Annotated in this window: 59 protein-coding genes, 9 tRNA genes and 2 rRNA genes (1 of these 70 running past the window's edge); 11 read left to right on the top strand and 59 right to left on the bottom strand. The window is 41.3% G+C overall.

From position 1 onward, the window contains the following. The 3 genes in view from BLU58_RS03145 to BLU58_RS03135 are tightly spaced (at most 30 nt apart) and all read right to left on the bottom strand, a layout consistent with a single transcriptional unit that may run on beyond the window. Positions 1 to 2342 carry the 5' portion of a type I restriction endonuclease subunit R gene (locus BLU58_RS03145; RefSeq protein WP_093290778.1) on the bottom strand. It extends 688 nt beyond the left edge of the window, so the window shows 2342 of its 3030 coding nt (coding positions 1–2342); the start codon lies at positions 2340 to 2342; its stop codon lies off the left edge, out of view. A 30-nt stretch (positions 2343 to 2372) separates the two neighbouring features. Further along, complete coding sequence (locus BLU58_RS03140; protein ID WP_176786470.1) at positions 2373 to 3551, bottom strand: restriction endonuclease subunit S; 1179 nt, start codon at positions 3549 to 3551, stop codon at positions 2373 to 2375. Continuing rightward, a complete protein-coding gene (locus BLU58_RS03135; RefSeq protein WP_255404571.1) occupies positions 3541 to 5052 on the bottom strand; it encodes a class I SAM-dependent DNA methyltransferase in 1512 nt (503 codons plus the stop codon). Before BLU58_RS03135 ends, BLU58_RS03140 begins: the two co-directional genes overlap by 11 nt. A 186-nt stretch (positions 5053 to 5238) precedes the next feature. Here BLU58_RS03135 and BLU58_RS03130 point away from each other — a divergent pair, with 186 nt between their 5' ends. Then, positions 5239 to 5598, top strand: coding sequence for a helix-turn-helix domain-containing protein (locus tag BLU58_RS03130; protein WP_093290775.1), 360 nt, complete (start codon positions 5239 to 5241; stop codon positions 5596 to 5598). Positions 5599 to 6097: 499 nt separating this feature from the next. Here BLU58_RS03130 and BLU58_RS03125 read toward each other — a convergent pair whose 3' ends face one another. From BLU58_RS03125 to BLU58_RS03085, 9 genes are all read right to left on the bottom strand, one after another. Beyond that, the gene (locus tag BLU58_RS03125) at positions 6098 to 7342 is read right to left on the bottom strand and encodes an MFS transporter (protein WP_093290774.1); all 1245 of its coding nucleotides are present in this window, start codon (positions 7340 to 7342) and stop codon (positions 6098 to 6100) included. 202 nt (positions 7343 to 7544) lie between these two features. Further along, positions 7545 to 8195: a Type 1 glutamine amidotransferase-like domain-containing protein gene (locus tag BLU58_RS03120; protein WP_093290773.1), complete on the bottom strand. Its 651-nt coding sequence runs from the start codon at positions 8193 to 8195 to the stop codon at positions 7545 to 7547. A gap of 158 nt (positions 8196 to 8353) precedes the next feature. Beyond that, positions 8354 to 9571, bottom strand: a complete 1218-nt coding sequence (locus BLU58_RS03115; RefSeq protein ID WP_093290772.1) for a condensation domain-containing protein — start codon at positions 9569 to 9571, stop codon at positions 8354 to 8356. 54 nt (positions 9572 to 9625) lie between these two features. Further along, positions 9626 to 10867, bottom strand: coding sequence for an ATP-grasp domain-containing protein (locus BLU58_RS03110; protein ID WP_093290771.1), 1242 nt, complete (start codon positions 10865 to 10867; stop codon positions 9626 to 9628). Beyond that, positions 10864 to 11859 (bottom strand): tRNA ligase subunit PheS family protein, encoded by a 996-nt coding sequence (locus BLU58_RS03105; RefSeq protein ID WP_176786469.1) that lies wholly within the window; start codon positions 11857 to 11859, stop codon positions 10864 to 10866. Before BLU58_RS03105 ends, BLU58_RS03110 begins: the two co-directional genes overlap by 4 nt. Then, entirely contained in the window at positions 11852 to 12100 is a 249-nt protein-coding gene (locus BLU58_RS03100; protein WP_093290769.1) for an acyl carrier protein, read from the bottom strand. The genes BLU58_RS03105 and BLU58_RS03100 overlap by 8 nt, the downstream gene beginning before the upstream one ends. 52 nt (positions 12101 to 12152) lie before the next feature. Then, on the bottom strand, positions 12153 to 13397 hold the full coding sequence (locus BLU58_RS03095) for a radical SAM family protein (RefSeq protein WP_093290768.1): 1245 nt from the start codon (positions 13395 to 13397) through the stop codon (positions 12153 to 12155). Between the two features lie 88 nt (positions 13398 to 13485). Next, positions 13486 to 14223, bottom strand: a complete 738-nt coding sequence (locus tag BLU58_RS03090; RefSeq protein ID WP_176786468.1) for an aldo/keto reductase — start codon at positions 14221 to 14223, stop codon at positions 13486 to 13488. After that, positions 14210 to 14983 carry a hypothetical protein gene (locus tag BLU58_RS03085; RefSeq protein ID WP_093290766.1) on the bottom strand — a complete coding sequence of 258 codons (774 nt, stop codon included), beginning with the start codon at positions 14981 to 14983 and terminating at the stop codon, positions 14210 to 14212. Before BLU58_RS03085 ends, BLU58_RS03090 begins: the two co-directional genes overlap by 14 nt. Positions 14984 to 15542: 559 nt before the next feature. On the opposite strand from BLU58_RS03085, the gene BLU58_RS03080 reads away from it, so the two are divergent. Continuing rightward, complete coding sequence (locus tag BLU58_RS03080; RefSeq protein ID WP_093290765.1) at positions 15543 to 16784, top strand: ATP-grasp domain-containing protein; 1242 nt, start codon at positions 15543 to 15545, stop codon at positions 16782 to 16784. Between the two features lie 958 nt (positions 16785 to 17742). Here the strand turns inward: BLU58_RS03080 and BLU58_RS03075 are convergent. Beyond that, complete coding sequence (locus BLU58_RS03075) at positions 17743 to 18075, bottom strand: hypothetical protein (RefSeq protein WP_093290764.1); 333 nt, start codon at positions 18073 to 18075, stop codon at positions 17743 to 17745. 239 nt (positions 18076 to 18314) lie between these two features. Here BLU58_RS03075 and BLU58_RS03070 point away from each other — a divergent pair, with 239 nt between their 5' ends. Further along, positions 18315 to 19682 carry a helix-turn-helix transcriptional regulator gene (locus tag BLU58_RS03070; RefSeq protein WP_093290763.1) on the top strand — a complete coding sequence of 456 codons (1368 nt, stop codon included), beginning with the start codon at positions 18315 to 18317 and terminating at the stop codon, positions 19680 to 19682. 188 nt (positions 19683 to 19870) lie between these two features. Here BLU58_RS03070 and BLU58_RS16745 read toward each other — a convergent pair whose 3' ends face one another. From BLU58_RS16745 to BLU58_RS02980, 19 genes are all read right to left on the bottom strand, one after another. After that, a complete protein-coding gene (locus BLU58_RS16745; RefSeq protein ID WP_176786467.1) occupies positions 19871 to 20677 on the bottom strand; it encodes an N-acetylmuramoyl-L-alanine amidase in 807 nt (268 codons plus the stop codon). A 1-nt stretch (position 20678) separates the two neighbouring features. Continuing rightward, positions 20679 to 20900 (bottom strand): phage holin, encoded by a 222-nt coding sequence (locus tag BLU58_RS03060; RefSeq protein WP_093290761.1) that lies wholly within the window; start codon positions 20898 to 20900, stop codon positions 20679 to 20681. 15 nt (positions 20901 to 20915) lie between these two features. Beyond that, a complete protein-coding gene (locus tag BLU58_RS03055; RefSeq protein WP_093290760.1) occupies positions 20916 to 21194 on the bottom strand; it encodes a hypothetical protein in 279 nt (92 codons plus the stop codon). Between the two features lie 22 nt (positions 21195 to 21216). Further along, positions 21217 to 23595 (bottom strand): phage tail protein, encoded by a 2379-nt coding sequence (locus BLU58_RS03050; RefSeq protein ID WP_255404580.1) that lies wholly within the window; start codon positions 23593 to 23595, stop codon positions 21217 to 21219. 44 nt (positions 23596 to 23639) lie between these two features. Beyond that, on the bottom strand, positions 23640 to 26132 hold the full coding sequence (locus tag BLU58_RS03045) for a distal tail protein Dit (RefSeq protein WP_176786466.1): 2493 nt from the start codon (positions 26130 to 26132) through the stop codon (positions 23640 to 23642). 13 nt (positions 26133 to 26145) lie between these two features. Continuing rightward, positions 26146 to 28503 carry a phage tail tape measure protein gene (locus BLU58_RS03040; RefSeq protein ID WP_093290757.1) on the bottom strand — a complete coding sequence of 786 codons (2358 nt, stop codon included), beginning with the start codon at positions 28501 to 28503 and terminating at the stop codon, positions 26146 to 26148. 3 nt (positions 28504 to 28506) lie between these two features. Further along, complete coding sequence (locus tag BLU58_RS03035) at positions 28507 to 28728, bottom strand: hypothetical protein (protein WP_176786465.1); 222 nt, start codon at positions 28726 to 28728, stop codon at positions 28507 to 28509. Between the two features lie 74 nt (positions 28729 to 28802). After that, positions 28803 to 29144, bottom strand: coding sequence for a hypothetical protein (locus BLU58_RS03030; protein ID WP_093290755.1), 342 nt, complete (start codon positions 29142 to 29144; stop codon positions 28803 to 28805). Continuing rightward, complete coding sequence (locus BLU58_RS03025; RefSeq protein WP_093290754.1) at positions 29144 to 29719, bottom strand: hypothetical protein; 576 nt, start codon at positions 29717 to 29719, stop codon at positions 29144 to 29146. Before BLU58_RS03025 ends, BLU58_RS03030 begins: the two co-directional genes overlap by 1 nt. Then, positions 29720 to 30094 carry a tail completion protein gp17 gene (locus BLU58_RS03020; protein ID WP_093290753.1) on the bottom strand — a complete coding sequence of 125 codons (375 nt, stop codon included), beginning with the start codon at positions 30092 to 30094 and terminating at the stop codon, positions 29720 to 29722. Then, the gene (locus BLU58_RS03015) at positions 30091 to 30417 is read right to left on the bottom strand and encodes an HK97-gp10 family putative phage morphogenesis protein (RefSeq protein WP_093290752.1); all 327 of its coding nucleotides are present in this window, start codon (positions 30415 to 30417) and stop codon (positions 30091 to 30093) included. The genes BLU58_RS03020 and BLU58_RS03015 overlap by 4 nt, the downstream gene beginning before the upstream one ends. Continuing rightward, positions 30401 to 30739: a phage head closure protein gene (locus tag BLU58_RS03010; protein WP_093290751.1), complete on the bottom strand. Its 339-nt coding sequence runs from the start codon at positions 30737 to 30739 to the stop codon at positions 30401 to 30403. Before BLU58_RS03010 ends, BLU58_RS03015 begins: the two co-directional genes overlap by 17 nt. After that, positions 30736 to 31029 carry a head-tail connector protein gene (locus BLU58_RS03005; RefSeq protein ID WP_093290750.1) on the bottom strand — a complete coding sequence of 98 codons (294 nt, stop codon included), beginning with the start codon at positions 31027 to 31029 and terminating at the stop codon, positions 30736 to 30738. The genes BLU58_RS03010 and BLU58_RS03005 overlap by 4 nt, the downstream gene beginning before the upstream one ends. Beyond that, a complete protein-coding gene (locus BLU58_RS16025; protein ID WP_143123680.1) occupies positions 30953 to 31201 on the bottom strand; it encodes a hypothetical protein in 249 nt (82 codons plus the stop codon). The genes BLU58_RS03005 and BLU58_RS16025 overlap by 77 nt, the downstream gene beginning before the upstream one ends. A gap of 13 nt (positions 31202 to 31214) precedes the next feature. Continuing rightward, complete coding sequence (locus tag BLU58_RS03000; protein ID WP_093290749.1) at positions 31215 to 31604, bottom strand: hypothetical protein; 390 nt, start codon at positions 31602 to 31604, stop codon at positions 31215 to 31217. Between the two features lie 42 nt (positions 31605 to 31646). Beyond that, positions 31647 to 32876 carry a phage major capsid protein gene (locus tag BLU58_RS02995; protein ID WP_093290748.1) on the bottom strand — a complete coding sequence of 410 codons (1230 nt, stop codon included), beginning with the start codon at positions 32874 to 32876 and terminating at the stop codon, positions 31647 to 31649. Next, the gene (locus tag BLU58_RS02990) at positions 32876 to 33601 is read right to left on the bottom strand and encodes an HK97 family phage prohead protease (protein WP_093290747.1); all 726 of its coding nucleotides are present in this window, start codon (positions 33599 to 33601) and stop codon (positions 32876 to 32878) included. Before BLU58_RS02990 ends, BLU58_RS02995 begins: the two co-directional genes overlap by 1 nt. Continuing rightward, entirely contained in the window at positions 33591 to 35678 is a 2088-nt protein-coding gene (locus BLU58_RS02985) for a phage portal protein (RefSeq protein ID WP_093290746.1), read from the bottom strand. The genes BLU58_RS02990 and BLU58_RS02985 overlap by 11 nt, the downstream gene beginning before the upstream one ends. A gap of 5 nt (positions 35679 to 35683) precedes the next feature. Continuing rightward, on the bottom strand, positions 35684 to 36970 hold the full coding sequence (locus BLU58_RS02980; RefSeq protein WP_093290745.1) for a DNA-packaging protein: 1287 nt from the start codon (positions 36968 to 36970) through the stop codon (positions 35684 to 35686). Between the two features lie 134 nt (positions 36971 to 37104). Here BLU58_RS02980 and BLU58_RS02975 point away from each other — a divergent pair, with 134 nt between their 5' ends. The 3 genes from BLU58_RS02975 (at position 37105) to BLU58_RS02970 (ending at position 38158) form a co-directional block, all read left to right on the top strand. After that, positions 37105 to 37284, top strand: coding sequence for a hypothetical protein (locus tag BLU58_RS02975; RefSeq protein ID WP_093290744.1), 180 nt, complete (start codon positions 37105 to 37107; stop codon positions 37282 to 37284). Positions 37285 to 37671: 387 nt separating this feature from the next. Continuing rightward, the gene (locus BLU58_RS16020) at positions 37672 to 37818 is read left to right on the top strand and encodes a hypothetical protein (RefSeq protein ID WP_218122171.1); all 147 of its coding nucleotides are present in this window, start codon (positions 37672 to 37674) and stop codon (positions 37816 to 37818) included. A gap of 118 nt (positions 37819 to 37936) precedes the next feature. Then, positions 37937 to 38158: a hypothetical protein gene (locus BLU58_RS02970; protein WP_093290743.1), complete on the top strand. Its 222-nt coding sequence runs from the start codon at positions 37937 to 37939 to the stop codon at positions 38156 to 38158. A gap of 33 nt (positions 38159 to 38191) precedes the next feature. Here BLU58_RS02970 and BLU58_RS02965 read toward each other — a convergent pair whose 3' ends face one another. The 13 genes from BLU58_RS02965 to BLU58_RS02905 all read right to left on the bottom strand — a co-directional run bounded on the left by BLU58_RS02965 (position 38192) and on the right by BLU58_RS02905 (position 48342). Further along, on the bottom strand, positions 38192 to 38620 hold the full coding sequence (locus tag BLU58_RS02965) for a helix-turn-helix domain-containing protein (RefSeq protein ID WP_093290742.1): 429 nt from the start codon (positions 38618 to 38620) through the stop codon (positions 38192 to 38194). Between the two features lie 30 nt (positions 38621 to 38650). Beyond that, on the bottom strand, positions 38651 to 39910 hold the full coding sequence (locus tag BLU58_RS02960) for a site-specific DNA-methyltransferase (protein WP_255404570.1): 1260 nt from the start codon (positions 39908 to 39910) through the stop codon (positions 38651 to 38653). 136 nt (positions 39911 to 40046) lie between these two features. Continuing rightward, positions 40047 to 40649: a hypothetical protein gene (locus tag BLU58_RS02955; RefSeq protein ID WP_093290741.1), complete on the bottom strand. Its 603-nt coding sequence runs from the start codon at positions 40647 to 40649 to the stop codon at positions 40047 to 40049. 18 nt (positions 40650 to 40667) lie between these two features. Then, the gene (locus BLU58_RS02950; RefSeq protein ID WP_093290740.1) at positions 40668 to 40952 is read right to left on the bottom strand and encodes a hypothetical protein; all 285 of its coding nucleotides are present in this window, start codon (positions 40950 to 40952) and stop codon (positions 40668 to 40670) included. Between the two features lie 2 nt (positions 40953 to 40954). Further along, the gene (locus BLU58_RS16015; protein ID WP_143123679.1) at positions 40955 to 41140 is read right to left on the bottom strand and encodes a hypothetical protein; all 186 of its coding nucleotides are present in this window, start codon (positions 41138 to 41140) and stop codon (positions 40955 to 40957) included. Between the two features lie 313 nt (positions 41141 to 41453). Next, positions 41454 to 43820 carry a DUF3987 domain-containing protein gene (locus BLU58_RS02940; protein ID WP_093290738.1) on the bottom strand — a complete coding sequence of 789 codons (2367 nt, stop codon included), beginning with the start codon at positions 43818 to 43820 and terminating at the stop codon, positions 41454 to 41456. Continuing rightward, positions 43817 to 45397: a DEAD/DEAH box helicase gene (locus BLU58_RS02935; protein ID WP_176786464.1), complete on the bottom strand. Its 1581-nt coding sequence runs from the start codon at positions 45395 to 45397 to the stop codon at positions 43817 to 43819. The genes BLU58_RS02940 and BLU58_RS02935 overlap by 4 nt, the downstream gene beginning before the upstream one ends. A gap of 62 nt (positions 45398 to 45459) precedes the next feature. Further along, positions 45460 to 45951: a DUF669 domain-containing protein gene (locus tag BLU58_RS02930; RefSeq protein ID WP_093290736.1), complete on the bottom strand. Its 492-nt coding sequence runs from the start codon at positions 45949 to 45951 to the stop codon at positions 45460 to 45462. Next, positions 45948 to 46670: an ATP-binding protein gene (locus BLU58_RS02925; protein WP_093290735.1), complete on the bottom strand. Its 723-nt coding sequence runs from the start codon at positions 46668 to 46670 to the stop codon at positions 45948 to 45950. The genes BLU58_RS02930 and BLU58_RS02925 overlap by 4 nt, the downstream gene beginning before the upstream one ends. Then, positions 46651 to 47418 (bottom strand): phage regulatory protein/antirepressor Ant, encoded by a 768-nt coding sequence (locus BLU58_RS02920; RefSeq protein WP_093290734.1) that lies wholly within the window; start codon positions 47416 to 47418, stop codon positions 46651 to 46653. The genes BLU58_RS02925 and BLU58_RS02920 overlap by 20 nt, the downstream gene beginning before the upstream one ends. 30 nt (positions 47419 to 47448) lie before the next feature. Beyond that, entirely contained in the window at positions 47449 to 47772 is a 324-nt protein-coding gene (locus tag BLU58_RS02915) for a hypothetical protein (RefSeq protein WP_093290733.1), read from the bottom strand. A gap of 91 nt (positions 47773 to 47863) precedes the next feature. Further along, positions 47864 to 48094 (bottom strand): helix-turn-helix domain-containing protein, encoded by a 231-nt coding sequence (locus BLU58_RS02910; protein WP_255404569.1) that lies wholly within the window; start codon positions 48092 to 48094, stop codon positions 47864 to 47866. Positions 48095 to 48138: 44 nt separating this feature from the next. Beyond that, positions 48139 to 48342 (bottom strand): helix-turn-helix transcriptional regulator, encoded by a 204-nt coding sequence (locus BLU58_RS02905; protein WP_093290731.1) that lies wholly within the window; start codon positions 48340 to 48342, stop codon positions 48139 to 48141. Between the two features lie 192 nt (positions 48343 to 48534). On the opposite strand from BLU58_RS02905, the gene BLU58_RS02900 reads away from it, so the two are divergent. The 4 genes from BLU58_RS02900 (at position 48535) to BLU58_RS02885 (ending at position 51715) form a co-directional block, all read left to right on the top strand. Beyond that, positions 48535 to 48924, top strand: a complete 390-nt coding sequence (locus tag BLU58_RS02900) for a helix-turn-helix domain-containing protein (RefSeq protein WP_093290730.1) — start codon at positions 48535 to 48537, stop codon at positions 48922 to 48924. A 10-nt stretch (positions 48925 to 48934) separates the two neighbouring features. Beyond that, positions 48935 to 49771 carry an ImmA/IrrE family metallo-endopeptidase gene (locus BLU58_RS02895; protein ID WP_093290729.1) on the top strand — a complete coding sequence of 279 codons (837 nt, stop codon included), beginning with the start codon at positions 48935 to 48937 and terminating at the stop codon, positions 49769 to 49771. A gap of 138 nt (positions 49772 to 49909) precedes the next feature. Beyond that, on the top strand, positions 49910 to 51046 hold the full coding sequence (locus BLU58_RS02890) for a site-specific integrase (RefSeq protein WP_093290728.1): 1137 nt from the start codon (positions 49910 to 49912) through the stop codon (positions 51044 to 51046). 114 nt (positions 51047 to 51160) lie between these two features. Next, the gene (locus tag BLU58_RS02885) at positions 51161 to 51715 is read left to right on the top strand and encodes a hypothetical protein (protein WP_093290727.1); all 555 of its coding nucleotides are present in this window, start codon (positions 51161 to 51163) and stop codon (positions 51713 to 51715) included. A 124-nt stretch (positions 51716 to 51839) separates the two neighbouring features. Here BLU58_RS02885 and BLU58_RS02880 read toward each other — a convergent pair whose 3' ends face one another. The 6 genes from BLU58_RS02880 to BLU58_RS02855 all read right to left on the bottom strand — a co-directional run bounded on the left by BLU58_RS02880 (position 51840) and on the right by BLU58_RS02855 (position 55177). Next, the gene (locus BLU58_RS02880; RefSeq protein WP_093290726.1) at positions 51840 to 52295 is read right to left on the bottom strand and encodes an SMI1/KNR4 family protein; all 456 of its coding nucleotides are present in this window, start codon (positions 52293 to 52295) and stop codon (positions 51840 to 51842) included. Between the two features lie 13 nt (positions 52296 to 52308). Beyond that, entirely contained in the window at positions 52309 to 53838 is a 1530-nt protein-coding gene (locus BLU58_RS02875; protein ID WP_093290725.1) for an HNH endonuclease, read from the bottom strand. Positions 53839 to 53945: 107 nt separating this feature from the next. Next, positions 53946 to 54452, bottom strand: a complete 507-nt coding sequence (locus BLU58_RS02870; RefSeq protein WP_093290724.1) for a hypothetical protein — start codon at positions 54450 to 54452, stop codon at positions 53946 to 53948. 412 nt (positions 54453 to 54864) lie between these two features. Further along, a tRNA-Arg gene (locus BLU58_RS02865) sits at positions 54865 to 54941 on the bottom strand. A gap of 41 nt (positions 54942 to 54982) precedes the next feature. Then, positions 54983 to 55059 (bottom strand) — tRNA-Arg (locus BLU58_RS02860). A 41-nt stretch (positions 55060 to 55100) separates the two neighbouring features. Then, positions 55101 to 55177: transfer RNA gene (locus tag BLU58_RS02855), tRNA-Arg, on the bottom strand. 196 nt (positions 55178 to 55373) lie between these two features. Between BLU58_RS02855 and BLU58_RS02850 the strand changes: the two genes are divergently transcribed. Then, positions 55374 to 55994, top strand: a complete 621-nt coding sequence (locus BLU58_RS02850) for a hypothetical protein (protein ID WP_093290723.1) — start codon at positions 55374 to 55376, stop codon at positions 55992 to 55994. A gap of 53 nt (positions 55995 to 56047) precedes the next feature. Here BLU58_RS02850 and BLU58_RS02845 read toward each other — a convergent pair. The 8 genes from BLU58_RS02845 to BLU58_RS02810 all read right to left on the bottom strand — a co-directional run. Then, positions 56048 to 56121: transfer RNA gene (locus tag BLU58_RS02845), tRNA-Cys, on the bottom strand. Between the two features lie 9 nt (positions 56122 to 56130). Further along, positions 56131 to 56204, bottom strand: a tRNA-Trp gene (locus BLU58_RS02840). Positions 56205 to 56210: 6 nt separating this feature from the next. Beyond that, a tRNA-Thr gene (locus BLU58_RS02835) sits at positions 56211 to 56283 on the bottom strand. Positions 56284 to 56365: 82 nt separating this feature from the next. Continuing rightward, positions 56366 to 56438, bottom strand: a tRNA-Thr gene (locus BLU58_RS02830). A 9-nt stretch (positions 56439 to 56447) separates the two neighbouring features. After that, a tRNA-Phe gene (locus BLU58_RS02825) sits at positions 56448 to 56523 on the bottom strand. Positions 56524 to 56526: 3 nt separating this feature from the next. Then, positions 56527 to 56620 (bottom strand) — tRNA-Ser (locus BLU58_RS02820). Between the two features lie 745 nt (positions 56621 to 57365). After that, positions 57366 to 57482, bottom strand: a 5S ribosomal RNA gene (gene rrf, locus BLU58_RS02815). 97 nt (positions 57483 to 57579) lie between these two features. Continuing rightward, a 23S ribosomal RNA gene (locus BLU58_RS02810) occupies positions 57580 to 57671 on the bottom strand; the annotation flags it as partial.

Genomic DNA, 57671 nt, shown 5'->3' with positions numbered 1-57671 from the left:
GCCTCGAAGTATGCGGATTCGTAACGCTGTTCCGGTGTGAGAAGAGAACGGCAAAGGGATAGAGCCTGACGCAGAAGCATTGCTTCTTTGATGTAGACATCCTTGCGACTCATCCCGTTATACCCGATCTCCGCTCCGATTGCTGTCAGGAAGTTCACGCCACCACTAATCGCCTTGGCACGAGAAAGGTCTGTAGCATCCTCCCGCATGAAACCTGAATAGTCAAAACCATGGAAGAGATCACGACAGACTTCCAGTTTCTCAATGAACTTCGGTAAAGCAGTCTCAGCGATGTCCGTATTGCCGTAGTTATTCTTGTCACGGTTCGTGTAGTCGTTCATCGCCTGTTTCAGGGCGGAAGCAATACCAACATAATCGACTACCAAACCGCCTTCTTTATCCTTGTAGACCCGATTGACTCGAGCAATTGCCTGCATCAGGTTGTGACCCGACATTGGTTTATAAATGTACATGGTAGCTAGTGAGGGGACGTCAAAACCAGTCAGCCACATATCCACAACGATGGCAATTTTCAGAGGATCGTCGTTGTCCTTGAACCGCTTCGCCATTTCATTGCGGTGACGTTTATTGCCGATAACCCTACGCCACTCCTCGGGATCCCTGTTGTCTTCTGTCATCACCACGCCGACTTTTTCTACCCACTCTGGGCGAAATTCTATTAGTTTGCGATAGATGGACATCGCGATGGTACGAGAATAGCCGACAATCATTGCCTTTCCTGTGAGTTCATATTGGCGGTTTTCCTCATAGTGACGAATGATGTCCTGACAGAGAGCTGTAATTGTTTGATCTGCTCCAAGAATGGACTCTAGATTACCGAGTTCCTTTTTACTCTTTTCGATAGCGTGTTCCTCAGCATTCTGTGCCATTAGATCGTACTCAGCATCAATTTTCCTCAAAAGGTCCTCATCCAGCTTCAGATTGAGGACGCGACTTTCGTAGTAAACAGGACGAGTTGCCCCATCCTCCACAGATTGAGTCATATCATAGATGTCGATATAATTGCCGAATACCTCGTTAGTCGAGCGATCTTTGCTTGAAATCGGTGTTCCTGTGAAACCTATGTAGGTTGCATTCGGCAAGCTCTCCCGAATAAGTAAACCAAAAGTTTTCTTGACGCGCCCTGTCTTACTATCTATACGTTCGTGTATGAACTGACTACGATGCGCCTCATCCGCTATGACAATGATATTTCGACGCTCGGACAAACACTCCGAACTCTCCTCAAACTTTTGCGCTGTGGTGAAGATAATACCGTTCGCTTGCCGTCCTGCAAGCAATTCTTTTAGATGGCTACGATTTTCCGCTTGTTGCGGAGTCTGACGAATGAAGTCTGCACACATGGCGAATTGAGCGAAAAGCTGGTCATCTAGGTCATTGCGGTCAGTCAACACAACGATAGTTGGCGAGTGAAGCACTTGCTGAAGGAGATGTGCATAGAACACCATCGACAGAGACTTACCACTACCTTGAGTATGCCAGAACACTCCGCCCTTGCCGTCAGTATTGATCGCCTTTACCGTGGAAGCAACCGCTTTCTTCACCGCAAAATACTGATGGTAAGCACCGAGAATCTTTACATCAGCAGAAAAGCAGATGAAATTCTGGATAATATCAAGTAGTCTTGCTTTATCAAACATTCCCTCGATGAAGGTGTCGAACTGGGCGTGTTGTGTGTTTTCGTAGTTCCCATCCTTCGTTTTCCACTCCATGAAGCGGTCTTCGTCCGCCGTAATCGTACCAGCTTTGGAGATAGCGAGATCACTCATCGCACAGAATGCGTTGTAAGTGAAAAGGGACGGGATCTCTATCATATAATTGCGAAGCTGTCGGAACGCCTCGGAAGTGTCGGTTTCTTCACGCGATGGAGATTTCAACTCAAATACGACTATAGGCAGACCATTGAGGAAAACAATGACATCAGGACGTTTCCTGCTATTCTCGACCACCTCCCACTGATTGGCGACAGTAAAGGTATTACGGTTGATGTTCTCAAAATCCACAAGTCGAACGAGATCGGCCCTTGGCTTTCCCTTATCAAAGAAGTTTACAGATATGCCGTTTTGGAGGTATTCCATAAAGAGAAAATTTTTCTGGAATACCGTACCGCTCTCAATGTTTCGCAATTTGTAGACTGCCTCGGTCAGGGCGGACTCGGGTAACTTCGGGTTGACCCGTCTTAAAGAGGGTAGCAGCTCGTCCATGTAAAGTGGTTCATTATGATCACGAGTCATATCCGGCCCATAGACATAGTCGTACCCCAAGGTGTCACGGAACACTTCAATAACTGCGTTTTCGTAGTTTGCTTCCGTATATGCCATCGAGCATTCCCCCTGTATCTAGATGATAAACTATCGGTTAGTAACCAGGTCGGTGACGGATAACTCGCCTGACATCAGGCGGGGTAAGAGCGTGTCACGAAGAGCGGCAAGGCAAACATTTTCAGCTTTATTTGCAGAAATAATCCCCGTTAAGGAATCCTCAATTGCGTAGTATTTCATCAATGTATCATCAGGCGGCAAGTAAATCGATTTCATCATCAACGCTTCTTTATCAACCCCTTGACCCTCTCGAGTCGCTGGACGAATTAAGTCTTTGAAGTAAAAGGAGTAAGCCTTAATGAATGATTCAAGATACTTTGAGTTAATATTACTTTCAACGGCGAAAATATTGTATGCAGAACTCACCCCACCGATTGGTGAGCGCATAACTCCCCAGTTCAGGATTTCACGACTCATTCCAAAGACTAAATCTGTTTCTCGTACAATCTTATTCATAGTTGTTGTCTTAGAGAGAGATTTGTTAAATTTCTCGCTACGCGGGAATATTCCGTTGTCGGTGACCGAAAACAGCGGAATATTGGGGTCATTGCTTTTCTCAATACGTGGAGTGAGAAAAGCTGAAAACTTCACTTCCCGCCAATCGGTCGGCATCATTCCTCCAAACGGCTCAAAGTCCACGAACCACGATTTAAAAATGGCCTGTGCCATCTGTTCTAAATGATTGTTTATCGCTTTATTGACAGCAATCTTATCATCTAAAGCAGTCAAAGTATCGGCAACCTTCTGTTGTTCGTCTATTGGTGGCACAGTAACCTTGATACCGGCAAATGTAGCCTTTGTTATCGTGTCAAACACCGAGCCGTGCGTCTGGTTTTTCAGCAGTCGGATACTATCCTTCAGCAAGTAATAAAGGTAGGGCTGTATGACAATATCCTTCCTACCTCTAATTCCATAACACGACTGATTGAACGCCATTGGGAACGGAATCATTGCAAGCTCGCCAACTGTACCGCGAGCAGAAATGATAATGTCATCGCGCATTAACATTTTCGTAGAACTATTATTTAAACCTGCTTGTGTGATGGTCTTTGTGGTTTCATACACATAGCGGTCGTCATTGTTAAAGTCCTTGACTGAAAGCCACGGAATATTACCGTCCCAGTATTCAGGCATACTGGTCTTTGGTGTCCCACCACCAAAGAGATCGATAATATCGGCTAGCTGATAAGAAGTGCGCTCAGACTTCATATCCAATCGCCCCCAGTCTCTTTCGAATCTCATTCTCCAATTCATGGGAACGCTCAAACATCTCAGAGAGTTCACTCGTCAGCCGAGTCATTTTTTGCTCGAATGGCTCGCCATCATCCTCCTGCTTTTCGATGCCTACATAGCGCCCCGGTGTGAGGATATAGTCCTGCTTGGCTATATCAGCGATGGTGGCGGCAGCACAGAATCCTGGCACGTCTTCCAAGGTTCCTTGATGAAACTCTTTGAATGTATCGGCAATTTTAGCAATGTCCTCCATGGTCAGTTCGCGTAACTTCCGACTAACCATTGATCCCATCTTGCGAGCATCGATGAACAGAGTTTTGCCTTTCTGTGTCTTATTTCGACTGATGAACCACAGCGACACAGGAATCTGCGTAGTGTAGAACAACTGTGTGGGCATCGCGATAATACCTTCCACAAGATCGTCTTCTACCATCTCCTTGCGGATTTCCCCCTCACTTCCACTCTGAGAAGAGAGAGATCCATTGGCAAGAACTACTCCAATTTTTCCATTTGGTGCAAGGTGAGAAATCATATGTTGAAGCCATGCAAAGTTTGCGTTTCCTTTCGGAGGAAGACCATACTTCCAACGTGGGTCCTCATTTAGACTCCCATCGTTCCAGTCCGAAAGATTGAATGGTGGATTAGCGAGGATAAAGTCGGCTTTCAGTGTCTTGTGCAGGTCATTATGGAACGTATCAGCATTGTATCCTCCGAGGTCAGCTTCAATCCCACGAATGGCGAGGTTCATCAGAGCCATCTTGCGAGTCGTCGGATTGGAATCTTGTCCATAGATCGAAAGGTTGTTGATGTTGCCGGAGTGGCTCTCGACAAACTGCGCCGACTGTACATACATACCTCCAGAACCGCAACAAGGGTCATATACACGTCCTTGGAAAGGCTGTAAAACTTCAACAAGCGTCCGAACCACACAGGCAGGAGTATAGAATTCACCGGCACGCTTTCCTTCCTGCTCGGCGAACTTGGAAAGGCAGTATTCATAGGTCCGTCCAAGGATGTCTTTGTCCGTACCGTGCTCAACCATCTTAATATTGGTAAAAAGATCAACCACATTTCCTAAACGGCGCTTATCTAGTTCGGCACGGGCGTAGTTTTTCGGCAGAATGTCTTTCAGCCTCTTGTTCTCCTTTTCAATAGCTCGCATCGCGTCGTCAATAACCGTACCGATTTCCTCTTTGTGTGCAGCTTCGGAGATGACACTCCATCGCGCTAAAGGTGGGACAAAGAAGACGTTGACCTCAGCGTATGCATCTTTATCCTCCACATCATCATCATCGGCAAGCAGTTTTTGATAGCGAGCCTCAAATTGGTCGGAGATGTATTTTAAAAAGATAAGCCCCAGTACAACATGCTTGTATTCAGCTGCGTCCATATTTCCACGTAGAATATCAGCTGCCGCCCAGATTTGCTGTTCGAAACCGATTTCGACTGTGTTTTTATTTTTGTTTGTGATTACCAAAGCGTTTACTCCTTCTTGTTCATTGACGGTATTCATAATTTATTTATTCAGACGTTCAATGACAGGCAGATTTTTATCAGCACCTAGAACAGTGCGTTCTGTTATTGATCTTATTCCTCAATGATACTATAATCAGATCAATATATTAAGATTATTTTTCAATATATAATTAGGAGGTGTTTATATATGGACAAAAAAGCAGTCGGAGACCGTATTGTATTATTGAGAAAAGCCAAAGGCTGGAAAAGGAAAGATCTAGCTGCTCAAATAGGGGTATCATGGCAAGTTGTGACCAATCTTGAAACTGGAGCCACTTTGCCAACCCCTATCCAACTTGTTAACCTATCAAAAGTGTTAAATACCAGCACAGACTTTATTCTAGGTATAACCTCCACAACTTCCTCTTATCAAGACACTGACACACTTCCCATGATCGATCTACAGAAAATATTAGAGAATGCAGAAGCCCTCCAGTGGGGAAACCGTATTCTTTCTCCCGAGCAACGGAAGTTAATAAAAGGACTTGTATATGTGGCAGCTGAATAGTCTACACTCGGCAGGGGTATTTACCTCTGTTTTTTTGTTGTACAAAATTACATATATATATAGAAGAAACTCGTTTTTTACAGCCGGAATACAATCACATCACACCTACTTTTTTGGGAAAGACTACACAACATCACAATGATTATGTGGAGTTGATACTGTGGGATCTGTTGTTGTGTTTGGAGTACATGTAGTCTTTCTATTAATTTTCATCTTCCTTGCTTGCGTCTTTGTAAAAACAGGTAAAAAATAGTGGTAAAGAATATCCATTTACGGACACAGGAAAACATTACTTATTGTTTGGATAGTCATACTCATCATCTCGATTTTTCTCATCTTCGGATCTCTATTCATTATCTCAATGGATATCGTACAAGGTTATCTTCCTCAATTTCCTTGTAAAGATGAAATACGAAAAGTAAATGGTTGCGCTGATCAGTAAATGGTAGATTGTTGAGTCATATTTGATCAAGAGGGTCATGCATACTAATGACAAGCATTAACCAGATTGATTCTTTTTATCTAATCTTATTTGGATTCTAGGTAAAATAAGGTAAAAAATACCTACACCTATTAATCCAATACCTGTAATAATTATTGATAGCAAAAGTGGTGCTACATACGAGCTTATTGTAACAATAATTGATGAGATTAGCATCGCCATATTAAACGATAGCCCACTTACTGCCATATAAGAACTCCGAGAATTATCCGGTGGAAGTGCGGCTAAATACGACTGTTGCACAGGAACTTTTATTACCTCACCAATTGTTGCTATTATCATTACAATGATTAATATCCAAATATTGTTGAAGTATGTCATAATCCCAAAACCAATCACAGATAAGAAAGCACCACCAACTAAAACATGTCTATCCTTAAGTTTTTTTACTAAATAAGCAGTAATTAGTGATAAAATTACTACTAATAATGTGTTCTCCATTCTTAAAATACCAATTAATCCTAATCCATCAATATTCCAATATAGTATTTTTTGTATAGATATCTCTTCAGTTAGTCGAATACCGATATAGTTAGTTAAATGAAACTCCATAGAAAGAACTAATATTCCAGCAAGAGTAAACAAAATAAACAATCTATCCTTAAAAACCCCGAAATATATGTTTTTGATTTCAATTATGTGTGATGAAGAACTCTTCTTTTGCGTCGGGAAATAGCTTTCCTTCATAAAACATACAATTAAAATTATACTTAATAAGGAACCAAAGGATAGAGCGACCAATAATTCATACAAATATTTGTTAAACAGAAGCGCACCAATCATTGCACTAACTGCGATAGATATGTTATTGGTCCAATAAATAATTGAATACATCAGTTTACGCTGCTCTGGCTTACTTACATCAATTAGCATTGCTTGATTAGCAGGACTTACTAATCCCCAACAAACGGCGTTTATTGTTGTCATAAAAAATGTTATTACTGGTGAATTGAACCACGGTGAATTGCAGATCATCATAGAAAAAAATGCAACAAACCTTAAGAGCTCAGCAGTCCTTATAATCTTTATTCTTCCATAACGATCAGAAAAATAACCACTAATAAAATTAGTCCCTATCCCAATTAAAACATTAAACATAAGTAATAGCCCAGCAATCTTTGTTCCAAAATGCTGCGATAAGTATATTGTCATAAATGGAAAAATCATGTTCCCTAAAAAACCACTAAGCAACTTTTCAAAAATACGAATTTTAACATTAACGTGAAAATCAGCAAATTTCATTACTATTCCATCCGTTTCTATAACAATTTAATGAGTCAACAGATGTTTCATTATTATAGAGATATAATATCAGAAGTATCCTACACTATTTTTGCTTCTTCGTTTACAAACTACCTAGTTAACACCATTTAAAGTAGGACTTTATCTGTAGTCTGAAGCGCTCAATAATAAAGAGCTCATCACTTGCTCTACTCACAGGTCCCTAACCTTGCATAAATCCATGGCTTGATACCTTATATATCCCATCTCCAAACAACCTCATTTTATTCTCATCATCAAAACGAATCGCAGAGGAATCTGCAATACAGTAAAAGTGATCCATATTTTTGGCGACATCTAAAACTGTTTCTTCTTGCACTTTATTTCCTCTTTCAAAATGAACCTCAACCGTGATATCGACCAGGTTAAAACCAGAATAAACATAGTTTTGATCAACCTCATGAATTTGAGTTAATACAGCTGTCTTACACATATTTATCGCGCCTGCACTAATTCCCACTATCACACCTTTGCAATTTTTTAGAGTGATCTGAAGGTCATTTTTTTTAATAAAATCATATTGTTGCAATGTATCTCCACCCATCAAACATATAGCATCTGCGCTCTCTAATTCTTTCCGCATGACTTCATTTTCTACTTCACTATATAAAATAACTGAATCTCGAAATACGACATCAACTTTTCTAAAATAGTCCAGAATTTCAGTTGTGTATTTTCTTGTCTTGAGATGCTCATCTGGGGTTGATGGAATAAAAACTATCTTATTTGTTTTGAAATCTTTATTTAAAGTTTCTTTCAATCCATTTTCAAATTCAAGCAAACAATCAATTTTGCTAAATAAATATCTAATCATGCACTCTCACCACCCTTTTCTGTTTTATATCTAAATAGACTTGAGATGAGTAATTAAACTAAAGGGTAATAGTTACTTGCAACATTTAGGAAATTTATATTAACCAATTACTCATCTCAAACCAATAAAGCCATACTTTTGGCTGAAGTTACGATATACTATGTCAATTCATCTAGTTCTTGCGTTAATTTTTCAATTTCATCCAGCATAATTTCTTCAAATTTACCCATTTGATCAGAAATCTCTGGAGAGTACAAAAAGTAAACTTTAAAACTAGTAAGAGATGGTGCGCAAACAACCTTAATACTCAAAAAATGTCTTTTGTCCCTAGGAAGGTATTTCTTAAATCCAATTCGATAATCAGAGTCTGGTGACTGGCCACTAATCAACAGAACAAGTGGTTCCATATAATCCGTAGTCTGCTTTTCTTTAATAGAGGTCTTCTGCAAGAATGTCACATACTCTTTAGCATTTTTAAAAGGATTTTTTCGATATTCCCGATAATCATCAATTCTTTTTTCTCTCGTTGAAGATACATGCTGAGTCAACATGATTTCATCATGAAAATCTCCAAAATCCTTTGCATAAACAACATCATCAAAGCTTCGACCATTGGTCAATACGCAAATTGGTAGTTCATCATACATCGGGAATAATCTAAACAGTACAGAATAAACAATATGATACCAAAACTCTTCTACAGTATAGTTTCTATGTTTGAAAAAGAATAAGCTAGAAAAAGAAATCATCATCGATTCATTGCTTGGAATTTTATACTTTGAATATATGTCAGCTTTTAACTTACAATATGTCTCAAAATAACTAAAATTCTTAGCTTCTATATTATCAATATAGCGATTGATTTTGTCCAAAGTAATTAAATCTTTTGTACAGCCATGTAAGATCCTATTCTTAAAATCAAAATCTCCATCCGACAACATGTGATTAAAAACACCTAGAAAGTAAGTTTTTTTATCATCATGTTTAATGAATGCAATATTGTATAGAGCATCTCCAAAAATATTCCTTTTCTTCAAATCATTAGACAGATGAACAAAATAATCCTCTATGCTATCTTCAGATGACTCATACACTGGAATATGCACATCATCGTTGTATTTATGGACATTTAGATTGATTTGGCCATCTTCTGTTTTATTAAAGCTAGATCTTAATAAATCATTCTTTCGGATAATTTCTTTAACATTCCTAATCATCATGTCTAGATTACCTGTCTCAAAAAAGCAAATATATGGAACTAACCATTCCCGAATATTTTCATATTGGATATACTTGTAGTGAACAGGATATACAGATCTACTATATTCAACTTCATTACTAATGATATCCCTATTTAATAGGTATTGTTGCTGCATTATTATCCAGTCCTCTCATATAGTACTCACTAAGCAAGCAAACAACAAATATTTTTATGGATTTCCAGATCCTACAATTTTTAATTTAACTCCAAAATTACAGTCAGCCTCTTGAAACAATTCATCAAGAGTAGTGTATTTTCCAATAATCAACCCTAAGAGATTGGCTCCATTTAGATGTTCAGGAGGAATGTAATCCTCTTCTTTGGCTAGTAGTATTAAATCATAATTATCATGGTTTTGCACTCTTTCCACTCCCTCAATCTTCTCAATAAATCCATGTCCTTCATAGGAAAGAGTATACGAAAATGATAATCCTTTTACTTCCTCACTCCTAGCGTCTTGTGGAGCTTTAAGAGTTGATAATATCTTTTCATCTCCTGTCATAATGGCAAAATAGAGCTCAAAAATATCGAAACTAACCCGCTGTTGAAATGCTTTATAAAATAGGCCACCTGCTCCTGGTCTAAAACCAGCTTCAATAAGTGAGAATGAAGCACCATTATACTTAACTTCCACATGGGTAACTCCACTCCTCATCCCAAGACTATAGACTGCGTTATTTGCTAAGGAGATAATTTCATCTGAGAGACTACTTTCATCTCTAGGAGGAGTGTAATAAAGTCTATCTTGAAAATATGGTGGATTACTACCTCTTTTCTTCATAACAAAAGAGGTATGAGGTTCGCCTTTAAACCAAAAAGTATCTACTGAATACTCTTCACCTGCGAAATATTCTTCTAGCAAAACGGACATAAAATTACTATCATCTTTTGCAATCTTGTTATACATTGTAATTTGTAAAAGTTGACTGTTTAGATCTGTTTCATTATCAACCAATTTAACTCCTGTGCTTGAAAATCCCGCAATCGGCTTTATAATACATGGATAAGAAAGTTCACTAGTGTCGATTCCATTCTCATGTAATAAATACTTGCTAGTAGGAAATCCATTCTCTAACCAGATTTGTTTCATAAGTGATTTATCTCTTAAAACATGTGGATCAGTATATTGATTTACACCCATATTGAAGTGTTGGTTCAATTTTTCTGTTAAAACTACGCTCCTTTCTCTGGTGGTAAAGATCGAATCTACACAATCAACAATTTTCTCAATCTCCTCAACTACTTTATCATAATCCGCTCTGACATCTAATTTGATATCGTTAAATTGAGGGAAGTCACTAATGATTCTCTCATCATTAGTGACAATAAAAATTTCGTATCTTTCAATGAACCTTACACACTCTACCAAAAAAAAATCCGTTGGATCTATTATAATTATCCCTTTTTTCATAACTCACCTGCATCCTTAAGTATCTCAATGATACGATTTAGGCCAAATCCAACACACATTGACTGTATATACGACTTATCTTCTCTTGTAATAGAGAATTTCTGGCTAAAATAGCTACCATGATAATTGGACGAACAAATAGAAATATACTTATCTTCGATAGGAGTATACACTTCTAATTCAATCTTTGACTTATTTAACACCTGATATAGAATCCGTTCCACATCATTAGTAATAAAAGAGTCATTAGCAATTCTAATTCTGTACTTTAATCCGATACTATCACCCATTATCTTAAACAGCGCCATGATTTTCTCTTTCAGTACAGCGAGCTGATTATCTGAATCAAAGAAAACAAGTTCAGTCATTTTGAATTTTGGCAGACGAAATCTGTCATAATCTTTTTCATTTCGGTAACAATTTCCAGTTACCATTTGTATAGTATGGCTCTTTACTTTTGAATAGCAATGATGGCACAAGGCATAGTTATAAAATGTTTTGTTGATCTTTCCACTTAGCAACGCCCCTTGATTACTATCTAATCTTAACTTTTCTGAGGAATACTCATCTAGTATATCTATAGGTTGCATTGTCTTATCGACTTGAAATATTTCTAATAGAATATTAGATAATCCTCTATTAAACTCATCCAATACATTCAAAGTAGAAATCTGGTTACCGATATTTTTATATCTCAGCATCAGTTGATTAACAGAGTTTTTAATTCTCTCTAATCCATATTTCCCGACCAGATTGTCTAGTTTTTCTGGATCACAATCAATACATTTTTCCTTAAAATAGAGATCTTTGTTCTTACTCCATATCGCTTGAAGGGCACTTACTTCTCTGCTAATCAATTGATGAATCCCATCATTAAGGTGCAGTTGTTCATCCTCAAGTCTAATTTCTTCATTACAATATTTTTGCTTATAAAGCTCCAAAATCAGCTTTTGAACTTCTTTAGGAAAGCTAGCTAAATTAACACTAAGCATTTCGCTCACCATATTTTTCTAAGATCACTTCTATGCTTTTAAGTGTATTCAGGCTTTCAATATCTTCAATGGTAAAGTTATAGCTCTCTCCTAAATCAACAAGAAGTGCCATGTAGTTTAATGAATCTATTCCTAGCTCAAATAAACTAGAATCCCTCCATTCTTCATAATTTTTTTCAATAGCTTCATACACACCTTCTGTAATATTCTTTTCCAATATTCCCAATACTTCTTTTTTCATCTCTGATACCCCATTATATATTTAAATAGTATTCTTAATGTTGCATTCCTTTTCAGTTGTTAATAGCATCAGCTATAACTCGTAAAATAGTCTGCCTCACTGCTGGTGTAAACGTATCTAAAGATGGAGTAGTCTCCAGCTGCAGATTCTTCTCATCCAAAGATACCACATTTACTGGGATCCCTATTTCATCTAATTTGCTTTGAACTTTAAAAACACTCTGTTCAGAAATAGAACAATTTGTACAAATACTCCTTTGAGAATCTGGACATACAGATCTACCACAATCCATAGGCTTTTCAAATTGTAAAAGAGTAATACTCGGCACTTCGAGAGCATGAGTCAATGCACAAGAAGAGTGGTAGAAAACTGGAACTCCCGGGAATGATTCATTGCACATTTCCACAATAGATTCCCATAACTCATCTGACATGCTCTTAATGTTATCCTCTTTGATAATTTGAGGCATCTCCAAATCACGTGCCTCTGTCAATCCATATTCAATACCTTCTGTCCAGCGGAGTCCACCTGGCACAATGGAATCAATACACCCACTATAGTTTTCTTTTACAAAGTTTATCATATACGCCACGTTTTCAACTGTACCGTTCCATTCTGGAACTAGCGGCCTCATATACCAATTGACAGAAATATTATTAATATGTCGGATTTTTTCAAGGTGAGCGAATCTATTATTTCTAGCAGGTTCAATTTCCTTTGGAGCATTCGACCAACATAAAGAAATAATAATTTTATTTGTTTGTGCAATCTCTTCAAAGTCGACAATTTTATCAGCCGGAATTCCAAATTTAGTTACAATCCAGAACGGATTTTTCAATCCTCTTTTAGTAAAAGCTCTCATCAGATCAAATGTACTATTGCAAACTTCACCTCTTGCAAATGGTTCCGTACTAGATGTTCCGATACTAATGATACTTTTATCACTAATGAAGTATGGATGTTCTATCAGACTATCAACGATTTCATCGACTGTAAAACTATTCCTTTTGACTGGCTTCACATGCATCTTGCCCTCGCCCTGCATATCTTCAACCATTCCTTGGACGTGACAATAACTACACTGCAAAGCACAACCAGTCCAAAGATCTATACTAAATGAGTTATTTGACACACTCACACAAGAAAGTGGATGCGAACGATCTGGAATCAATACAGCATACATATATTCTCTCATCATATATTCTGTTCCAGTCCTTAAACCTTTTACAGGAACGAATGTTTCTATATTAGCTGACTCAAAATATTCTTTCTTAGTTAAAGTCATTTGATTCGACATATTTAAAACCCCTATCAATTTATTGTAGTGAATTATATAGTCCAGAAAATGCAATGGATAGTGCATCTTACAATTTATGAGTTGAACATTAAATACACTTGAAAATCTCAACATTTCTCTCTATTTGTTCTTTGGATGTCATCCCTACTGCTATATAAGATGATATAAGCGAAGCTTGTGTAAATGCTTCTTTAACAATTTTTTCTTTATCTTCCTTATCCAACAAAAAATTTCCCTGTTTGAACAAGCTTCGTATTATGACTTCAATACCATTAGATTCTAGATATCTATAATTATTCTCAATCCAGACATCATCCACATTGTAAGGAGTCTCTAAAATATCAATAAGGGATAATATTTCAGAATTAAGGACTCCATTATAAGAATTAGGTAACGATAGACCGATTTTTTGGCATACACCTTGCTTTTTCAATTCCCCTAAATATTGAAGAATGCATGCAACCTCTCTCCAATTATCGCTCCAATTGTGTAAAAGAACTGTTTTAGGATTGCACTTTAAATTTTGAATAGATTTTGTAAGACATTCCTCAATCCAAGCTTCATCATAAAAATCTCTGATATGCCCCTTTTCTTGCAAAAAAGGCTTTCGCTTAGCAGGAATTTTGGTTATAACGTTTTTTTTGCCCATATCAAACTCTGACAAAATCTTCTCTACATCACCTTGACCGTACACTAAAGCAGTATCAAAACTCTCAATCCCTAGCTCAATGGCATAGGCTACTAACGAAATGGCCTCGCTTCTTGAGACCTTATTGAAATTTGATTCAAACTGCCATGTACCATAACAAAGCTTACTTAATCCCAATGATTTGCCCCCCAACTATTTTCTCATGCATTTCTTTTGTCAAGTTAAGTACTTCACTTTTTTCATTAGCCATAGCATAGGTTTCGAATAAATTGTACAATTCAAAACTCCCTATACTCTCCATCCCTTCTTTAAATCTTTTGAAACCAGAAAGGAAGTCAAACTCTCTAAGTGAATAAATTCTCATAAACACCAAGAGCAAGTCATTTCGTAACATAGCAATTTCAAGGAGGTTTTCAGTTTTCGACATATACAGAATCTTTAAATTAACTTCCTCTACACATCTAGCCAAAATCATTTCTCTATAACTTGTCATATTCGTCTTGACATATTGTATAATACTTTCAAATTCAGATTTTTTATCATACAGTATTTTACTGTATAAAATATCTTGAATAAGTACTTCAGGTATCCAGTATCCCATTGCCCACTCTCTATGTTCTCCAATGGGCTGAGCTGGTTTAAATATATTTGCTATTTTATTGTGAAACTCATCTAACGTAAATAAAGCAATATTAATATCTTTTTCATTCTCTACACCAATTCTAATACTATCATCACACATAATCGTATAATATTCACTAAACAATTGTGCCACTCGATCGTAAATCTGATCGCCAGTATGCAACACCAATAAGTCATAATCATTAAATGTTCTATTAATATTAATAGAACCAACAAGCGCAATACTCTCAATGTAGTCTTCTACACTTAAGTCTGCGACAACTTTTCTAACTATTCCACTTAATTTAGCTTTCATTTCCCACCATCCTTGTTTAAATTTATTACACATTAACATACAAGATATTTTTTTTCAAATGTCTTTTTGTTATCAGGCCTGTTGATTAACCAATAAACGGAATAAAAATGCACCTTTATTTGATAAAAAGGGGCAATAAACCGCTATAAACAAGAGAAGCAATCGTTTATGATGTGCCTGAAGAACAGCGTATATATAGAGCCGTGGAAATCGCTTCGGCGTTAGAAAGTAGAGGGTTTCTTGGTTCTACAGAATATCGTTTGTATATCAGGAGCATCATAGCATCAATTCTAGGGAAAATCCCTTCTGGTTATTCCAGTTTCTGGTTAATCAATAGGCCTGTTTTGTTATATATAAGGAATATTGTTTTATGCTTATTTTGTAAAAATTCTAGTGGATAAATAAAATGACCCATAATACAATTGGAATAGCTCTTTTCGCAGTGCTTGATCCCTCTGTTAGGACCACGGTGTTTGTATGTGGTAACATCTAACCATACAAATAACACATCGACCCAAACTAATACTAAAGATATCAAAAAAATTGTGAGGTAAACACTATGAATCAAAAAATTATCTGTATTGAGGTACCGGAGTTTACATTCAATAAATTGAAAATTATAGCTGATCAAAACCAAGATGAACTATTCTTATTAACCAGCGATCAAAAGCGGTGTTGCAACTACTATACCTTTAACGTTGATGTCCGCAGTGAGTATTCAAAAGCGAAGGAAATAATAGAAAAAAACATAGGAAAGCCTTCTGTAATTTTTACCACTCAAGAAATGTTTGTAACACAGGCTACTTTGTTAGCAACTGAGTTTAATATCAGCCAAAATATTCCTAAATCTACTGATATTTTTAGAAACAAATTTAAAATGAAAGATATATGGAGACAAAAAGGGGTTCGTACACCACAAGGGGAATATTACAAACTTGCAAGCGAAATTCAACAGCTATCATATCCAGTAATACTAAAACCATCGCTAGGTTATTCAAGCTGTGGAGTAAAAAAAGTAATTGACGAACAAGACCTTAGAGAACAACTTAAAAAAATAAATATTGTTAATTTGACTCTAATGGCCAAAGAGAGCCAAAAAGACACAGGCTTTATTGTTGAAGAATATTTGGATGGAAAAGAGTTTTCTGTGGACACAATTTGGTATAACGGTAATCCCATTTGTTCATGTATTTTTTCTAAAGGCAGTCTGCTAGGCCCCTATTTTTCTGATCGTTTATATTATATAGATTCTAAATTAGATACATTGCTGCAACAAGAAATTATATCGCTATCGATCAAGGCTGTTAAGGCTATTGGAATAGGGAGTGGTGCTACTCATACAGAGATTAGATTCCACCAAGCAATCCCTTATATTTTAGAAACAGCCTGTCGTCCTGGGGGTGGAGGAGACAGTTATGATTTATTTAGTAGAGCAACCGGAATCGACTTCTACAGTGTATACTACGCTGCACTTATCAGCAAAAATGAACAAATATTAGTGGAAGCGAAAGAAAAAATGGACAAGAGGGTACTATCTAAACAACTATTTTTTAAGTATTATATACCACATAAAGGCTCTGGAGTAATTCAAGAAGTCAACGGCTTGGATCAGTTAAGAAGAAATAGGCCAGAGATCTTAGATGTATTTTGTCACATAGCACCAGGCTCTGTTCTTTTAAAAGATGATTTGAATCTTGATTATTTTTGTATAGTAACTGGTCAACTCCCCACTACACAACAATTGCATATTGAGGACTTTGTTAAACAATACGATAATATTTTGCAAATTATCTACCGCTAATTTGTGTGCTGTCAATCTACATTCAACACTCCAAAAACATCAATATAATTTCCAGGCTAGAATCCTGATAGTCAGCTGAGCATCTCTAAGAAGGTCAATCAGCTCTTCACCCAAGGAGGCAATGTAATGGTTACAGAGCTCTAGTAGATCGATTATGGAAGTATTTACAGTAGGATTTCAGTAAGAAATAGTCAATCGAGTAAGAGGGGGTGACTAACCCCCGTCTTCTCACACCACCGTACGTACCGTTCGGTATACGGCGGTTCGGTAAATCAATAATGGAAGTATCAACTTCGTATTGTTAAGCGTAGGATTCACTCAGCGCTCCCAACTTTTATCTTCGGGTTCCACCCTATTTTCTGTTGGGTAGCCCCTTACGGGTTATCTGCTTTCACCATGAATTGCCCTCTTAACGCAAGATTATGATTTACCGTCAAGTCCTTCCCTAGCCTATCCTTTCGGTAGGATCAACAGTACTATGACTTAAACTGACTTCTGGTCGTTCAGCAATACCTCACGGTATGGGTTACTCATGGGGATACATTTGATTCCCTGCTAGAGCATACCGTCCAGATCTCCCCGGGTAAGAATGATAACCTTCGTCCCATGTAACCGCTACATTTACTGAATAGAGCTCGGGCAGTATTGGACTTTGTTTTGTTCAGCAAACTCGTCCGCTCGTCATCAGCCTTATTATGTAGTTTCTGTACGTCGGTTCGGGATTTTGCCGCCGGCTTCCTTCAGATTCCACCTCACGGTGGACACCCTTGCCTTGAGCTAACAGTTCCTACTGCCAAGCCTGTAGTGGACTTTCACCACCAAGTTATCACCCATGCCGGGCGCACTGAAAACGAACTGCATCCGTGTTGGATGCAGTTCGTTTTTTACATCCATGATATACTAAACGTATAGGAGAATAACTCTGTTTTGTCTACCTCCTATGTATCTGATTTTGTATTCACTCAGGCCATGTGCGGTGGCCTTTTTTGTTGTCTGCGAAAATGTCGTAACTCTTCCCGCAAAAAAATGTTACATCATCTCCAATCCTTACTCTCATTACATCTAGCAATGGAAGACGGATTATCAAGCCATCAACGGTTTCCATTTCGATGATGTCCACCCTCTCTTGAGGAGCGTGACTGATCGAGCATTGTGAGTAAGAGCTAATCTCTCCATTTTGTATTTCACAATCGTCTTTTGACTCATGTATTTCCACGCTCGGATTGCGATCCAACTCATACAAAAACGCATCAATTTGCTTGTCTGGACCTTCCAGTCTCAGTTTTAACAATAAATCACCTCATTTCTAATTCTGTTATCCGAATTATAGATTAAATCAGAACCATAAATCTATGATTCTACTGTGTAAGTTATACTTTGCACGGTGGAACATATATGGGGACTTTTATGACCTTACTCCTCTCATTTTTCACTTAAAACCACACTTTGTTTACTGAACTGAATAAACAGTTTGATTTATCAATCAATTTCTTGTATGTTGTTAACAAGATCGATGAAAGGTGGAGTTATATGGATTTTCAGCTAGAAAATGATGCCATTCGGTATGTGTTGAGAAGGAGACGAATGAAGGAACTGGGTAAAAGCATGGGGGATTTGGAAGACTACCTAATCTCAAAATCAACCATTAGTAATATCGAAAAAGCGAAAGGGAAGTTTGCCTCAAGAACCATTGAGATTTATCTGGAGAAATTGGGACTAACGGAGGACGAGATCCTCAAAAAAGCCCAAGAAGTGAGGAGAAATTTAGTAGAGTACTCTGATCAATTAGATGCAGTTGGACATATCATTGACCTAGGGTATCAATCTATTGCCTTAAAGCAACTAGGGAGATTTGAATTTGAGGAATATCATCCTTTAATGATTTGTGTTGTGTTTCTATACGGCCGAATCTTCTATGAAGAGAAAGATTATGATAGGGCCAAGGAAAAATATCTTCTCGCAATTGAGCTCTGCAAAAAGAAGTACAATCACAATCCATCGGACAATATTATAGCTAGATGTTATAAAGAACTAGCTCGATGTAGCTATAAAACCAATAACCTCGACCAAACATTGCAATATGTAGACTTAGGATTGGACTCTTATGATGAAACAAAAGAGGGAAAAGAAATCAAATATCATCTCTTGGGCAATAAGGTCATGTACTTATCAAAGTCCTCTCAAAATGAACAAGCCTCCCGATTACTGGACCAAATATGGCCCGAAGTGGAGAAGTTAGACAGTAGCCACGAAGATACCTCCGTGTTCAACCTCTACAAACATCGATCTATCCTCTTGCGTGACTCAAAAATGTATGCAGAGGCTCATCAATGTTGTAGAAAGGGAATGCAAATTGCTAGAAATCGATCTAATAATAGCATGATTGGTCACTATCTTGATTTTCTCATTATTTCGGGTAGCATTTACTTGAAACAAAAGATGTTTAACAAAGCATTCGATCGATTGGTACTTGCCATCGATTCAGATTCAGACCTCCACTCCCCACGCAGGCATATGGATGCCCATACTTATTTAGGTATTTTGTTCAGCTCAAAAAAAGATTGGAAACAGGCTATCTATCATCTAAACAAAGCCATACAACTCGAGCAAGAGAATCCTGACCCATTCCGATTGTCTCAAACACTCATAGTAATGGGAGATGTCTATTTGTTGCAGGATCAACTCTTAGAAGCTCTTAATTACTATCAAAAATCGATTACAATCTCCGAAAAATACAACTTCAGACAGAGGGAATATGCAGCTTTATGGAAATTGGTTGATTGTTTTGATAAACTAAATGAAAGTAAACAGAAACGTGATTGTCTGGAGAAGATGCATCACCTTCAAAAAGATTTCTTCATACCTGTGCAGAGTGAGGTGGTCCTGTATGAAGTATAATTATCTGATTTCTCCATCTACTTGGATGTATGGAGATGACGATGATACGTAAATGAATGAATATGGATACTGTGCAGTTATCAATATGTTTTATGAGCAAAGCAGGGATGAATTGTCCCTGCTTTTGTTTGTCGATTAATCGTCCTTTATTTCTTACTCATCAGGCATTAGCTCGGCGGGTTATATGTTTAGGGGAACAACTTATTCCATGTCAGTGGTCCAACAATACCGTCAACAGACAGCCCATTCTTCCTTTGAAACACCTTCACAGCATTTTGAGTTTTGGGTCCAAAGATCCCATCAACTGAAAGTCCACCCAGTGCACGCTGAATCATCTTTACATATTCTCCTCGTGATCCCTTTCGGATAAGAGATCCCGGATAAGATGATGGCATAGATGTGGAGGAAGCACTAGATGAACTGGTTGAGTACGACACTCCAAAGTATTCACAGATGCCTTTTGCCGTCTCTACTGCACACTCTTTTTGGAATGCTGGATCAATCATACGCTTCGCCTCAACTAAACCCGGATCATCCATGAAACCAAATTCGATGAGAGTGGCTGGCATATTTGTCTTTCGGATCACCCAAAGATGGTTACCCGACTTTAGTCCCCGATTCTTTTGCGGTGTTCCCTTTGTCACTTGGTTGTGAATACAAGTTGCTAAACGTCTACCTCTACTCGATCCAGTGTGATAAAAAGTTTCAACTCCAGCGCCACCTCCAGCATTATAGTGACAGCTGATATAAGCATCTGCTTTAGCCCTATTCGCTGTTGCTATTCTAGTAGATAACGGTGTATCCACATCCGTTGGTGCCACAAGAATGGTACGAAATCCACACCTTTTTAACTCTGTATCTAAATAGTTAACGACCGCTCGGTTAAATTGATTTTCATAGATAACCCCAACACCAGAAATGTTGGGGGTTCTTTTTCCTAATGTTGGTTTGGGTCCAAGCCCATGACCATCATCTAATGCTATCAAGTATGCCATATTAAATATCCTCCTTATCATCTAGAAATCCTTGATTTGTAGTTGTCGGATCACTCAAAACTCCAAGAACAACAAGAAAACCAAGAATAGACATTACAGCTTCTTTTCCTGATGCCAATTGTTCTGGTAATACATCCACACCTGCCGCTCCTAAAATAATCGGAACCACAGATAATAGACTGACCCACAAACCTTTATTTTTCCACCTCTGTTTATCTTTCATATACATATCCCTCTCTTATCCTCGTTGAATGATCCACACAAAAAGACCGAGACCTGCTGCCAGTAAAGCTCCCACCAGCATTCGATCTCGGTTTGATATTTTTTCATGAAGTTGTTTCAACTCTTGTCGTATATCCCTGCTATCTATTTCCAATCTCTCTATGTCCATCTGAAGGCGATAGACTTCATTGGATTGTTTCTCTCGAATTACTGCTATATCAGTCTGCATCTGGTCTAACCTTTCATCCAGTCGATCTAGTTTTGAAACTAGTTCTTGAATCTGATTCTCTCCCATATTTACACCCCTCCTCACCTCCTTAAATCGATAATCCAATATTGGCCATATAACCCGCCCGGTAAGCCAGCCCGGAGACTTCTAGTGTTCCAGCCGGAATAGCCGTGAACGTTCTAATAAATAAATTAAATCCAGTTCGATCAATATTGTAGGCTGAGGCGTGATAATCCACTGATTTCGATTCGCTAGGGGTTAATAAAACCGAAACACTACCCGTTTCTTCAGGTGGAGAGAATGGCTTATCAAATTGGATTCTTCCGCAGTTTCTGTATACATTAGCGGCCAGTCCAGAATGATCCACACTCGCCCGAAATATCTGTATTTCCGGGACTGAGTCTACATTGTAAACATCTCGTGGATACATAGACATTTGTTGTTGGGTCACAATGTCATCATAATTTCCCTTCACCCAGAGAAGCTCCATTCCTTTCTCCACGTTCTTTTTCAACTCTACCTGTACCCACAACTTGCATCTAACCGTACCCTTTGGAAAAACAACTGACATAGTTAAAAGAAGATTCTCCTGATAAATAGAGAATTCTTCTACCTGAGTTCGGCTTTCCAATTGGTTTCCATTTTCATCAAAGTTGTACAAGACAATCCGAGCCCGTTTGGGAGTAGAACCTCCAATTTGATTCGTCTTGAACAAGGCTTGGAATGTGGCTTTTTCATGGGAGATATCCAGATACTGACTTACTCCTACAAAGTTCATGTTCTCTGAGCAATCGACAGTCACTTTTTTGGAAGTGTCATATTTCACACCTGAATGCAGATACCAGTCTACTTCTCCATTAGGCTGAAATAAGAACTCTGGATTCTTCACGAAGTTTGTGGAAATTTTATTTCCTTTGATCATTACTCCAGTATCGGTGGCGTTAGGAGTAGAGTAGACCTCAAGCTCTCCGCCTTTGATTATGACGCTCCCTCTACTAATTAAGACCTTTCCATCGTCGTCCCCGATCTCCACATCATTGGTTCGGATCTTACCGCTAGTGATGTTGTCGGCAATCATTCCACCCGCCGTCATGAATGTCTTCCAATCAAAGCTACCATCGGGCTTTAAACTATTGGCTATACGCACACCCGCTGATTTGATTTGTACAGCTGCATCTGGTGGATGATCAATGTTTCCTTTAGGTCGGTTTGTAGTCAATAACCCATCCACATCGTTCATATACACATAGGCTCCAGATCGCTCGAATTCAATATTCTCTATATCCCGAGCTCCCTCTAGCCAACCGATCGGATCTCCTATGGATACTTTCTTTTTCAACTCATCTTGAAGCTCTTTTACATATGAACCTATATCCCCAAGTACATTGCCTAGGGTCACTTTTGTATTTTCTGGGGAGATCAAATCCCTCTCCAGCTCAATTATCCGAGCCTCCAACTGGACATCAACAGAGAATTTCCGATCAATTACAAAGACAGAATCTCCTAAGCGAATCGCTTCATGTTTGTATTCTTGAGCGGACACTTGTTCTAAATCAATGACATCCATTTTATACGTAATCATGGGCTGTTTGATCTCGTGCAGTCTTTCCCATGTCTTCTGCAAGAGTTTCTCTGCATCCGTTTCTTCCTCGCTTGTAAAGACATCAAATCGATGACGCTTCGAACCATCTGGACTCACATGTCCCCAAATACCCAATGACTCTGGATCTCCAATCCACTCCTGATGTAAGGGCTTGTCGCAAGGGTCGCCTCTTTCTTGCGACCATTCCACGTCCGCAAAGTTAAGTCGACGACCAAATCCTGTACCGTTCTCATCCTCTACTCCCTTCCCCCTACCAAACAAGGCCGTTTTGATCATTTTGATATCAACCACACGTTCCACATTCGTGAGGTCTTTTCCATATTCGAATCGCTTTCCCGTTCGTCGGCCTAGTTGCGATAACAGATCCACATATCGTCCGGTAATCTGGTTCTGACTGTTCATGGTGACACGAAATCTCAACTCACCTCCCCATGTCTGGAGCATTTTCTTAACTCCAGACATGACCGATTCGTAATATACATTCATACTATTGATTCCTAGGTTATCTACTTGTCCCACTTTCCAAATGGTATGTTTCAAGATACGAGAAAGAGCGGTCTCAGCATTTGTATTTTGAGGGCGAATATCAGTTACAATCTCATCATTCAGTTCATTGACGCCAAGATCCTCGGCATAAAACTGACGAGTAAACGTGTCACTGTGTGTTTCCTGTTCATCCACAATAAAAAAAGCCCGAAAGATCGCATCTAGATCTTTCAGGACAATGTGGTCTCCTATCTGAACGTTCTTGGAGTCTATATGATCAGAAGGGATAGAAAAGGTGAGAGATACCTCACCATTGATTTGTTCTTTCAGGACGCAAGAGTGTAAAGGTAACCCTTCTGGCAGATCGTTCGACATCACTTGGTTCAATTTTTCTCTTCTAAAAACATATAGTGTTGGCCCTGCTATAAAAATCGCTCCTTCCACTCTAAATAAACGCTACAAACATCTTCAGGTTGTACAACAAATGTGTTACTTCCCGGAAGTAAATAGAAAAAGGTACTTTGTATGGACAAGGAAGCCATATCTAAAGTACCGTTTGTGGTAACCTTTCCTATTTGGTTTTGAATTTCCACTATATCCCCTGCTTGAAAGGATCGGTTCAAAATAAGTTGACTGCCTATCTCTTGATGAACAAGCTGAAAACGTTCACGAACTGCCTTGTTGAACGTAATTCTTATCTTCGGATAGGATCTGACAGTTCCCTCATAAAAAACAATATTCGCTTCTTTCTCTTTGACCTCCCACAAAAGCTGATGCAGGATTGGTGTATTCATACCATCACTCGTAATGACCTGTTTGGTGTATAAGTTTTTCGTGAGATCCAAATCTGGAACAGTGGATGAGTTATCCCTGATCAAGTTCCAGCCACTCGGTGTAGGATCTTGACTTGGCTCTACCAATTGCACATAGATTCCCACATCAGGAGAAATGTTTGGTGTGATATCCCATGTGATAAATGATTCTCCAATTGATTTGAGAGAAGAGAGAGAAACGCCTTTACTAATTCTTTCTCCTTGTGTCTGATAGGCTGTCATGAAACGATAACTGTAGCTGTTTATCTCGGGTGTAACATTCGGATCGGTTGTGTGTAGATCAAATCGAACGACGAGTTTGGCTTTCGTGAGATCCATCGTTGGAGCAATCTGTGGAATGTTCGCTTCATTTGTTATCTCATGAAATTCGCCTAAAACACCATCAATCTCTAAGGACACATAACATTTGATTTCCGTTCCAGTAGGTTTAGTTTCCTTCCAAGATAAAGTGGCTTGTTTGGCTTTTCCAACAGGCTGTATATCATCATTCGCTAGTGTGATATATCTTCCATCTGTGTGATAGGTAAAACGATGCCCCTGTATGGTACATCCCACTGATGTGATTTTTGGAATGCGTTCAATGTCATACACAGTAAGGATTTCTTTTATCTTTATTTGAGTCCCATCTAACGAAGTATCAATTGAAAGTCCAGGTAATCCTTCACCCACTTTCCAATCCTGATACATAGACCATTGGCCATTTCGAAACAAGCTGACCTGCAAACGAACATTCGAATCAAAACCATTAAACCCAGTAGGGGTTAGAGCAGATAGTTGAATCTCACCCGATTGGTAGACTCCCAAATGAGCTAAATCAATGGGTGGGGAAATTCTCTCACCTAGATATGGAAAATCAAACCTCTCTATCTTTTCATGCATAACGCCTGATTTTCGATAGAATTGAATGATCTCGATATCTGCTTGATTTTTCAAGGCATGATCGACTATAAATTGCATCCTTGGTGTGAGGGCTGTGGTCGATGGAGAAGTGATGGTTCGATCATGGACGCCATCCACATATACATCACCTGCGATCGGACTCGTTAAGACGACTCGAATCCATTTCCATTCAGATGTCTCGTCTAAGGTAATGGAGAATCGATAGTTTTTGCCGTCGCGAGTCTCGATCATTTGAAAGCTAGCCTTATTCAGATATCCAGTAGTTGAAGGGATCGAGGGTTTCAATCTATATACAAACTCAACGGATTGAGGAAAAGTAAGTCCTACATACTCCTTTGCCAAGGCAGCACTCACTCCGGAACAATGGATTCTGGCTCCATCTTGTGTCTGGGAAACTGCATTTGCTGTCAGCTTTGGTTCCCAGCCGGACGTTGCCCAGTTCTCCATGTTATCCATTTCGTCCCATTTGGGAAGTTGACTCACTATCAATCCTCCATCCACCACTTGAACATTACGATTCTCACCACCTGTAAGAAAGTCATCCTGATAGGATTTCATAGTAGGAACACTGACTCCATCTAACGTGAGTTTGCTAGAAGTTCCCCGTGTTTGATGATGTTCACCTATATCAAATTGAGAAATCGATTTTTCCTGATCCATTCCTATCTTTTGAAGCTGTAATCCATTGGGTGTTGCTTCGACTCCAACTAAGCTACCTTCTGACCACGATCCTTGAGTATGAGTATCTTCTGTCACTCTTGGAGCTCCTATGATTATTTGAGATTTGACTTCGATCCCGCATGCATGGGGATCGGGAATCAGAAATGAGAGGGTCACCTCTCCATCCGCTACTGTTTTCTCTAGATCGGTCGATCCATCTATGATGGCTTGGTACTCCTTATCCTCATAGGAATAGCGGAATGGCTTAGGCTCTAACGTGAACAACCAACCTGCAATCTCTCTTTTTCGATCCGACAACTCTTCTAAGCTGTCAGCTAGGATTGTGACTTTCACTTGTTCAATTCGACTAGATACCTTCTGGCCATAGAAACAAGCTCCTACTCTATCAGGAACCTCTATCAATTTATTTTCGATATTGGGAAGCATGGAACTCTCCACTCGATTTACAATGAGCCATGGAAATTCCACCGATGATACTCCATTGAATTGAAACGAAACCACCTCGTTCACCTCCCTACACTCGAGCTTGTCGTTGTTGCTGTCGGTATAAGATTTCTGAGATCTGTTTAGCCAGTTGGACTATATCTTGCTCGCTCCTGACATTCCCATTTAACTGGATATTGATATGGTTTTGAATGGAAGTTCCTTGCTCTCTTAATCCCGAAGTGTTGTTGAACATAGAATTCTGCTTCGTATCTAGCAATCCTTGAGTCTGATTCAAACCATCTGAAATCGTCGACAGAGCAGGCTTTAATCCATTACGCATCCGTGAAGCAAAGGTAGGAAAAAAACTCTCACCGGACTCATCCAAATCAGATAAAGGCCCCACCTTTGCGGGAGAAAATGGCAAGTATTCTCGAATCTTCTTCATCCCATTTTTGACAGCTTGGAGTGCGTTGGACAACCCACTTTTAATCCCTTTGGCTAATGATTCAAGCAACGCTTCCCCTGCGTTTAAGAAGCTACTAGCAAAGCTCTTCACCGTATTGTAAACCCCTTGAATTCCATTACTGATGGCTGACTTAATGCCCGATAGCACACTTGAAATCGAATTTTTGATCGCTGACCAGACTTGAATCGTGGTCGATTTTACCTTATCCCAATGTTTCACAACCAGAGCGACGATCCATCCAATCGGTCCAGATAGTACCACTAGAATGGTGGAACCCCACTGTTTGAAGAAGGCTATCAGACTATTAAATACGGACACAGCCCCATTTTTCATGGTCGTCCATGCGCTAATTAGCCAACCTTTCACCTGATCCCAGTTTTGATACAGAAGGACTCCCACTGCTATCACTGCAAGAACCGCTGTAATGATCAAACCAAGTGGATTCGTAAATAGAAACACTCGAACAAGGTTGAGAACTTGCATGAATCTCATGAAGCCACTTACCAACTTCGGAATGAGACCCGTAACAAATTGTAAGATAGTCGGACCCAGACTCAGCAGTGACTGTCCAAACATCCTCAAACCGATTAGGAGATTGGAAAGTCCCATTTTCAAAGCATGGAGTGAAGCTACTCCTATGGAACGTAGGATTGTAGCCAAGCGTCCTACCTGTTCTCCACTTCCACCGAGTATCTTTCCAAATCCACCAAACAAGGTCAGGAGTGATGACAGACCTGTTGCCATCATGCCAAATGTCATGAGTAAGGGAGCTAAGGCAATCAGAAGAATCCCCAAAATAGCGATGGTAGATTGGACTCCAGTTGGCAGAGACTGAAATAAAAGACCGATGCTCGATAAAAAATCAGCAAATGGAGGACCATATCGATCTGCTAGATCAATTAGGACATTTCCCAATGGGGTAAGGGAATCACCCATCTTCCGTATGACTTGTTGAAACCGTTCATACGGACTTGTGGACATGGCTTCCTTTGCTTGATTGGCCGATCCCTTGAAGTTGTCAATTCCTTTCACCCCCTCTTCCATCGCACCAATGACCTTCGATTTCACATCTTCCCATTGAAGACCAAAAACTTGAGCACCAATCGTATTCTGTTTCACTTTATCCTTTACATTGGAAAGGGCAGCTAGTGTAGCAACAAAGGCCTTTTGCGCTTCTGGACCTCCACTGGCAATCGCTTGATTCATCTTGGAAGCATTGAAACCAAGTGCTTTAAATCCGTCGCTTACATTTTTACCGCCTTTCTCCGCTTCAATTATGAACTCTTTCATCGAATCCCCGATCTTGTCCATATTGAACGCTCCTGCTTTAGAACCCTCTATTAAAATCCCCATAAACTGATCGGCTCGTAAACCCATCGAAGCAAACTGCGGGGAATATTCGGTTAGCGTATCCAATAGATCATCTGCAAAGTCTCCGCCCTGTTGGAACCCATATGTCATGAGATCCATGGTGTCACTTGCACTGGTACCAAAGTTTTTCATCATCACACTAGCCGATCGGGTGCTTTCTTTTACATCCGCATCAAATACCTTACTTAGCATGAGCGCAGACTGAGTCACACTCGAAAGATCGCTCTGACTTAAATTCCCTAATCCTTTTGTCACCTTGGCAACTGCATCGCTTACTTCCGCAAGATTTTCGCCCCAGCCTTTTTTCCATACTTCTGTCGCAACCGATTGTAATTCCTTTGCTTTACTTGCTGTCGTACCTAATGAAGCCTGTATCTTCGCTTGTCCAGATCCGACATCTGCTGCCATTTTCAAACTGGCTCCTCCCACAACCGCTAATGGGAGACTAAGTCCTTCACCTATGCTTGAACCAATCTCACCAGCCCGATTTCCTACTTGTTCCAACGTTTGTGATACGTCCCTTGCCGTTTGCTCGACCCGTTTTAGACCTGTAATCATTGCTTGTCCACCTCGAAGGGCAACCTCTCCGAACATCCGAAAAATCTCCATGGGTTATTCCTCCTTTCGTTGGTGGACCCGTTTAATTGCTTCCGCCTTGGCAATGGCTATCTCTGCTGTCATAGGAGAATGTCTCTTCTGTGAGTCTCCCCTTTGTATCTTGGATAGAAACTGTTCAAACGAAGGAAAGCGATCCTGATCCGCGTGTGGATAAATACTGATCCAAAACTGCCAAGCTCGCTCTTCTTGTTCTTTCTCCACAGCTTTTCGAATCAAAAAAAGACCCTCTTCTGCATTCATCTGCATCAAGCGGTCGATTCCACTTCCATATCGTTTGTAAAGTAAGTCGGTTATGTCGGCTTCGCTGTCTTGAAAGCTAATTGAAAAAAATCGGTGATCCCACTCTGCTCCCGTAGGTCTTGGATGAATTGTCCTAACTGATCAATGCCTAAGGTACGGAATTCCTCTGGTTCCATCTCGGCAATGCTGGCAAAGAAAGAAAGGATTTCTGGTTCTGCTTGATCCATATATTCAAAGATCATAAGAAGAATCTCAAATCCCACTTTCTTCGATTCATTGGGATCTTCCAGATCTCCATTTGATACCAGAAGAGCTTGAATGTCTTTCTTCATATCGAGCTTACGAATAATACTCGCTAGTTTAAAAATGTCTTGTGTTTGTAGTTTTCTCATTAGGAAACCTCCGGGTAGTGGATCTCATAAGGCGGCTCAGTTATATGGGCTGGATCATAGTGGGCAGATAAGACGACCTCTGGCTTGCCTTCCTCCTTGTCCTCCAGTTCGATTTCTAACTCATCATCGGCCAAAACGTTATATAAAACGATGACGCACGGGCGATTCGATCCAGAGACGGTGGAGACAAGAGCCACGTTTTTCATGTAATCCGAGTCCAAGATTTGACCGCGAGGCTTAATCTTTTTTGCTATCTTAGTCGTGCCATCTTTGTCTAGAACATCTTCAATATCAGCAGCCGTCAGCATGAGTTTGAAATTCTCTGGAGACATTTCCAGCAAATTGATGGTCAAAGAAGCATTTTCTTCGGTAATTCGGCGAGCACCTTTAACCTTTCCCTTTGCTCCGTCTATCTCGATCACTTTTACTTCTCTTTCCACAGTAAAACTATTTCCACCGGATGTAGCTCCGAGGAGCTTTTCATCTGGTTCTGCATAATTCAAGTAAATCGCACCTGCATCTAGGATCATGTTATGCACGGTTTCGGTTGTAATCCCATGAGTTTGATGAGCCATTTAGGTATCCCTCCTGTACGTTCGTATGTCATAGCGCAATTGACGTCTGCGAATCAATGGGTCTGGATCGGGGATCATCAACCGAGAAACACGGAAAAAACGGGCATTCCACCCGCTTGCATCTGTGTAAGTCAATCGATTTAATTGTTGATCCACTCGATCTGTTAGTGTTTGAAGATAAAGGGTCGATCCATCTGATGGTTGATCCCACACATCCACTTCCAAAACAAAATCCTCACGTCGATTCATCTCGCTACTAGTAGGCAACTGATAGACCAAATAAGGAAAAGATGCCCCCTGCACCGCCCATTCTAGATAAACACGGGGATGAATTCGTTTCAGCTGTGACACAAGGAATCGTTGTAGCTCAATCATGTCCATCCACGACCTAACTGTGTGGCGATGATCTTTTGAATCTGAGCCTGATTTTCCTCGATAGCTGGAGTTAGATGGGGCTGAGATCGTGTATGCCTTGTCCCTTTCTCCACAAAGATCGCATATTGCACATCCGTTCCAATCGTGACATTCTTTTTACCCGAATTGACCCGATGACGATAACTACTGCGGAGTCTCCCTGTGTCGACCGGAGCTCGGATCTTGGTCTCGCTCGTAACAAAAAGTCCAACTGCTTCGAGTGCATTTTTTTCATTCTGTTTCATCTGTTGCACGATCTTGGATAGATTACTGTGATAGCTCATCCATTCCTACCTCCTTACAAAGCAAGTGGATTTCTTTTTGCAATTCCTCAATGTTTTGTACCGATAAGATCTCCAACCTTCTTCCTTGAAAGAGGAGTCGCATATGGGATGTAACACCCTTGCGATATCGCATCTCCACACGGTGCGTTGTGCTAGGTTGAATTTGCTGTGCAATGGCCATTTCGTTTCCATTTAAGGGAGTAACTCTAGCCCACACAGAGGTAATACCTTCCCACCTTTGAGTCGTTCCACCCAGTCCATCCTCTTGTCCCTGTATCAATCGCTGGATCGTCACCCGATGGCGAAGTCGTCCGGATTTCATAGATTCCACAACTTATAAGGTTGAAGGAGGTACTCTGCCTGTGCAGGAATCTCTTGACTCTCGCGATTTTCGTACAGATGTCCCGTGATGAGAAGAATCGCATGTTTGATCGGAAGGGGAATATTCTTTCCATAGTAAGAAAAGGGACGACGAGTATATGATTCCGCTTGCTGGCTCGCTACTTGAATAAGAGACTCGATGTACGCATCATCCTCATTGATCTCCACTCGGAGGTGGTGCTTCGCCTCCTCCAACGTTACGACTTCGTTTACGAGTTGGTTTCTTCCCACTTGCTTTCACCTCTGGAATTTTATCGATTGCTTTATCTTCTCTTGCCCATCCTTCTTCTAAGAAGGTGCGTGCTAAAGAAGAAGGCAGATCGTATACTTGATCTGCCTCATAGATGTAAATCTTCATTCCATCCGGGCTTCCCGGCATAGTGCGGATCATCCGAATTCTCATGCTGGATCGCTCTTTAATAGGAGATTGGTTTATGACGAGCACCTCCTACAACCGCCATTACTCCTACAACGGATGTGGCTGTTCCGATGGTAAGGACCACTCTATAATAACGATGGGTCGGCTTCGTTACATGAAGTCGCTCTGCAAAAGCTGCTGACTGATTCGGAATCGAAACTGTATCTCCTGTATCGACTAACTTGGAATCTGTCCACTTTGATCCGTTGTCACTATGTTGGATTTTGGCTTGAACCGTTCCATTGGCTCCAACCGTCCCACAAGAAATAAAGAAGGAAGCATTCGTAAAACCTTGAAGATCTAGGGGTTCACCGTTTACGGTTCCGGCCGATTGAGATCCAGCTGGTATATGTTCGATTAGTTTCAGATTACTTTTTACATCATGCATATTGCCACTCTCCTAGAAGAAAGAATAAGCCACTAACCACAATTAGTTAGTAGCAATTTTAATCGGAACGAATGATTCAGGTAACACAACTTGTCCGCCCACACGTTTCGTAATGAGAAATCCAGTTTGACGATACTCCGCATAACGCTCTACCAATCTCTGAATGGTCATCCCTTTCCGATCTCTGATTCGGTATCCACGACGGAAATCCCCGAACAAAATTGGATAAGAGTTTGCTGCGATGTCAGGGGTTCCCTCTGGATTAATAATCGAATTCCCTAATAAAGTTGCTGGAGCCCCTGCTTGCACTGGGGGTTGCCATACATAGTCTCCATTTCCATTTTTGATTTGGCGAATGACACTCTCTGTTGAACTATTGAATGCCCATGTTCCACTTCTTCGATAGATTTTTTTGAGCTTGTATTGTGCTTGGATCAAGGCATCCACACCATTGTGAGAGGCATCAGTTAAAGCTCCAGCCACTCCTGATGCTACATATCTCGACTGTACTTCCGTATTGGACAAAATGCCCTCTGGTCGCCCAACCCCATGGCCAATCATAAACTGATCGTCTTCCTCAGCTGCGATATCCTCACCAAAAATCATGGACAACTCACTAAAAATATTGGCTCCAGCATCCTCCAAGGTAGAGTTCGGGATCAATACAAGAGCAGTAATCTCATTGATTGGCATGTCTTCTAGCCCAAATTTTAAGTCTTGAGGATCAACGGCTACATTTTCATTTCCCCAACCAATCACAGCCCTCTGTGTAATCTTCCCGACTTGAACGCGATCTCGGTTGGTCGTTCCCACATTAGCAACAGGACGAACTTCTGCCGAATCTTGCGCGATTTTCAAGATTTCATTCTCGAAATCAGGAAGAATCAAGAAACCACCGTCTTGGTCAGAAAGAGAAGACAATGCTTTCCATTCTTCTGGAGCCCAAGAAGCCTTGGAAGATTCCCCAACACCGTAACGAATGAACTTTTCAAAGGCTTTCTTCTGCAAGTTCTGTTCCTCATTGATTATATTCTGAGGATCTCCGGGCAAAAATTTAGCCCGTTGCAGTTTGAGTTCCACCTGCTCACGAGCCTTTTTCTCTTCCTCGTATGACTTTTTCAGTTCGACAAACTCTTGATCATATCGCTCCAGTTTCTCTTTCACCAGTGGATCTTCCAATGGATGTTTTCCTTTCAGCTCATCCAGTTCGGAGCGAAGCCCTGCTGTGTTTTGTTTAATTCCTTCTAACAGTTCTTTTAGCATATCTGCCATTAGCGTGACACCTCTTTTAATATGTTGGTTAGATCCACTTCCAGCTGGATCTCTTCAGCCAATCGTTTTACTTCTGCCATGTAAGAATCCCCCATATCCTTCTGGTCATCTGTAGCCTTGGATGAATCGTCTACTTGAAGAAGGAGGTCGCCTAGTGCGTCATAGGCTTGTTGGATGAGTGATCGATTCTTCTCAGATAACACCCGCCCTGCTTTCACTTCTTTTTGGTATTCATGTATCACATCGAGATAGTTCCACAATTGATCTAACGACTTTACTCCTGTTACAAGAGCGAGATCGTTCATCCCCCACGTAACATAGCTATACTCCCACAACTTTAACTCCACTAGATCCCGAATTCCCTCATCTTGGTTATACTCTTCCTTGACAGTGGCATATCCAATGCTCGTCTCGGTGATGACTCCGTCTTTTGCTAAAATGAGAAGATCGTTTCCGAGTGTCGTCCTGGAGATGGGAGTCACAGTGAATAGCCCAATCGAATCTTCCTCCATAACTCGTGGTCTCCCCACTGGGCTCTTGGGATCATGCTGGTAGAGAGCTTTCACTCTCGATTGGGTTCGCTCTTCTTGAAGTGTTTTCAAGAATGCTCCTTTTTTGACTCGATCTTTCCCTGCGTCCACGTAATCAAAAATCGAAACATAGGCTTCAATCTCTCGTTTGTCTTCATTTACTTTGTACTCTACTGGAAAAGATTTATATTGCATGATGGGATTCCTCCTTTCGTTCCTTTAGAATATAACCCTCGGTACAACGACATTTGATCGTCTCATTCGCTTTTCCCGATGGATCCCCGGGAAACAGGAGACCATTCGAATAGGATTCATCCATCGCTCTTCGTTCTCGATCTAGATGTTGGTGGGAAGGTCGGGTGCGTGAATCGCGTGTGGAGATCCACTCCTTTTCTAATTCCAATCCAGACTGTTTGGCGGCAAAGCGACTCGCCGCATTACTGGATGAAATCACTTCGGTTCTCGCGATAGTAACAGATCGGTGTGTGGAAAAACCTTCGTATACCTGTCTTAATCGATTAGCTAGTTGTGGAATCCCCTCTCCTTCTTGCACACCTTCTCCTAGCTCCTTTCGCACCAGTTCCAATGTAGTGTCAGTGATTTGCGTAATCTTTTTTCCTACTACAGTGGAGATCCATTCTTGAATCTCAGTACTCCACACATCAAAGTTCTCTTCCTTGGTCTCATAGGAAAAGAAAGAAGATTTCAGTCCCTCCCAAGTAGAGGTTCCAAAATCTTTCATAACAGCTAGATAGATGCTTTTGAGGAGTTTTTCCCATTCGCTTTTCTGACTACGAATGACTGAATTAATCTCACCTATATCCCCATGATTTCGCTTAAGTGACTCGATTGCCTTTTGCTCTTCCGATCGAAATTGTTTCCTCAATCGTTTTATAACAGGAGCCACATATCTCTCTCTTTGTTGATCAGTTGCCTTCCAGTAAAGAATTCTCTGTTCTTCTGTTTCCAACTGGAATCCGTTCACAAAATGCATTCCTTTGGAATGATTCTCCTCTCGCTCTGGCTTCAGGGTTTCCGGCTCCCCTTCCAATGGATCTTCTTTCTGAACGGGAACCATACTGCTCGGAACCCACTGTGTATCTGCATCGGGAATATCATCCATTCCTAATTCCAGTCTTTCGTTCAATTTTGAGAATGGGATCCCCATGGACCATAGCTTCTGGGCAGAGGTTACTTTATCATCAAACTTCTCCTGCAAAGCTGGAATTTCTGTAAGATCTGGCTCCACCCACAGGTTATCCCCAAAGCGGGGTGTGAGATCTTGATTGATTTGGGCCACAATGTCCTCTAAATATGGGATAATCGTATCTTCCCAAAGGGCCCTCTTCGCTGTTTCGTAGTTGTTGTAGGTAGATTGATCTTGAATACCAACCAATACTGGGGGAACTCCGAATGCCGCACAAATCTCTTCCCTATTTATCCTCCTACCCTCGATGAAATCCATATCGGTTGGAGAAATAGCAAAAGACTGCCATTTTAATCCTGCTTCTAATAGGAGAGGCTTTCTAGCATTCCTTACACCACTTATTTTCTGTTCGACTTCCCCTTTGAGGCGAGTGAATTGGTCCTCTGTTAAGTTTCCATCCGCAACCAAGGCTCCCGGTGGAACCGCCCGATTTTCCATACTATTCTTATTCCAATCTACAGCTTCATGATCTGTATCCACAATCCTAGCCACAGCCTGCAAGGAACTCATACCTAAAAAATCATTGCAGGGATCTAGGAAGCGGAAGTGGGAAATCTCATTCACATCAAAACACAGACTGACTCCATCAAGGTTGTACTGATATCCTCCAATGAAATCGGTATTCGATGGAATGGGGCGAACCCTATCTGGTCTGAGTGGCCATAGTTCTCTGGGAACACCTCCTATCTCAATGATGTACCAGTAGTGATTTCCTGCGAGGTGGAGATAGGTGGTCATCGCTTTATTCATTTGAATTCCTGTCATCCGTGAATTCGGCATTTGTAATAGCTGTTCTAATGGATGCTCAGGCGCTCGTATCCACTCTGACTTCTTTACTCCAGACTTCTTCCATACAACCAGTGGAACAGAAGCTACCTGATCTGCCAATTTCTTAACACAGGCATACACCCATGTGCTAGATTGGTAGCCTTCTCTTATTGCCTTTTCCGCATCCCAAGAATTAAACTGCGGAACTCCATGTTGATTACCAATGAAGATAGGAGCTCCACCTGATGCTGATTTTAATAACCACCTTGCAATTTTTTCTCGAAGAATCGAATCCACCTCCCTTACAAAACTCTAATCCTTGGTTCTGGTTTATCATCCAGCATTAACTCCGTTAGCGACCACACCAAAGCGTCCATTCTATCCGGAGACTTTTCACCCGGAGTCCACGAACACAATTGATCCTCCAAGTCGCCTAAATCTCCAACATGGTGGACACGCCCTTGTTCATACAAGGCGGCGATAGGCTCAGCTCGGGTTAATTTCCCCCGGGAGGCATGGAGCTTTTTGTAGGACGCCGATTCATCCACCGTTCGAATGGTATGCTCTACCATATCTCCACCATTATTGGTTTCCGCCACTACCCGATCTGCCCGGTGACGATGATACGCTTCCACTGCTATTCGAGCCCATCCGTCTGGTGTACTCCGGCAAGAAAGATCTTCTAGTACATATCCATGTCCGTCTACTCCTACTCCTGCCACAATCATTCCCGTTTCATCCGATTCCTCATGACTGGTCACGGCCGGGTCGATAGCTACCACTACCCGGATGAGATCGGGGTGTTCTTTGACTCGGAGCTTGTCCAACATCCGTTGATTCCAGAGGGCTCCGGGATTGTCGTCGAGGATTTCCGCATATAACTCTTGTTTCCCTAACCGGGTTCCTTCGTACTTAGATAGAATTTGCTTCAAGAAGGCAGGGGCCAAGTTTTCGGCATTATCAAAGGTGGAACCCTTGGTTATTGCTGTAGTTTCAACTTTTACAAGCGATTTAATAATAGGGGTAGGCTTGGGAGTGGTCGTTACCACCACTCTTGGATCGGCTCCCAATCGCAATCCAAACAACAACATATCCCAACTATCTGGGTATCTCCATGCAGCGAGTTCGTCGCACCAAGCGGCATCGTGCTGTGGACCACGAAGTCTTTCAGGCTCATCCGCTGAGTATAAGGTGGCAATAGCTCCGTTCGGCCATGTAATACGTCGTTTCGAAGGCTCATAGATGGGCTGGAACCAAGGGGAGGATATAGCCAATATCCCCGACTCTCCCTCTACAATGACATCCCGGGCATCGGCCGCCGTGGGAGCAACGAGAGCCACACGTTTCGCCTGTCCTGTTTCTACCAAGAACCGTACCCACTCTGCCCCCGTTCGTGTCTTTCCAAATCCCCTGCCTGCAAGTAATAGCCATGTCCTCCAGCTACCTTCTGGTGGTAGTTGATTTGGACGAGCCCAGAATCGCCAATCGTAAAGGAGAGCTTGGGCTTCTTCGGCTGATAGCGAGGAAAGTAGCTCATGTCTCTCGTCTTCCGTTAGGGAACTGACTGATATAGCTAACGATTGACCCATTTATTTCCACCACCTTATGTAATAATATAAAGATTATTTTTATATAAAATCAATAAATTGAGTTGATTAACTATACACGTCGAGCTATGATGTGACTGTACCAAGAAGGTACAACTACAAAGGAGGAATACAGCATGCGAAACGAAAATGGAGTAAAGTACGTAACTTGGAAACTTACCGAGGAGCAGGTAACTTTTTTAAACCACCTACTAGGCCACTGCCCCCACCTACTAGGCGAGGAGTATAAGGAAACCTATAGCGATACACGGTACGAACTGAACGAGTTCCGCCTTGAACTAGAAAAAGAAATATAGGCAACGACTAGCCATCCAAAGCGGGTGGCTTTTTTATTTCTATTATCCCAAGGTAATTACACTCATTTTTAGAAGCTCCATCCCACTTATAAACGTTAAATGTAACGTAACAAAAGAACTGTTTTGATACGTTAATGCGTTAATTAGTTTAAATATATTCCAGCTATAGTAGATCTAATAGGAGGGGTAGACCTACTGGCATTTTATTAAATCAGTATTTTCCAGATAACCCCACCATTCGGTTGGGGCCTTTTCATTGTGTCAAGTCAATCTATATAAATAGATTAAGATTGTTTTTTATTTTAATCAATAAATTAAGTTGATTTATGATATGTATCGAGCTATCATGTGGTTGCAAGAACAACAAACCACTAGGAGGATACAAACATGAATACAAGCAAGCCAATGGCAAAGCTACTAGAGGAAGACGTCAACATTTTTAACCTAATGGGGATTGCCTACCGCGCACTAAAAAAGGCCGGACTAGACGACCAAGCCTCCGCCATAATAGCGGGAGGTACAAGCTTGCGGTAGCTACAACGAAGCCCTAGCCACTATAAGGCGGTATGTAGAAATCAAATAGTACAAAGCCAAACAATCCCTACTCAGCTAGGGGTAACTACTATACTAAAAAGTAAGGGGAAATCAAAAAATGGAAACCAAGGTTTGCGAATGCAACAACTATCAAGAATTCATCGAAGCTATCGTAGAAGGAGAGCACCATGTGTATACCTTTAAAGATATCATCATCATCTATCCGCTAAGGCTTCCAACCATGTTCATTCTAAATCGTGGAAACTATGTGGCTTCTATCGATACGGATGAACTTTGTGACCACATTGGAATACTAGAAGCAATTATCAAAGGTCTATAAATCATCACAGGCCTAGCCCTAGCCATCCACAGGCTAAGGCTTTTCTTCTCGTTTCTTGGCCAACTGCTCCAACTTATCTGCCAATAGTTGTTTAGGTGCAATCTCTATCGGCTTGCCATCTATACCGCTAATCTCGTGCTGCGTCTTCCGGCCCCATCGGTTCGGATACTTCCGCTCTAACCTCCATGCAGCTGCCTGCCAGTTATCCTTGGATGCTTGAGCGATGACCGCTACATCTCTCATTTCAGCTTCGGCCATTGCTTTTTCAATTGCGTCGGAAAACTGCCTATATTTGTCATTTTCATCCGTGGATCTGGCCCCTTTCTTGAGCCAATCGTACAAGGTCGACTTATGGATTCCCGCAAAGGCTGAGGCGGTTTCGATATAGTTACCCATACGTAATGCATCAACAATCTTCTGCTGTATCTCTGGAGTTAGCTTCTCTGGTCTACCACCTGCCATTCCTCCTCACCACCTTCTATTCCACTGATCCTAGTTTTCTATCTTCGGTATTCTCTCCGCATTGTTCCCTGTGTGTTTTTCCCATCTCTTTACAATCACATCGCAATATCTCGGATCTAGCTCTAGTCCGTAGCAAATCCGATTTGTCTGCTCTGCTGCAATCAAAGTCGAACCAGACCCTAAGAAAGAATCTAAAATAATTCCATCCACTGGAGACGAATTCTTAATCGCTTGCATCGGTATCCCCACAGGTTTCATAGTTGGATGGTCTTTGCTTCGAGATGGCTTGTCAAACTCCCAGACGGTGGATTGTTTGCGATCCCCCATCCATTGGTGGGCTTTCCCCGGTTTCCAGCCATAGAGAATCGGTTCATGTTTCCATTGATAATATTGCCGTCCCAACACAATGGTGTTTTTCACCCAGACAATGCATTGTTTGAGATCCCATCCTGCGTTTACCATGGCAGTGCGAAAGTTAATGCCTTCGCTATCTGCGTGACAAATATAAATACCGCCACCCGGGTGAGTGACGGCATACATATTCGAGAATGCATCAAATAGAAACTGATAGAATTGCTGATTTCCCATCTTATCGTTTTGAATGGTAAGAGCATCTTTTGTTTTTCCAATATATCCCACATTATAAGGCGGATCTACAAACACCATGTTAGCTAATTGACCATCCATGAGTCGATTCAGATCCTCACTAGAAGTTGCATCTCCACAAAGGAGACGATGCTTCCCAAGAATCCAAAGATCCCCTTTTTGAGTAATCGGTTCCTCGATCTTTTCTAGTTCTACTTCTAGATCGAAGTCATCCTCCTCGGGTTCCATCTCATAGAGGAAATCGCTCATAATCTTATCTATTTCAGTAGAGTCAAAGCCAGTTAATTCCACATCAAGTCCTATCAATTGAATATCTTCAAGTAACTCTGCTAGTTTATGAGTATCCCAGTCACCATCTATTTTATTAAGGGCAATATTAAGTGCCTTTTCCTTTGATTCATCCAGATCCACTATCGAGCACTCTACTTCTGTCATTCCTTGCTCTAGAAGAATCTTGAAGCGTTGATGTCCTCCGACGAGTCGTCCAGTTCGCTGATTCCACACTAACGGCTCAACAAATCCAAACTCCTCAATCGATCGCTTGAGCTTTTCGTACTCTGGATCTCCGGGACGTAAGTCTTTCCTTGGATTGTATGTAGCAGGGTTAATCTCATTTATCGAAATCTTTTTTATCTCCATGTTCATCACCTTTACAAATAGTGCCAATAAAAAAAGGCGAGCCACTTGGCCCACCCTCATTCCGGATCTTGCAACCCCATTGTAACAGAAACAAAGAGATCACCACCACTTTTGTCCATTTTGTCAGATCTGTCCGTTTTGTCAGTTTTGTCAGATCTGTCAACTTGACAAATTTTTAATTCTATGCTCCCCTTAATTCTTTCTGATAGAGTTCCCATGCCATCTTTTTCAGGATCTCTCGCTTGACCTCATTTAGCCTCTGCCTAGAGAGTCCCACATGATGGGCGATAATTCCCATGCGATCACCATCCAGAATACATTCTAATACGGTTCGTTCTTTCTCATCCTGAATCGTCCCGGCTGCCTGCTCGATTTTCTGTACTTTTTCTTTCAATTTGGATAGTCTCTCGATCTTTCTCATTCGATGCAAGACTTCTTTCCCTACTACATCGTTATATCTACCTGTTGGCTTTGGTAGAGTGCTATCCACTCCATACATGCTGGTGGGGGCATTCCCTGCTACCTGCAAACGAGACTCCAATCTCTTTACCTCTTTCACCATCCAATGGTAATCTCGTAAATCCTCATCCACACGTTGGAGGATCTCCAAGGCTGGTTCTAAATCAATAGGATCTGTCTCTAAATAAGGCTTGTCCCATTCCTCACAGTGATCGATTTCGGAGATGTGCCTCTGGAATACTCGGCAGATACTCTTTGCACCCCATAGGGTTCCGGGACATGTTGCACATATTTGTACGGAATCAATTTCTCTCTTGTTGTTCATCTCCACAGCCTCCCTGTCCTAGGACTCCGAATTGAGCATGTCTTTGAATTGACTAATGGGCATAACCACTAGCCATTCCTTGCGATCTGCCTTGATGGCAAGGGCATCATTCCCCTCTAGCCAACCATAGATCTGCTTAAATCCATTTCCACGAACCTTGCATTCCCACCGACAATTTAATCCGATCACGTCACCTGTATAACTTCCACCTGCTGCCCCCGATAGTGGGACGCGTTCTCCACCAATGAGTTTGGCAAACTCTCGTTCCGCACGTAATCCTTTGTCTCTCTGTGATCTCCCCATGTCTATATCCATCCTTTATATCGATGTACCTGCTCGGCAAGTTGATCGTAATATGCATTTGCTGCTCGCTTATAGTCTTCGGATTTCTTTTGAAACTCTGGACTCTCGATATATTCAGCTCCCTTTCGGAGCCTAGATAGTACTTCTTCTAATTCTTGCTCATTTTGTATCCGTGTAATTGGATTCATTTCAGAAAATCCTTTCTTATTTTTCTTATTGTCGGGTGATGTCGGGTGCTCTCCGACATTAAATCCGACATTAAAAAGGGGCTTAAACCCAGTAATGACAAGGATTTTGTGTTTAATGTCGGGTTGTCGGGTCCCTATAAGAGAGAAAAAGAAAAAATGACAGTGAGAAAGGATAATTGGTAAATAATAGAAATATATTTTAACACTTATTCTCCCTATATACCCGACAAACCCGACATCAAGGTCAATCCCAGTCATACCAAGGGTTTTAATGTCGGGTAAGATGTCGGATGGCACCCGACATTACCCGACATTAACAAGTCTCATGAAGTGAAAATTGGTAAGTAGATCTTCCTTTACCTTTTATTTCCTCTATATGACCATATCCATAATCGGAAAGCTCCTGAAATAGCTGATCTACCTCTGTCGCTTTCTTGCATCCTGCCACATTGTTTTTCTGTATCTCTCTTCGTTTTACTGTTCCGCCGCGTTTTTTAATCCACTCCACCGCTTCCTCTATTCGCTTATCTACCTGTGTTTTCTTCAGATGGAGATATACTTTCCGTGCATGGCTTTTAAAGTATTTCACCATTTGTGCCGCGCGCGTGATGCTGATTTCATCGACTTCTTCGTCCTCTGCCTCATCGCACACCACACGAGCCATGTGGATAATGAGTGCAATTCGGGCCATTTGGTTTGGCATCTTGGCCCAAGGACCACGGAGTTTGTGCGGGAAATCTTCATCCTTCATCTCGGTTATATGAATCGAATACCACTCTTCCCACCATTTCTTGGCCTCTCTACTTAGAGGAAGAATTTTGGCCTTCTGCTTCGTACCTACTTCAATATGGTTTAGCTTATACAGACGTTCTAATATGGAGGTATATCCTTGTACGGCTTCTGGCGATACTCCAGTCCATGTCCACTCTGCAGGATCTTGTGCATCTGGATACGAAAACAAGATCCGGTGAATGAATCCATCCTCACTCCCTTGTTCATCTTCTAGGGTAGGTACGATATCTGGGGGAATGTTCCCCGTTACTGCAAAGAATGGTTTGGGAATAAAGATGGGTTCTCCATTGTCTCGCACACGGTTTACCTTAATATCCGTTCCAGACCAGAGGGAGAGATATTGTTCTCGGTCATCTCCCTTGCCTCCCTTATATTGGTTCATTCCTCTGATCCAGCCCGACAATTCGTCGGCTTTCAGTACCAATCCTCGGTTGTTCTCCTTTAGTGCACGAATGAGTGCTTCTATGGTGGCTTGGACGATATACAGTTCTTTCATTTGAGGTTTTTCTGGTTCCTCGGGTATTTCCTCATCCTTGGACTTCTTTTTCCACACCGCTAATTGCGCTTGATATTGACGATGCGCCTCTTCGTACTCTTGCATTTTCTGTTGGTGAATATCATGATACCGATTCTGAAAGGAGAGAATGGGGGAAAAGGCTTGTTCTTGCGCGGGCGATTTACCAGTCCCTGTATCGGCTATGATACAGGTGTACAAGTTAGGTTGTTGCTGATATCCCGGCTTCAATTCAATCATTCGACTGCTCCCGATGGCGGTTCCAAGAAAGGTCAGAGCGTGAGCGCCCACATAGTCTGTTGGTAGCCCGAGGGAAGTGGACGCAGCACGGAGAAAGTTCGCCATAGGTTCTGGAAAGAGACCCTCGGGGAACGGCTCCACCACAGGCGACTGCGGAAGTGGAATCGGATCTACTTCGGTCTCTATTGAATCTGGTTCCTTCCACCCGTTCTCATTCGCCCACTCTCTTGCTTTGGTCAAGGTAATTTGATAGTAAGTCGGATGCTTCAGATCCTCTCCGTGGAACTGACGGTACTGAAGCAACAGATCCACAATCTCCTGATCCGACCAACCACGAATGGCAGTAATGTTCGCCATCGAAAGATCTCGCTCCGATGCACTTGGGAAGGGTTTTTGTCCCATGATGACTTCCCGAAAGGCGGAAGACTTCTCCATTAACCCGGTCGCTTTCTCCATGATCGAACTGGTATCGGATTTCAATTGGAAGGAGATATCGGTAGCATTCAACATGTGCTGATCCACTTTTCTTTGATCCTTCATTACCATTTGAATCTTCTGGAGAAGCCAATCTGGAGCTTCCGCTAGTTCCATTTCATCGGATCTTCTACCTGGAACCCATTGATATCGCTTGCCACTCGCATGCAAACTACCCGGTCCGACGGATTGACCCCCTGTGCCTCGGACATCGATATTGACTCCCATTTTCTTAACACTATTCGGGATATCCATATCAGCAGGCATCTTATACCAGAGTTGCATTCCGCCACCACCTGTGGCGATCTGCCACGTAGCTGGCATCTCTCCATAAGAGGCAATCCACTCTTGAAGGGTATTCATTCCTTCTGGACCATCAATATCTAGTGCAAAGATTTCATTCACCTTCCCCATAGGAACACCCACATTGGCATGCGGGTGCTTTTTCCAGATATTGCGTATCTCGATTATGTCATCTGTAGCAAGACTGGCCCAATCATTCCACAACGGATGTTTCCCCGCACTTTTGCAAGGCTTTCTTCCGCACGTACACTCCCCATTTACAGGGGCGTGTAAGGGAATCACTTTCAATCCAAAGGATGCGAGTCTGAAGGCTTCCTCCAATGGAGATAAGGTATATTCTTCTGATTTGTCGATCAAGCTCCCACTCCTCTTCTTGCGATAGCCTTGGTCATTTCATCTGCGGCTTCTCCTTTGGTGAGCCACCTACTCAAACGAACTCCCCATCGTTTCAATGCCCACATCTGTTTTTCGCTGGCTGGTTTCTTGCGCCAAGAAGCGTCCTGTTTCACGAGTCCAAGTGCACCTGCCTTGCGGACATAATCTTCGATAATCCCCTGTGCCAGCTCTCTCCAGACAGGATGATGGGTCAAACGTTCCGTTCCATGATTGGATTTCAGGATCTTGGCCATCCAGCCATCTTGTTCTTGAACCATCACGGCTGTACCCACACCTCCCACTGATAAGGCAAACACACCCGGTTCTGCCTCCAGCCATTGAAGGTTTGGCTGTACCTCTTCATTTTCAATCTGACTTTGTTTAAAAATGGATTGCAAACGAGAGATCTCATGATTACGATCTCTTTGCCAATCTAGCCTTTCTGTGATGGTTCCTGTTTTGTCGTTCTCTTCGATACCAAATAAAACGGGGGCTGTAATCAGCTTGTGACGTTTAGATACTCCTGTTACATCTAACACTAGGCAATCATTCTTTAGTGGTGCTTTCCTTGTACCTCTTCCAATCATTTGAATGTAAAGGGATCTCGATTTTGTAGGACGGGCCATCACAATACAGTCAACGGTTGGCTCATCGAATCCTTCTGTTAAAACAGCACAGTTACACAATACTTTCGTTTCACCTGTCTTCAATCGATGCAAAATCGCCTTTCTTTCATCCGACGGTACTTGTCCAGAGAGCCATTCTGCAGGGATTCCTCTGGCGAGCAGTTCCGCTGCGGTTCTCTTCGCTTGATCCACACTCACGGTAAAAACAATGGCTTTCCGATCTGATGCGTATTGGATGTAAGCATCGGCTACCTTTTTCGCCACATCTGCTTTCAACAGAACCTCTTCTAGATCTCCTTTGTGAAGGTCGCCTGCCACGGTACGAATCTCATCGAAATTAGCATCCAGTTTAACGAATTGTGTCCGTAGGTCTGCCAAATAGCCATCTCGAATGGCTTGTAAGAAAGGATATTGGTAAATAATCTGCTCGAAAACGGAATCGAGTCCCTTCTTATCTCCACGCTCAACGGTAGCAGTCAGTCCTACAACGGGAGGTCCATTCTGTTCAAAAGCACCAACCGCCTCCAAGGTATCCAGATAGGTTTTTCCAAGTGCGTGATGGGCTTCGTCCACTACGATGAGATCGAATGTGGGAAGCTTATCTAATCGACGATAAACGGTCTGTACACTCGCAAATACACATTGTTTATCCATCTCATTTCGGTTCGCTTTCACAATGCCATGTGTAGCTTCTGGCCAGAGAAGAGGGAGAGAACGAATCGGTTGCTCGATTAACTCTTCTCTGTGTGCTAACCAGAGCATCCGTCCTTGTTTCTCTTGCATCATCTTCTGCGCCAAAGCAAGAGCCGTGATCGTTTTTCCACACCCTGTGGGTAAGTTGATTAATCCTCGTTTTCCTCCACTTTGACAAAAGGTTTCCCAAGCGTCGTGGGCCTCTAGTTGATAAGGTCGAAGATGTATTTCGTTTGTCACAGATCCATCGTTCCTCCTTTTAAGAAGGGCTTTCGCCCCTCTCTTCGATCTGATTTCATCCATTAAAATGGGAATTGATTTTGATGATTCGTCATCCAAGGTGCGGTTGGTTGCTCTTGCTTTTTGGGCATCGCTTGAGGGGAATTAGACAGTGCTTTCTGGAAATAAAGGTTCCGATAACTTCTTCCATTGCTTTCTTTCGTCTGGATCTTGATTTGGATCTCTTGATCTAACAACTGTGGAAGGATTTCCTCCAGTTTGCTTAAATCCTGTAACGGTACGTCCAATCGGAATAAGTCCTGTTTCAACCAAGCAATGAGATTCTCTTGATCTAAGAAATGATACTTCCACTCTTTGCGTCCCACATATTTTCCTTCGATAATGGCTAATTCCCACTCCAGCATCGGCCGATTGGTTTTACTCATTCGGATGCGAACGCTATTTACTCGTACTGCATAGACACCATCTGGGATATCCTCATACACATCCATTACTTCTGCTTCTTCATAGCTCTTCTGAAACTGTTTTAGGTATTCCGCCCATGTTTGACTCATACGGATTCCTCCTGATTGGTTTGATTGTAAAATGCTGATTGGAACTGCCCGAAATCGAGAGGAAGAGTGTGTGGCAGCTTACGACCGAAAGCATGCTCCGTCCGGTCGCCGCCTTCCCAATTCTCGGATGGCCCTGTTCGTAGTACTCGAATCTCTCCCTCATTCGTCACTACTGATTCCGCATACAAGATGAGATCCACCATAGCCAGTACCAAGTCCCTGCCTGACTTCGGGATGGATGGAACTGCTTTATTAATAGTAGAAACTCTCGTCTTCACTTCGATAAGATCGACATGGCTAATAAACACGAGACCATATGGCAAAAGAGATAATTTTCGAATCGCCCGAAAAAACTCGTCCTTTACCATTTGCCAGCCTTTTCCGTAAGCAAGATCACTTTCATGTTGGATTCCTTGTCGTTCTTTGATATACTCCGAGCAACTTTTCCACACATTATCCACAGTATCGATGACGATGGTTTTGAACGAATGATCTCCCTTCTCCAAAAGGGAGCAGTATCCCAAAAAGGTAGTCCAGTCTGGAACTTTTGCTTCATATACCGACAATGCCTCCAGACCCGGCTCGGTTGCGAGGAAGAGGGGGTTGTCCATCTGACTGCAGAAGGTGGATTTCCCAATCTTGGGCTGACCGTACAGGAGAATTGAATAATCCTCTAATTTTTTCTTGGGTTCTTTTTTTTCAGTAGGCAGTAAGAGCAATGAACTCTCCCTTTCTGGTATGTACCTCTTCTTTTTCGACTTGACTCACTGGTACGAAACCTCGGTCCTGTAATAATTGATAGAGAAACTTCCGTCCTTTCTGTGTCCACTTCATTTGGGTATAACCATCTTCATAAGTCTCATAGTCGGTATAACCCTTGTCTGCGTATTTACTATATAAATGCCATTGGCCACCTTGGTTATATTGGATTCCCAAGTCGTGCAACAGGCGGTTGAATCGGACAGCTGTTGTACCGTAATCCTTAGCGATAGTCGTAGTAGTCAATAGTCCACCCGGCCTAAGAACCTTATCATGGAATTCCACTTTCGGCTCTTGCTCCTTTACCTTTTCTTCCAGTAACAAGCGTTCTTCCTCAAGGTCGGCCGCCAGACGTAGGGCTTCTTGCAGGGTATTCGGAACACGGAAACCGCCATTTTTAATGTACTGCTCCATGCGATTGAACTCTTCAATATAACGTTCCTTCATCTCGGCTGCCTTTGCACCTCGGTAGCCCATGACAAGAAACATGAGTCCGTCTTTGGTGAGGATATACTTTTCTCTAAACTCGCCTTTTTTGTCTAGATAGTTAACCGACTCAAAATTGAGTTCGTTAAAATCATGACTACAATCCAGCTCACGAATATCACGGATTACATTGCCATGACGCTTTTCAAAGACTTCGGCCACCATCAGCGAATCCGTTACAACTTTGTTATTTTCGATGAATACGAGTTGATTGTTATACATACACGAATCGTCCCTTCTGAGATGTCATTCTTATTCTTCTTCGTAGACCTTGACCTGAAAGGTTCCGCCGTCTTCCTCATGGAATAGACCAAATCGCCCCAGTGGTCTTCGGATCGTGAACAGTCGTGGATTTTTACTTAACTGGTCGATATAGTACTGCTTGAGGATTTCTTCCATTGTGCTCATCGCCACTACATGATCCAGACACATATCTTCCATCCAGAGATTGGCTTTCTTTACTAGTTCATCTCGTTCTTCGACATATTGGCTTACTAGTTTCTTACGTTTTTTATATTGATCGAGTAACTCATCAATCTCAGTACTGACTAAGGTCGATCTACCAAGTGTGGACATCTTGTGTGTCTCCTTTACGAAACCAGCCTTACATGGTACGCTGGTCGTGGATATATGATTTATTTTGCTACTGATCTGTGGCCTGCTTTTTCTAGCAGGTTCTTTTTCGTTTTCCCCAGACCCCTTCTTCCTCTTGTCTAATCTGCGCATCGGTTTGGACCCACTGAAAAAATGCTTCTCGCTCCACTCGTTTCGTTCGACCTAGTCGAATCAGTGGAAAATCTCGATACTCCATGACTTCATAAGCTTTCCGTTTCGATACTTCTAGTATCTCAGCTACATGTTCAACCGTTAGAATCATTGGATAGGATTCTGGTTGCAAGTTATCCACCTCTTTTGTTAACATTAATGTAAATTCGTTTTACATTAAGAGTAAAAAAAAATGTCTCGTGGATCTCGATCAAAAAAATCCGCAATCTTGAGCATGATCATACCAGAAGGAATCACTTCACCCCTCTCGATATAACCCAAGTGTACTCTAGAGATTCCAAGTATCTTAGCGAATTGTTCCTGCGTCAAATCATATCCTTCACTTCTCCGAAGATACTTGATTCGGTTCCGCAATCTCATCACCTCTTTCTACCATGAAGATATGATCTATAGTATACTTAAATTACTTTATAGTCAACTATTAAATACAAAAACCTCTATGATTGGATATAAACCTTATTTTTTTGTCATCATGAAATAACTAAATGGTTTCTATAGTTTACACGAAAGGGTATAATAGTTTTCAGTAACAAATACGAAGGAGTGATTCATATGAAGCCCAATGAATTGGGAGAGCTTTTACGGCAATTAAGAGGGAAACGATCCTTGCGTGATGTAGCGAAGGAAACAGGATTAAGCCATTCCTATATTCGAGACATGGAAGTAGGAATTAGACAAACAACGGGAAGTCCACTAAAACCCTCTCCAGAAGCTCTGAAAAAACTGAGTAATGCTTTTCACTATCCGTATGATGTCCTCTTGAAAATGGCTGGCTATCTTCCAGATGAGTTTGATTCAGAACGGATTGAAGAGAAGCTCAGTAGAGATCCCGATTTACGAGTCATCTTTCGAGCGGTTGAAAACCTAACGGAAAGTGACAAAGAGTTTCTACTCAACATCTTGAAACGAACTTTTCCAGGTGCTATCCCGGACGATAAGTAGGAGGAGTTACATGATACCAACTGAATGCAGGTTTGAATATGTAAAAAAAGTCGCAAGGAATTTGCTGATCGACGAGGAGTTAGGCACTTTTCCCATCAATGCTTTTGAAATAGCTCCCCAATTCGGGGTTGAGTTCATACCTTATGGTCAACTTGATCATCCACTCCCGAAAAAGCTTCTTGATGGCATGATTATCTCCTATGATGGTCGTTTAGTGATCGCTTATAACGACAAGATTACGTGTAAAAAAAGAATGAATTGGACGATCATGCATGAACTGGGTCATCTGTTTTTACATCATTTAAAGTATAGTAATACGAAATGGTTAACCGATCTATCCGAAACGGAGCGACGTGTTTTAGAGGTAGAAGCTAATTTTTTCGCAGGAGAGGTTCTTGCTCCCTATGCTATTACGAAGCAATTTCATCGAGTCCCCGACAGTAAGACACTTGAAAAGCTTTTTGGTCTTTCAAAACGTGCAGCAAAAAAAAGAATCAAAACACTACGTAGCTATCATCTATATGAAAAAGCCCATATCGAGCAAGATCAGCAGATCTACTCCCATTATAGTGACTCTTTAGAACTGATCTCCGTGTGTTCTAATCGGCTAGATGCTTCTGGATTTGATACGTTCAATCGGGAAGGACTTTCATCTTCGTCATTATCCTATCCGTTTTTTAAACCATTTCCCACTCCCTCCGTATCAGACTGTATAGAAGCCGCTTATAGCGAAGATACATACTTTTGTCCCAACTGTGGAAGAAGCACCCACTTAATTCCCAAAAGCTTATTCATACAATGGAAAATACATATGTATGCAAGATCCATTCTTTCGCACTGTTCATAAAGATAAACGATCATTTTAAAACGAAACGATGTGTCTAGGTTCACGTCGTTTTTGTGCATCTGTCTGTATTTTATGTTTGACATATGTGTATTTTAATTTTACAATAACCATGCAATATATGAAGGGAGTGATTCTTAGATGAAAGGATCTTTCAAAAAAGAAAGTAAACGAGAAGGACAAACTTGGATGTTCCGGGTGGATATCGGACTCGATGAACGAGGAAAGAGGAGACAAGCGACTAGGCGGGGTTTCAAAACAAGAAAGGAAGCCGAGGAAGCCTGTAACCAAATCATTCATCAGGTAACGAAGGGAACTTTTGTGGAACCAGCCAAATGTACTCTGAGGACCTATTTACTGGATTGGATCGAAAGCACCGCCAAGCAACGAGTACGACTGAAAACATACGACTCCTATAAGTACATTATTGATAACAAACTCATCCCTGAGCTAGGTAACATCCCACTCGACAAACTCACTCCCATGCACATCCAGAATTTCTATGCGAAAAAGTCCTCTGAAGGACTCTCCGCAGAATACATCAAGCACATGCATGTCATTCTCTCCAGCTCCCTCGAGCAAGCAGTAGCATGGAAGCTGATCCGCTCCAACCCTGTGAAACTCACTAGCCCTCCGAAAATTTCTCATAAAGAACAAAAAACTTGGTCTATTGAAGAAGCAAAGATATTTCTAAGTCATACGGAACAGCATCCCCTCCATATTGCCTACTTACTCGCCATATACACTGGAATGAGGATGGGCGAAATACTTGGGCTACGGTGGGAAGATTGTGACCTAGAGAATAAGATGATTCGCATCCGCCAAGGACTGTCCTGTACCAGCGAAGGAACCATTTTCGAAGACCCTAAGTCCAAAGCCTCCCGAAGAGCGATCGCTATTACCGAAAACATAGTGGACGCACTTGAAAAGCGACAGCGGGAACAGAAACGAAACAAAAAACGGCTTGGACAAGCTTATCAAGAAAATAACCTAGTGGTTTGTACCAAAAAAGGGACTCCTATAGGCCCTAGCAACCTCCGACGACACTTCTGGAGTACGATAGAAAAGTCTGGAGTAACTCGCATCCGCTTCCACGATACCCGCCATACCCACGCCACCATTATGCTGACTCTAGGGGAGCATCCAAAGGTGGTATCCGAGAGATTGGGTCACAGTAAGACGAGCATAACGCTAGATGTATATAGCCATGTCATGAAGAGCATTCAGGAAGATGCAGCCCAAAACTTTAGTAATGCCTTTCAAACTGCTCAAGCGTAAGATAGAAATGGTAAATGACCTCGCAATAGTCGAGGTTGTTTTCACTTACAACAAACTATATATAGAAAGAAAGTTCGGAAATAGTGTACTATTGTTTCAAAGGGGGATTAAACTTTGAAAAGATTGGTACTCTGTTCAGTTCTGTTAGTATCATTAGTTGGGTGTAGTTCAGAGAAATCCGCACAACCACAACCACAAAAACCACCTCAAGCTCAAGTCGAGGCTTCTACTATACCAAAGGCAGAAAAGTTACCTGATAAACAGCTCATCGAGAAAATTAAAGCTGAAATTGGTGGACGACCATTCGTAGACAATGTAAAAATCGAAAACAACACCTTAACCATCACGTACAAAGAAGATAAAAAGGATCTAAAACTGTACAATGAGTACTGGGGTACAGGAGATGCCATCACAAAAAATCTGATGTCTAATCCACCGCGTTATTTACGTGTAAGTGATTCATTCAACAAGGTACATATCGAAGTTCCATTTCAAGGAAAAAAGTACACGGTTACAATCACTCGTACAGAAGTAGAACACTATTTCGGCGTCAAATTAAGTGAAGTAACAGAGAATAACGCATGGATCAGTAAAATCATCGATCCATTTGTCTACAACAAAGAAAAGCGAGCTGAATACGCTAAGCAGTTCATCAAGATTACGCCATAAAGATAGAAGTTAGACATAGAATAGCCCCGACCACTGCATGTGATCTGGGCTATTTTTCACTTACTCATCAAACATTAGTAATATCATTCAAGAACTGGTTAAACGCATTGCTTACAATAAACTTCTACTCATAAACAGATGGATCATCATACAGTGAATCCAAAAACTCAAAGATGTTATTTGCCAAGAAATACATATTGCTCATATCAGGCTCGTCTTCTGCTTCTTCTTCATGATCCCAGAAGTAGATATGGTCATAGTAAGGAGCTTTAGTTCCTACGCATATCATATTACCACTAGGATCATCACCAATCGGAATAAATCCCTCTGGCATACGATCTTCCAGTATATCAATAACCTTTTGTAGATTACGATGACTACTACCCGTTCCAAATAGATTATTTACAACACTTACGCCTTGTTCATCCGAAATTCGAAAGAGTGGAAGAACTGTATAGCCTCCATTGAACTTTAACAAAAAACTCTTATATTCTTTAGGCAGTTGGATCTGGATCTCCGCTTCCAATCGTTCAATATCCGAAGTTCCTAGTTTGGAATCCTTACTAATTACCTTAACCATACTCAATTCCCCCTTATTTTTTATTCTCTCCCTCTATTATCGAAATTCCGCCCCTATGCTTAAATTCAGTATGAATATCTTCCTCCACGAGCATCATTGTTTTCCCATCTTGATGATGGTGCCATGTGTAACCTATAGGAGATCTTCTTAGCCCATTGTGTTCGTGTAGCGGTGGGTCTGAGTTGACATCTAGTCCTGCCTTTAAATTGGATTCTTTGAAATCTGTTGGTCGGTGGGCTGGATTTGCAAAATCAATCTCCACAGACTTTATTATTGGATGTACATGTTCCGAAAAATCTGGATATCCATTAGGATACCTTATAGAAACACCATCTTTATTGGTATAAGTCCAGACTTTATTTTCATCTATACTTATACTACCACCTTTATTGAGCCATTTTTCAGGTACTGGTGAATTTTTTGGTTTGGTTTCTAGTAATTCTTTGGGGACTTTCTCAGTTCCGCCTTTGGAAAATTGTTTAGTGCCCGTTTCTGCTTTCCCACTTGGACAATCAAGCTTCCCTGCCAACTGCATCGAAGCAAAATAATGTCCTGTATCCTGCTGTTGTACAGCGATACAGTCCTTCAATTTCATTATGAACGGCTCAATCTTCGGAAATGCAAAGGTGAGTCCCGCTACGGTAACCGCACCGGCTGTCGTGGTAGCGAGTATCTTCTTGGCATTACCAAATAATTTGGCCCCCAGTGACTTGAACTTATCACCCAATCCTGTAAGCGAATCAGAGAGTTTCCCCCATGCCTTGCTGGCTAGAGGAAACTTACTAGAGAGGCCACCTGCCTTCGAAACACCATTGCCTACCTTCCCTGCTTTATCTAAACCTTTTAACCCTAGAACTTGTGAGGCCGCATATCCTAGCCATTCTGCACGTGAATTTCCATCTCCATTGATCACCATTCGCACAAAGGACTCCGTGATCTCATTCCAGACACCGCTTACTCCATTACGTATGTTGTCCCATACTTCACCGGGATGGGTAATCCAGTACACGAGCTTGTCCCATGCCTCACCGGGATTGAGGATCGCATATAGGATGAGTTCACCCGCTCCCACCACTAGGTCAATGACGCCTATGACCATGTCCGCCAGCCCTCGTAACACACCTTTCAGGAAGGATGCTGCCCATTCTACTACCTTTAGTATAGGAAACTGCTTCTTTAATATGGCCCATGCTAATGTGGCCGCGGAACCAACGGCTAAGGCCCATTTCCATAAGCTATCTTTCAATTCTTTGATCTTCGCGCCTAGCTCATCCAATATATTGTTTATCTCATCCCATATTTCCTTACACCACTTGGTGAATCGATCCCATTTGGCCTCTAGCCAGTCTCCCGCCGATTTTAACCAACCTTTTTCCGTAGTAGTGGATGTTTTCGCTATTTCCGTATCGAACTCAGAGTTGATTGGGGTGTTATCAATATTGAAGTCCACTGCATAGGTAAGCCCTTGTCCTACGAATCCAAATGTGAAAAGCACAATCATCATCATGATGAACAAGGTTTTTAGTATTCTTTTGTTTTGCATACACGTAACTACTGCAAAGAAATAATGATCTTTGCAAACTCCTCTCGTCTCATAAATTTTATATAATATTTCTACATTCCATTAATCTTACAATATACTACATATAATTAACAAGAATTTGGATATATAAATCTAATTAGATTTTTTGCTTCGTCTTTTGAGGTACTCCTCTTTATTTTTCTCGAGTAACAGTCTCCACTCTTCCACCCATTCCTCTGCCCCAATCCACTTACTGCATCACTTAAACTAATCCATCCTTCTTCTTTCATCTGTTCCTTATACGCTCTCGTCCATGATTTTCCCTTTTTCATCCTTCTGGCATGTTCTAACGATTCCTTAGGAAGGGGAGCCCTAAGCTCCTTTGCCAGTTGAATCCCTTTTGGCACCACTTCTTCTTTAAACCACTCTGCATTCTTCATTGCCCGATTCCGGCTATTTCTTTGAGTTTCATGCGATAGGAGAGCCACTCCAAGGGGAATATTGTTTTTGATTTTGAATTCTCGTACACTCTCATATCCATGCATACCTAGATGCATCCATGTAAGGGCTCTCTTTTTCGCTTTGCAAATCGGGCAAATAATATAGTCTTCAAATATGTACTTTTCTATATCCATATGTCTTCTCCTTGATGATCGTTTTATATGCTTGCATAGTATATTATCAAAAAGTAGCATGTTAGATGGGTTCTATTTTGAGGCCACTCAAACAGACAACATTCAGACAAAAGTTAGCCTCGATTCACAGCCAAGTGGGGGCTAATTTTGGCTCCTTTATCCATATGAGTTTCTGATTGACCACTAAGTGATCACGAAACTGATCACCTATTGATCACGGGTTCGATCACACTCTTGATCACGAAATGATCACGCACTTAATAACATTAGATAGAATTAGATAACACTAAATAGCACACCTATCCAGAAAAAGGGAAATGAAAAAGGGTTTACAGTCTATTCCTTTAACTACATAGATAGCGAAACCCCGCTTGTACCAAGGGATCTCGGTATAAACGGGGTTTCTATAATTTGGCGTGCCCTGAAGGATTCGAACCCTCGACCTTCTGATCCGTAGTCAGACACTCTATCCAGCTGAGCTAAGGGCACATCTCATTATATAATTCAATTCCTTACTCTAAGAGAGTAAATGGCGTGCCCTGAAGGATTCGAACCCACGGCCTTCTGATCCGTAGTCAGACACTCTATCCAGCTGAGCTAAGGGCACATCTCATTATATGATTCAATTCCTTACTCTAAGAGAGTAAATGGCGTGCCCTGAAGGATTCGAACCCTCGACCTTCTGATCCGTAGTCAGACACTCTATCCAGCTGAGCTAAGGGCACATATAACTTGTCAACGAAAATAATCTTACCACATGACAAAATACAATGCAATATCTTTTTCTACTTTTATTACAAAAGAGGAATCTATTCGATTTACGCTCATACACTCGTAGATAAGGTACTCTCATTACAGAGTCAAGCTTGTTATAAATCAATGACAAGCTGAGTACAAATTACATAGAAGGGACTAATCACATTGAAAAAAACTCTTTCCCTTTTACTTATTTTCAATATCATTCTTATTACAGCAACCAGTTGCGAAACAAGTCAATCCGCCCAAGAGGCAATGAAACGTACACCTTCTATACAACCTGTTGTTTCAAGTATGAATGAAATGATCCAACAGGAAAATCAAAATGATACATTGCTTCAGAAAATGGCTGCATCTGTAGAAGAGGCAAAACTAAAAACCATATCCAATCAGAAAGTAACAGATCTAGAACAAAATATGATCCCTAAAGTAAACCAAGCCAAATCTCAAATTGCAGAATATAAAAAAGCAGTGGAAAGTGTGCAAGAGAGATTCAAAGAGGTCAAACAACAAGTAAACAAACTCACAAATCCTTCTATCCAGCAACCTGCTCAGCGATTCCTTACAGACTTTGAAACAAGTATTCAGACGGAGTTATCTATTGCAACAAAGTATGAAGAACTCCTACAAAATCAATCAGAAGCAATTCAGGCCATTATCAAGAGTAAACCCCTTCCCACTGACAACTCGGATCAATTAGTGACAGAAATTGATCAATTGGTATCGTTATTTCAAGAACAGGTAAAAAAACTAAATGCCTCCTATCAGAAAGTATTATCTGTATAAGCAATAAAAAAGTTTGCTCGTGGCACTTACAGTCACGAGCAAACTTTTTTATTTGGAGGCGACACCCGGATTTGAACCGGGGGTAAAGGTTTTGCAGACCTCTGCCTTACCACTTGGCTATGTCGCCAAATAAAAATGGCAGGGGTGGTAGGAATCGAACCCACACTAGAAGTTTTGGAGACTCCTGTTCTACCACTAAACTACACCCCTACAAAATGCTGGCAATAGGACTTGAACCCACAACCCCCTGATTACAAGTCAGGTGCTCTACCAATTGAGCTATGCCAGCGCATTTCTGATGGTGATCGAGACGAAACTAATTCACCACACAAGTACATTTTATTCCCTTTGTACTACAATATTATAAAGGATGCTGGCAATAGGACTTGAACCCACAACCCCCTGATTACAAGTCAGGTGCTCTACCAATTGAGCTATGCCAGCACATTTTGATGGTGGTTCGGGACGGAATCGAACCGCCGACACGAGGATTTTCAGTCCTCTGCTCTACCGACTGAGCTACCGAACCATCTGGCGGAGAGAGAGGGATTCGAACCCTCGAGACAGGTTTTGCCCGCCTACACGATTTCCAATCGTGCTCCTTCGACCAACTCGGACATCTCTCCAGATTATCATATTCATCTTAATCGTTAGTTGTGCTCTGATTGAAATCCAGTAACAACTCACAAATAATATAGTACTGTGATTTAAGGATAATGTCAACAAGAAATAGAAACTTTATATAAAAATACAGGATGCACATATCCAAGAATAACTTCTACACTATCGCTAGTAAGATAAGTTTTTTTCCACATTCTAAAGTCCTTAACCAACGTTATCAAACCTGCGGAAACTGAATGAATATACCATTAATATTATTCTTAGAAACACATCTAATGCCTTTCCAGTACCTGGTCACCAATAGTAGTCGGTTCTAAGCTAACATCTAGTTATCTAGAAAAGCATTACATCTTTTCTACTGAACGATCATTTAAACGCCTTTCTTTTGACTCTGATCGAGTTAATTTTTGCATTAGGCATAAATATAGTACACCACTCCATTCGCAAACAGCTGTAGAACAAGCTATTTCTCGCTAAGCCAGTACAGAATAACATCATGTAATGATCACATACAAACCCTTATTTTCTCACAGTCACGAGTCAACCTATCCCCGCTCCATAAATCTGATCTAAGTAGGGGTTCAATCATGAAAATAACTTCTGAAATCATCCTATCTTAGCGACTCAGAATTTCCTAACCTTATTCACTACTATACTATATAATACGCTTGTATCAAAACCTATGTTTATCATTCTTTACATAATAAAAAAAGCACCCAGTTTTAACTGAATGCTTCTTTTATTATGTATGCCTGGCGACGTCCTACTCTTCCAGGACCCTGCGGTCCAAGTACCATCGGCGCTGGAGGGCTTAACGGTCGTGTTCGGGATGGGAACGAGTGGATCCCCTCCGCCATCATCACCAGACTAAGTTGTAGAAGATGAAACACCTTCAAAATTAGATCAGAAATGAGAGAAAGAAAGTTGCATTTCGAAAGTTGATTAACCAACCATTTCATGCGTGTAGGATAAGCCCTCGACCGATTCGTATCTGTCAGCTGAACACATTGCTGTGCGTACACCTCAGACCGATCAACCTCGTCGTCTACAAGGGGT

The organism is Thermoactinomyces sp. DSM 45892 (genome assembly GCF_900107305.1).
Lineage (GTDB): Bacteria > Bacillota > Bacilli > Thermoactinomycetales > Thermoactinomycetaceae > Baia.
This window is presented reverse-complemented; position numbering and strand designations above follow the sequence as displayed.

Excerpts from the sequence above, each read along its gene's own strand:
- BLU58_RS02990 (WP_093290747.1), bottom strand. The coding sequence starts at position 33,601 with ATGCAATATAAATCTTTTCCAGTAGAGTACAAAGTAAATGAAGACAAA.
- BLU58_RS02955 (WP_093290741.1), bottom strand. The coding sequence starts at position 40,649 with ATGAACAACAAGAGAGAAATTGATTCCGTACAAATATGTGCAACATGT.
- BLU58_RS03010 (WP_093290751.1), bottom strand. The coding sequence starts at position 30,739 with ATGAAATCCGGACGACTTCGCCATCGGGTGACGATCCAGCGATTGATA.
- BLU58_RS03115 (WP_093290772.1), bottom strand. The coding sequence starts at position 9,571 with ATGCAGCAACAATACCTATTAAATAGGGATATCATTAGTAATGAAGTT.
- BLU58_RS03130 (WP_093290775.1), top strand. The coding sequence starts at position 5,239 with ATGGACAAAAAAGCAGTCGGAGACCGTATTGTATTATTGAGAAAAGCC.
- BLU58_RS16745 (WP_176786467.1), bottom strand. The coding sequence starts at position 20,677 with ATGGCATACTTGATAGCATTAGATGATGGTCATGGGCTTGGACCCAAA.
- BLU58_RS03085 (WP_093290766.1), bottom strand. The coding sequence starts at position 14,983 with ATGAAAGCTAAATTAAGTGGAATAGTTAGAAAAGTTGTCGCAGACTTA.
- BLU58_RS02930 (WP_093290736.1), bottom strand. The coding sequence starts at position 45,951 with ATGAGTCAAACATGGGCGGAATACCTAAAACAGTTTCAGAAGAGCTAT.
- BLU58_RS03060 (WP_093290761.1), bottom strand. The coding sequence starts at position 20,900 with ATGAAAGATAAACAGAGGTGGAAAAATAAAGGTTTGTGGGTCAGTCTA.
- BLU58_RS02870 (WP_093290724.1), bottom strand. The coding sequence starts at position 54,452 with ATGGATATAGAAAAGTACATATTTGAAGACTATATTATTTGCCCGATT.
- BLU58_RS16020 (WP_218122171.1), top strand. The coding sequence starts at position 37,672 with ATGAATACAAGCAAGCCAATGGCAAAGCTACTAGAGGAAGACGTCAAC.
- BLU58_RS03110 (WP_093290771.1), bottom strand. The coding sequence starts at position 10,867 with ATGAAAAAAGGGATAATTATAATAGATCCAACGGATTTTTTTTTGGTA.
- BLU58_RS03100 (WP_093290769.1), bottom strand. The coding sequence starts at position 12,100 with ATGAAAAAAGAAGTATTGGGAATATTGGAAAAGAATATTACAGAAGGT.
- BLU58_RS02900 (WP_093290730.1), top strand. The coding sequence starts at position 48,535 with ATGAAGCCCAATGAATTGGGAGAGCTTTTACGGCAATTAAGAGGGAAA.
- BLU58_RS03095 (WP_093290768.1), bottom strand. The coding sequence starts at position 13,397 with ATGTCGAATCAAATGACTTTAACTAAGAAAGAATATTTTGAGTCAGCT.
- BLU58_RS02875 (WP_093290725.1), bottom strand. The coding sequence starts at position 53,838 with ATGCAAAACAAAAGAATACTAAAAACCTTGTTCATCATGATGATGATT.
- BLU58_RS03000 (WP_093290749.1), bottom strand. The coding sequence starts at position 31,604 with ATGCATGATGTAAAAAGTAATCTGAAACTAATCGAACATATACCAGCT.
- BLU58_RS02950 (WP_093290740.1), bottom strand. The coding sequence starts at position 40,952 with ATGGGGAGATCACAGAGAGACAAAGGATTACGTGCGGAACGAGAGTTT.
- BLU58_RS03125 (WP_093290774.1), bottom strand. The coding sequence starts at position 7,342 with ATGAAATTTGCTGATTTTCACGTTAATGTTAAAATTCGTATTTTTGAA.
- BLU58_RS03030 (WP_093290755.1), bottom strand. The coding sequence starts at position 29,144 with ATGAGAAAACTACAAACACAAGACATTTTTAAACTAGCGAGTATTATT.
- BLU58_RS02890 (WP_093290728.1), top strand. The coding sequence starts at position 49,910 with ATGAAAGGATCTTTCAAAAAAGAAAGTAAACGAGAAGGACAAACTTGG.
- BLU58_RS02965 (WP_093290742.1), bottom strand. The coding sequence starts at position 38,620 with ATGGCAGGTGGTAGACCAGAGAAGCTAACTCCAGAGATACAGCAGAAG.
- BLU58_RS03020 (WP_093290753.1), bottom strand. The coding sequence starts at position 30,094 with ATGATTGAGCTACAACGATTCCTTGTGTCACAGCTGAAACGAATTCAT.
- BLU58_RS02895 (WP_093290729.1), top strand. The coding sequence starts at position 48,935 with ATGATACCAACTGAATGCAGGTTTGAATATGTAAAAAAAGTCGCAAGG.
- BLU58_RS03120 (WP_093290773.1), bottom strand. The coding sequence starts at position 8,195 with ATGATTAGATATTTATTTAGCAAAATTGATTGTTTGCTTGAATTTGAA.
- BLU58_RS03140 (WP_176786470.1), bottom strand. The coding sequence starts at position 3,551 with ATGAAGTCTGAGCGCACTTCTTATCAGCTAGCCGATATTATCGATCTC.
- BLU58_RS02915 (WP_093290733.1), bottom strand. The coding sequence starts at position 47,772 with ATGTCCACACTTGGTAGATCGACCTTAGTCAGTACTGAGATTGATGAG.
- BLU58_RS02905 (WP_093290731.1), bottom strand. The coding sequence starts at position 48,342 with ATGAGATTGCGGAACCGAATCAAGTATCTTCGGAGAAGTGAAGGATAT.
- BLU58_RS03080 (WP_093290765.1), top strand. The coding sequence starts at position 15,543 with ATGAATCAAAAAATTATCTGTATTGAGGTACCGGAGTTTACATTCAAT.
- BLU58_RS03055 (WP_093290760.1), bottom strand. The coding sequence starts at position 21,194 with ATGGGAGAGAATCAGATTCAAGAACTAGTTTCAAAACTAGATCGACTG.
- BLU58_RS03015 (WP_093290752.1), bottom strand. The coding sequence starts at position 30,417 with ATGAGCTATCACAGTAATCTATCCAAGATCGTGCAACAGATGAAACAG.
- BLU58_RS02980 (WP_093290745.1), bottom strand. The coding sequence starts at position 36,970 with ATGGGTCAATCGTTAGCTATATCAGTCAGTTCCCTAACGGAAGACGAG.
- BLU58_RS03040 (WP_093290757.1), bottom strand. The coding sequence starts at position 28,503 with ATGGAGATTTTTCGGATGTTCGGAGAGGTTGCCCTTCGAGGTGGACAA.
- BLU58_RS02975 (WP_093290744.1), top strand. The coding sequence starts at position 37,105 with ATGCGAAACGAAAATGGAGTAAAGTACGTAACTTGGAAACTTACCGAG.
- BLU58_RS02880 (WP_093290726.1), bottom strand. The coding sequence starts at position 52,295 with ATGGTTAAGGTAATTAGTAAGGATTCCAAACTAGGAACTTCGGATATT.
- BLU58_RS02995 (WP_093290748.1), bottom strand. The coding sequence starts at position 32,876 with ATGGCAGATATGCTAAAAGAACTGTTAGAAGGAATTAAACAAAACACA.
- BLU58_RS03025 (WP_093290754.1), bottom strand. The coding sequence starts at position 29,719 with ATGGCTCATCAAACTCATGGGATTACAACCGAAACCGTGCATAACATG.
- BLU58_RS03105 (WP_176786469.1), bottom strand. The coding sequence starts at position 11,859 with ATGCTTAGTGTTAATTTAGCTAGCTTTCCTAAAGAAGTTCAAAAGCTG.
- BLU58_RS02970 (WP_093290743.1), top strand. The coding sequence starts at position 37,937 with ATGGAAACCAAGGTTTGCGAATGCAACAACTATCAAGAATTCATCGAA.
- BLU58_RS16015 (WP_143123679.1), bottom strand. The coding sequence starts at position 41,140 with ATGAATCCAATTACACGGATACAAAATGAGCAAGAATTAGAAGAAGTA.
- BLU58_RS16025 (WP_143123680.1), bottom strand. The coding sequence starts at position 31,201 with ATGAGAATTCGGATGATCCGCACTATGCCGGGAAGCCCGGATGGAATG.
- BLU58_RS02920 (WP_093290734.1), bottom strand. The coding sequence starts at position 47,418 with ATGTATAACAATCAACTCGTATTCATCGAAAATAACAAAGTTGTAACG.
- BLU58_RS03070 (WP_093290763.1), top strand. The coding sequence starts at position 18,315 with ATGGATTTTCAGCTAGAAAATGATGCCATTCGGTATGTGTTGAGAAGG.